The organism is Pelagirhabdus alkalitolerans, from assembly GCF_900096905.1.
Lineage (GTDB): Bacteria > Bacillota > Bacilli > Bacillales > Amphibacillaceae > Pelagirhabdus > Pelagirhabdus alkalitolerans.
The window spans coordinates 1-57,671 of sequence record NZ_FMYI01000011.1 but is presented as its reverse complement, the minus strand read 5'-3'; the positions used below and the strand labels follow the sequence as shown (position 1 = coordinate 57,671).

Annotated in this window: 62 protein-coding genes and 1 tRNA gene (1 of these 63 running past the window's edge); 58 read left to right on the top strand and 5 right to left on the bottom strand. The window is 38.4% G+C overall.

Translation table 11 applies throughout. The features are described 5' to 3' along the window. From BLR62_RS11295 to rsmI, 12 genes are all read left to right on the top strand, one after another. On the top strand, window positions 1-103 hold the 3' portion of the coding sequence (locus tag BLR62_RS11295) for an ABC transporter ATP-binding protein (protein ID WP_176759287.1). 680 nt of this gene lie to the left of the window's left edge; the window shows 103 of its 783 coding nt (coding positions 681-783); the start codon falls outside the window, past its left edge; the stop codon is at window positions 101-103. A gap of 24 nt (window positions 104-127) precedes the next feature. Further along, window positions 128-1,093 carry an ABC transporter permease gene (locus tag BLR62_RS11290; RefSeq protein WP_090797012.1) on the top strand — a complete coding sequence of 322 codons (966 nt, stop codon included), beginning with the start codon at window positions 128-130 and terminating at the stop codon, window positions 1,091-1,093. A 15-nt stretch (window positions 1,094-1,108) separates the two neighbouring features. Beyond that, window positions 1,109-1,975 carry an ABC transporter permease gene (locus tag BLR62_RS11285; protein ID WP_090797010.1) on the top strand — a complete coding sequence of 289 codons (867 nt, stop codon included), beginning with the start codon at window positions 1,109-1,111 and terminating at the stop codon, window positions 1,973-1,975. A 79-nt stretch (window positions 1,976-2,054) separates the two neighbouring features. After that, a complete protein-coding gene (gene tmk / locus BLR62_RS11280) occupies window positions 2,055-2,687 on the top strand; it encodes a dTMP kinase (protein ID WP_090797008.1) in 633 nt (210 codons plus the stop codon). A 22-nt stretch (window positions 2,688-2,709) separates the two neighbouring features. Then, complete coding sequence (locus BLR62_RS11275; RefSeq protein WP_090797006.1) at window positions 2,710-3,039, top strand: cyclic-di-AMP receptor; 330 nt, start codon at window positions 2,710-2,712, stop codon at window positions 3,037-3,039. A 24-nt stretch (window positions 3,040-3,063) separates the two neighbouring features. Then, window positions 3,064-3,504: a YaaR family protein gene (locus BLR62_RS11270; RefSeq protein ID WP_090797004.1), complete on the top strand. Its 441-nt coding sequence runs from the start codon at window positions 3,064-3,066 to the stop codon at window positions 3,502-3,504. A gap of 91 nt (window positions 3,505-3,595) precedes the next feature. Then, window positions 3,596-4,582 (top strand): DNA polymerase III subunit delta', encoded by a 987-nt coding sequence (holB, locus tag BLR62_RS11265; protein WP_090797002.1) that lies wholly within the window; start codon window positions 3,596-3,598, stop codon window positions 4,580-4,582. A 6-nt stretch (window positions 4,583-4,588) separates the two neighbouring features. Next, the gene (locus tag BLR62_RS11260) at window positions 4,589-5,404 is read left to right on the top strand and encodes a PSP1 domain-containing protein (RefSeq protein WP_090797000.1); all 816 of its coding nucleotides are present in this window, start codon (window positions 4,589-4,591) and stop codon (window positions 5,402-5,404) included. Between the two features lie 41 nt (window positions 5,405-5,445). Next, on the top strand, window positions 5,446-5,796 hold the full coding sequence (gene yabA, locus BLR62_RS11255; RefSeq protein ID WP_090797032.1) for a DNA replication initiation control protein YabA: 351 nt from the start codon (window positions 5,446-5,448) through the stop codon (window positions 5,794-5,796). Window positions 5,797-5,886: 90 nt separating this feature from the next. Next, window positions 5,887-6,624, top strand: coding sequence for a tRNA1(Val) (adenine(37)-N6)-methyltransferase (locus tag BLR62_RS11250; RefSeq protein WP_090796999.1), 738 nt, complete (start codon window positions 5,887-5,889; stop codon window positions 6,622-6,624). After that, window positions 6,614-6,883: a GIY-YIG nuclease family protein gene (locus tag BLR62_RS11245; protein WP_090796998.1), complete on the top strand. Its 270-nt coding sequence runs from the start codon at window positions 6,614-6,616 to the stop codon at window positions 6,881-6,883. The genes BLR62_RS11250 and BLR62_RS11245 overlap by 11 nt, the downstream gene beginning before the upstream one ends. Further along, window positions 6,876-7,736 (top strand): 16S rRNA (cytidine(1402)-2'-O)-methyltransferase, encoded by an 861-nt coding sequence (gene rsmI, locus BLR62_RS11240; protein ID WP_090796995.1) that lies wholly within the window; start codon window positions 6,876-6,878, stop codon window positions 7,734-7,736. The genes BLR62_RS11245 and rsmI overlap by 8 nt, the downstream gene beginning before the upstream one ends. A 65-nt stretch (window positions 7,737-7,801) precedes the next feature. On the opposite strand, the gene BLR62_RS11235 is transcribed toward rsmI, so the two are convergent. Then, window positions 7,802-8,083, bottom strand: coding sequence for a transition state genes transcriptional regulator AbrB (locus tag BLR62_RS11235; RefSeq protein ID WP_090796994.1), 282 nt, complete (start codon window positions 8,081-8,083; stop codon window positions 7,802-7,804). A 391-nt stretch (window positions 8,084-8,474) separates the two neighbouring features. On the opposite strand from BLR62_RS11235, the gene metG reads away from it, so the two are divergent. The 26 genes from metG (at window position 8,475) to BLR62_RS11105 (ending at window position 33,623) form a co-directional block, all read left to right on the top strand. Then, window positions 8,475-10,424 carry a methionine--tRNA ligase gene (metG, locus tag BLR62_RS11230; RefSeq protein ID WP_090796991.1) on the top strand — a complete coding sequence of 650 codons (1,950 nt, stop codon included), beginning with the start codon at window positions 8,475-8,477 and terminating at the stop codon, window positions 10,422-10,424. Between the two features lie 112 nt (window positions 10,425-10,536). Further along, window positions 10,537-11,310 carry a TatD family hydrolase gene (locus BLR62_RS11225; protein ID WP_090796990.1) on the top strand — a complete coding sequence of 258 codons (774 nt, stop codon included), beginning with the start codon at window positions 10,537-10,539 and terminating at the stop codon, window positions 11,308-11,310. A gap of 204 nt (window positions 11,311-11,514) precedes the next feature. Then, window positions 11,515-12,723 carry a ubiquitin-like domain-containing protein gene (locus BLR62_RS12675; protein WP_090796987.1) on the top strand — a complete coding sequence of 403 codons (1,209 nt, stop codon included), beginning with the start codon at window positions 11,515-11,517 and terminating at the stop codon, window positions 12,721-12,723. Window positions 12,724-12,846: 123 nt separating this feature from the next. After that, complete coding sequence (gene rnmV / locus BLR62_RS11215; protein ID WP_090796986.1) at window positions 12,847-13,407, top strand: ribonuclease M5; 561 nt, start codon at window positions 12,847-12,849, stop codon at window positions 13,405-13,407. After that, window positions 13,400-14,278: a 16S rRNA (adenine(1518)-N(6)/adenine(1519)-N(6))-dimethyltransferase RsmA gene (rsmA, locus tag BLR62_RS11210; protein ID WP_090796983.1), complete on the top strand. Its 879-nt coding sequence runs from the start codon at window positions 13,400-13,402 to the stop codon at window positions 14,276-14,278. Before rnmV ends, rsmA begins: the two co-directional genes overlap by 8 nt. A 100-nt stretch (window positions 14,279-14,378) precedes the next feature. Next, window positions 14,379-15,245, top strand: a complete 867-nt coding sequence (gene yabG, locus BLR62_RS11205) for a sporulation peptidase YabG (RefSeq protein WP_090797030.1) — start codon at window positions 14,379-14,381, stop codon at window positions 15,243-15,245. Window positions 15,246-15,352: 107 nt separating this feature from the next. Further along, entirely contained in the window at window positions 15,353-15,616 is a 264-nt protein-coding gene (gene veg / locus BLR62_RS11200; RefSeq protein ID WP_090796981.1) for a biofilm formation stimulator Veg, read from the top strand. A gap of 222 nt (window positions 15,617-15,838) precedes the next feature. After that, on the top strand, window positions 15,839-16,831 hold the full coding sequence (locus tag BLR62_RS11195; protein WP_090796979.1) for an ATP-binding cassette domain-containing protein: 993 nt from the start codon (window positions 15,839-15,841) through the stop codon (window positions 16,829-16,831). Beyond that, window positions 16,828-17,649 carry an ABC transporter permease gene (locus tag BLR62_RS11190; RefSeq protein ID WP_090796977.1) on the top strand — a complete coding sequence of 274 codons (822 nt, stop codon included), beginning with the start codon at window positions 16,828-16,830 and terminating at the stop codon, window positions 17,647-17,649. The genes BLR62_RS11195 and BLR62_RS11190 overlap by 4 nt, the downstream gene beginning before the upstream one ends. A 64-nt stretch (window positions 17,650-17,713) precedes the next feature. Further along, complete coding sequence (gene purR / locus BLR62_RS11185; protein ID WP_090796974.1) at window positions 17,714-18,529, top strand: pur operon repressor; 816 nt, start codon at window positions 17,714-17,716, stop codon at window positions 18,527-18,529. A gap of 146 nt (window positions 18,530-18,675) precedes the next feature. Then, entirely contained in the window at window positions 18,676-18,966 is a 291-nt protein-coding gene (gene spoVG / locus BLR62_RS11180) for a septation regulator SpoVG (protein WP_090796973.1), read from the top strand. Between the two features lie 183 nt (window positions 18,967-19,149). Further along, window positions 19,150-20,526 carry a bifunctional UDP-N-acetylglucosamine diphosphorylase/glucosamine-1-phosphate N-acetyltransferase GlmU gene (glmU, locus tag BLR62_RS11175; protein ID WP_090796970.1) on the top strand — a complete coding sequence of 459 codons (1,377 nt, stop codon included), beginning with the start codon at window positions 19,150-19,152 and terminating at the stop codon, window positions 20,524-20,526. 20 nt (window positions 20,527-20,546) lie between these two features. Next, window positions 20,547-21,500: a ribose-phosphate diphosphokinase gene (locus tag BLR62_RS11170; protein ID WP_090796968.1), complete on the top strand. Its 954-nt coding sequence runs from the start codon at window positions 20,547-20,549 to the stop codon at window positions 21,498-21,500. Window positions 21,501-21,661: 161 nt separating this feature from the next. Further along, a complete protein-coding gene (locus tag BLR62_RS11165) occupies window positions 21,662-22,312 on the top strand; it encodes a 50S ribosomal protein L25/general stress protein Ctc (RefSeq protein WP_090797027.1) in 651 nt (216 codons plus the stop codon). Between the two features lie 187 nt (window positions 22,313-22,499). Beyond that, the gene (pth, locus tag BLR62_RS11160) at window positions 22,500-23,057 is read left to right on the top strand and encodes an aminoacyl-tRNA hydrolase (protein WP_090796966.1); all 558 of its coding nucleotides are present in this window, start codon (window positions 22,500-22,502) and stop codon (window positions 23,055-23,057) included. 82 nt (window positions 23,058-23,139) lie between these two features. Further along, window positions 23,140-23,370 carry an anti-sigma-F factor Fin gene (locus BLR62_RS11155; protein ID WP_090796964.1) on the top strand — a complete coding sequence of 77 codons (231 nt, stop codon included), beginning with the start codon at window positions 23,140-23,142 and terminating at the stop codon, window positions 23,368-23,370. A 93-nt stretch (window positions 23,371-23,463) separates the two neighbouring features. Continuing rightward, window positions 23,464-26,991, top strand: coding sequence for a transcription-repair coupling factor (mfd, locus tag BLR62_RS11150; RefSeq protein ID WP_090796962.1), 3,528 nt, complete (start codon window positions 23,464-23,466; stop codon window positions 26,989-26,991). 98 nt (window positions 26,992-27,089) lie between these two features. Beyond that, window positions 27,090-27,623 carry a stage V sporulation T C-terminal domain-containing protein gene (locus BLR62_RS11145; protein ID WP_090796960.1) on the top strand — a complete coding sequence of 178 codons (534 nt, stop codon included), beginning with the start codon at window positions 27,090-27,092 and terminating at the stop codon, window positions 27,621-27,623. A 111-nt stretch (window positions 27,624-27,734) separates the two neighbouring features. Continuing rightward, entirely contained in the window at window positions 27,735-29,306 is a 1,572-nt protein-coding gene (locus BLR62_RS11140; RefSeq protein WP_090796958.1) for a putative polysaccharide biosynthesis protein, read from the top strand. A 4-nt stretch (window positions 29,307-29,310) separates the two neighbouring features. Continuing rightward, window positions 29,311-30,780 (top strand): bifunctional methyltransferase/pyrophosphohydrolase YabN, encoded by a 1,470-nt coding sequence (gene yabN, locus BLR62_RS11135; protein WP_090796956.1) that lies wholly within the window; start codon window positions 29,311-29,313, stop codon window positions 30,778-30,780. Further along, window positions 30,767-31,039, top strand: a complete 273-nt coding sequence (locus BLR62_RS11130; RefSeq protein ID WP_090796954.1) for an RNA-binding S4 domain-containing protein — start codon at window positions 30,767-30,769, stop codon at window positions 31,037-31,039. The genes yabN and BLR62_RS11130 overlap by 14 nt, the downstream gene beginning before the upstream one ends. A gap of 64 nt (window positions 31,040-31,103) precedes the next feature. Continuing rightward, window positions 31,104-31,403 (top strand): sporulation protein YabP, encoded by a 300-nt coding sequence (gene yabP / locus BLR62_RS11125; RefSeq protein WP_090796952.1) that lies wholly within the window; start codon window positions 31,104-31,106, stop codon window positions 31,401-31,403. Then, window positions 31,400-31,951: a spore cortex biosynthesis protein YabQ gene (gene yabQ / locus BLR62_RS12710; protein ID WP_090796950.1), complete on the top strand. Its 552-nt coding sequence runs from the start codon at window positions 31,400-31,402 to the stop codon at window positions 31,949-31,951. Before yabP ends, yabQ begins: the two co-directional genes overlap by 4 nt. A 14-nt stretch (window positions 31,952-31,965) precedes the next feature. Continuing rightward, window positions 31,966-32,346, top strand: a complete 381-nt coding sequence (locus tag BLR62_RS11115) for an FtsB family cell division protein (RefSeq protein ID WP_090796948.1) — start codon at window positions 31,966-31,968, stop codon at window positions 32,344-32,346. 75 nt (window positions 32,347-32,421) lie between these two features. Continuing rightward, complete coding sequence (locus BLR62_RS11110) at window positions 32,422-32,829, top strand: S1 domain-containing RNA-binding protein (protein WP_090796945.1); 408 nt, start codon at window positions 32,422-32,424, stop codon at window positions 32,827-32,829. 263 nt (window positions 32,830-33,092) lie between these two features. Continuing rightward, window positions 33,093-33,623 (top strand): hypothetical protein, encoded by a 531-nt coding sequence (locus BLR62_RS11105; RefSeq protein ID WP_090796944.1) that lies wholly within the window; start codon window positions 33,093-33,095, stop codon window positions 33,621-33,623. A gap of 66 nt (window positions 33,624-33,689) precedes the next feature. Here BLR62_RS11105 and BLR62_RS11100 read toward each other — a convergent pair whose 3' ends face one another. The 3 genes from BLR62_RS11100 to BLR62_RS11090 are packed head-to-tail and all read right to left on the bottom strand — an operon-like array spanning window position 33,690 to window position 36,464. Next, window positions 33,690-34,217, bottom strand: a complete 528-nt coding sequence (locus BLR62_RS11100) for a Gx transporter family protein (protein WP_090796941.1) — start codon at window positions 34,215-34,217, stop codon at window positions 33,690-33,692. Window positions 34,218-34,239: 22 nt separating this feature from the next. Next, the gene (locus BLR62_RS11095; RefSeq protein WP_090796940.1) at window positions 34,240-34,650 is read right to left on the bottom strand and encodes a NusG domain II-containing protein; all 411 of its coding nucleotides are present in this window, start codon (window positions 34,648-34,650) and stop codon (window positions 34,240-34,242) included. 38 nt (window positions 34,651-34,688) lie between these two features. Continuing rightward, window positions 34,689-36,464 (bottom strand): NAD(P)/FAD-dependent oxidoreductase, encoded by a 1,776-nt coding sequence (locus BLR62_RS11090; protein WP_090796937.1) that lies wholly within the window; start codon window positions 36,462-36,464, stop codon window positions 34,689-34,691. A 356-nt stretch (window positions 36,465-36,820) separates the two neighbouring features. On the opposite strand from BLR62_RS11090, the gene BLR62_RS11085 reads away from it, so the two are divergent. Genes BLR62_RS11085 through BLR62_RS11070 form a run of 4 tightly spaced genes read left to right on the top strand, consistent with a single transcriptional unit; the run spans window position 36,821 to window position 40,340 of the window. Next, entirely contained in the window at window positions 36,821-37,840 is a 1,020-nt protein-coding gene (locus BLR62_RS11085) for an FAD:protein FMN transferase (protein ID WP_245719461.1), read from the top strand. A gap of 36 nt (window positions 37,841-37,876) precedes the next feature. Continuing rightward, window positions 37,877-38,692, top strand: a complete 816-nt coding sequence (locus BLR62_RS11080; protein ID WP_090796933.1) for an energy-coupling factor transporter ATPase — start codon at window positions 37,877-37,879, stop codon at window positions 38,690-38,692. Next, a complete protein-coding gene (locus tag BLR62_RS11075; protein WP_090796931.1) occupies window positions 38,683-39,540 on the top strand; it encodes an energy-coupling factor transporter ATPase in 858 nt (285 codons plus the stop codon). Before BLR62_RS11080 ends, BLR62_RS11075 begins: the two co-directional genes overlap by 10 nt. After that, window positions 39,537-40,340 carry an energy-coupling factor transporter transmembrane component T family protein gene (locus BLR62_RS11070; RefSeq protein WP_090796928.1) on the top strand — a complete coding sequence of 268 codons (804 nt, stop codon included), beginning with the start codon at window positions 39,537-39,539 and terminating at the stop codon, window positions 40,338-40,340. The genes BLR62_RS11075 and BLR62_RS11070 overlap by 4 nt, the downstream gene beginning before the upstream one ends. A gap of 65 nt (window positions 40,341-40,405) precedes the next feature. On the opposite strand, the gene BLR62_RS11065 is transcribed toward BLR62_RS11070, so the two are convergent. After that, window positions 40,406-40,482: transfer RNA gene (locus BLR62_RS11065), tRNA-Met, on the bottom strand. Window positions 40,483-40,693: 211 nt separating this feature from the next. Here BLR62_RS11065 and spoIIE point away from each other — a divergent pair. The 16 genes from spoIIE to lysS all read left to right on the top strand — a co-directional run bounded on the left by spoIIE (window position 40,694) and on the right by lysS (window position 57,323). Continuing rightward, complete coding sequence (gene spoIIE, locus BLR62_RS11060) at window positions 40,694-43,117, top strand: stage II sporulation protein E (protein WP_245719460.1); 2,424 nt, start codon at window positions 40,694-40,696, stop codon at window positions 43,115-43,117. 71 nt (window positions 43,118-43,188) lie between these two features. Further along, the gene (locus BLR62_RS11055; protein ID WP_090796924.1) at window positions 43,189-43,923 is read left to right on the top strand and encodes a VWA domain-containing protein; all 735 of its coding nucleotides are present in this window, start codon (window positions 43,189-43,191) and stop codon (window positions 43,921-43,923) included. Beyond that, window positions 43,886-44,818 (top strand): protein kinase domain-containing protein, encoded by a 933-nt coding sequence (locus tag BLR62_RS11050; RefSeq protein WP_176759285.1) that lies wholly within the window; start codon window positions 43,886-43,888, stop codon window positions 44,816-44,818. The genes BLR62_RS11055 and BLR62_RS11050 overlap by 38 nt, the downstream gene beginning before the upstream one ends. A 60-nt stretch (window positions 44,819-44,878) precedes the next feature. Further along, window positions 44,879-46,282 (top strand): tRNA lysidine(34) synthetase TilS, encoded by a 1,404-nt coding sequence (tilS, locus tag BLR62_RS11045; RefSeq protein WP_090796920.1) that lies wholly within the window; start codon window positions 44,879-44,881, stop codon window positions 46,280-46,282. 10 nt (window positions 46,283-46,292) lie between these two features. After that, window positions 46,293-46,838 carry a hypoxanthine phosphoribosyltransferase gene (gene hpt, locus BLR62_RS11040; RefSeq protein WP_090796917.1) on the top strand — a complete coding sequence of 182 codons (546 nt, stop codon included), beginning with the start codon at window positions 46,293-46,295 and terminating at the stop codon, window positions 46,836-46,838. 123 nt (window positions 46,839-46,961) lie between these two features. Then, entirely contained in the window at window positions 46,962-48,959 is a 1,998-nt protein-coding gene (ftsH, locus tag BLR62_RS11035; protein ID WP_090796916.1) for an ATP-dependent zinc metalloprotease FtsH, read from the top strand. Window positions 48,960-49,169: 210 nt separating this feature from the next. Further along, a complete protein-coding gene (locus BLR62_RS11030) occupies window positions 49,170-49,937 on the top strand; it encodes a type III pantothenate kinase (protein ID WP_090797024.1) in 768 nt (255 codons plus the stop codon). 14 nt (window positions 49,938-49,951) lie between these two features. Beyond that, window positions 49,952-50,836, top strand: coding sequence for an Hsp33 family molecular chaperone HslO (gene hslO, locus BLR62_RS11025; RefSeq protein WP_090796913.1), 885 nt, complete (start codon window positions 49,952-49,954; stop codon window positions 50,834-50,836). Window positions 50,837-50,838: 2 nt separating this feature from the next. Beyond that, window positions 50,839-51,726: a foldase protein PrsA gene (locus tag BLR62_RS11020; RefSeq protein ID WP_090796912.1), complete on the top strand. Its 888-nt coding sequence runs from the start codon at window positions 50,839-50,841 to the stop codon at window positions 51,724-51,726. A gap of 63 nt (window positions 51,727-51,789) precedes the next feature. Next, window positions 51,790-52,710, top strand: coding sequence for a cysteine synthase A (gene cysK / locus BLR62_RS11015; RefSeq protein WP_090796909.1), 921 nt, complete (start codon window positions 51,790-51,792; stop codon window positions 52,708-52,710). Window positions 52,711-52,861: 151 nt separating this feature from the next. Next, on the top strand, window positions 52,862-53,686 hold the full coding sequence (gene folP / locus BLR62_RS11010) for a dihydropteroate synthase (RefSeq protein ID WP_245719459.1): 825 nt from the start codon (window positions 52,862-52,864) through the stop codon (window positions 53,684-53,686). Continuing rightward, window positions 53,687-54,058, top strand: a complete 372-nt coding sequence (folB, locus tag BLR62_RS11005) for a dihydroneopterin aldolase (protein ID WP_090796906.1) — start codon at window positions 53,687-53,689, stop codon at window positions 54,056-54,058. It abuts the gene before it with no gap. Beyond that, window positions 54,051-54,548: a 2-amino-4-hydroxy-6-hydroxymethyldihydropteridine diphosphokinase gene (gene folK, locus BLR62_RS11000; RefSeq protein WP_090796904.1), complete on the top strand. Its 498-nt coding sequence runs from the start codon at window positions 54,051-54,053 to the stop codon at window positions 54,546-54,548. The genes folB and folK overlap by 8 nt, the downstream gene beginning before the upstream one ends. Continuing rightward, on the top strand, window positions 54,536-54,754 hold the full coding sequence (locus tag BLR62_RS10995) for a helix-turn-helix domain-containing protein (protein WP_090796902.1): 219 nt from the start codon (window positions 54,536-54,538) through the stop codon (window positions 54,752-54,754). The genes folK and BLR62_RS10995 overlap by 13 nt, the downstream gene beginning before the upstream one ends. 11 nt (window positions 54,755-54,765) lie before the next feature. Further along, window positions 54,766-55,761: a tRNA dihydrouridine synthase DusB gene (dusB, locus tag BLR62_RS10990; RefSeq protein WP_090796900.1), complete on the top strand. Its 996-nt coding sequence runs from the start codon at window positions 54,766-54,768 to the stop codon at window positions 55,759-55,761. A 77-nt stretch (window positions 55,762-55,838) separates the two neighbouring features. Further along, window positions 55,839-57,323 (top strand): lysine--tRNA ligase, encoded by a 1,485-nt coding sequence (gene lysS, locus BLR62_RS10985; protein WP_090796897.1) that lies wholly within the window; start codon window positions 55,839-55,841, stop codon window positions 57,321-57,323. Window positions 57,324-57,671 lie beyond the last annotated feature (348 nt).

The window sequence follows — 57,671 nt, the reverse complement described above, 5'->3', positions numbered from 1 at the left end:
TGATGGTCAATTGATAGAAGAGCAATCAGCCCATCAGCTGTTTAAATCACCAAAGCACGATTATACAAAAACATTGATAAAATCAATTCCTTCGATTGATTAAGGTTGAGGAAAGTAGTGATCATACATGTGGCGACTTTTTATTCGGCGATTCGTCTATTTAATACCGCAACTCTTTTTTTTAAGCATGATTGTTTTTTGGTTAGCACGTTTTATGCCGGGAGATGCTTTGACGGGTTGGATTGATCCGAATCTTGATTCAGAGATGATTGAAACACAACGCATACGTTTAGGATTAAATAATCCTTGGTATGTTCAATATTTCGATTGGTTAAACCGGCTCGTGACAGAAGGTGACTTAGGCCAATCTTTCCAGTACCAAGTAGCTGTTACGCAATTGATTCGATCACGACTTTTTAATTCATTATATTTAGGTACTGTGACACTGATTTTGACATACATAATTGCTATTCCTTTAGGTGTGTGGAGCGGCCGTTTTCAGAAGACATGGATCGAGCGGTGGATTGTTCGCTATACAAATTTAGGGCTTGCGATGCCTCTTTATATTTTGGGTCTATTAATGCTCTTTTTATTCGGATTTAAATTAGGTTGGTTCCCAACAAGTGGGAGTGTCGATGTCAACTTAGAAGTAGGCAGTTTAGCTTATTATGCTTCTCGCATCCATCACTTATTTTTACCAGCTCTTTCAATTGCGCTTATTAGTTCAGTTAGCTTGATTCATTACTTAAGATCCGAAGTGATTCGTACTAAACAACAGCCCTTTATTCAAACAGCAAGAGTAAAAGGAGTTAAGCAGTCCGCTATTTATCATCGTCACGTGTTAAAACCGTCGTTAATTCCCATTGCTTCTTTTTTTGGTTTAGAGTTAACACGTTTAATTAGTGGGACGATTTTTATTGAGACAATTTATAGTTACCCAGGCATGGGGTCTCTTTTTATCGAATCGATTATGCAACGTGATTTCACTGTCGTTGTCGCTATTGTTCTATTGTTTGGTTTAACGACTATTATCGGTTCATTTTTATCCGATCTTTTATTGTATAAATTAGACCCACGTATTCAGGTGAGGTAACGAAGGAGTGATGATATGCGAGGACGAGGTGAGAAGAAAACAAATTTTCAAATGCTTTTCTCTAATAATCGAGGGGCTTATGTTTCGTTATGGTTTCTTCTATTTATTAGTGGTGTTTCTTTGATCGGTGCTTTTTTTATAGATACCAGTCAATTGATGCGTGTTGACCTTACTCGCATAACTGAACCTCCTTCAGCTCAGTACTGGTTAGGGACAGATCATGGTGGACGCGATGTTTTTAATCAACTGGTATTAGGGACACGTCATTCATTAGCTGTTGCGTTTCTTGTCACAATCTTAAGTGGCGTAATCGGTGGTGTATTTGGTCTTTTATCAGGTTATATGGGGGGACGAATTGATTATGTGATGATGCGTATCATCGATTTCTTTCAAACATTGCCTTTTATTATGATTGTGATTGTATTTGTCGCACTTGTTCCGACATATAATGTTTTAAGCTTCTCTATTGTGATGACTGTTTTTTTATGGATGCCAATTGCGCGTGTCGTGCGTGCCCAAGTATTAAAAGAAAAAGAGATGATGTACATTCAGGCTTCAAAAACGTTAGGGACACCTGCTTTTAAAATCATGACAAAGCAATTATTACCTAACGTTATGTCTGTATGGATTGTGAGTATGACGTTGAATTTAGCACTTAATATGGGACTGGAATCGGGATTATCATTTTTGGGGTTTGGATTTCCACCTGATGCGCCAAGCTTAGGTACACTTCTTAGCTATGCTCAAAGCCCGTCTAACCTTGAATATTATTGGTGGCTATGGTTACCGGCCGCGTTGTTAATTTTTTTCATTATTTTATCGATTCGTCAATTGGGTGAAATGATTCATCTACATTTTAATGAAAAGAAGGGCGGGGAATAATGAGATTTTGGTTTAAACGTGCTATACTAAGGGTAAGTATGACAGTTTATTAAGTGAGTTACACGAAGGAGAATAGACGTTGGCTGGTTTTTTTATAACATTTGAAGGTGGAGAGGGTGCCGGTAAAACAACGGTATTATCTCGTGTTGCCAATCAATTAAAAGAAGCGGGTTATTCGGTCATCACAACACGTGAGCCGGGTGGTATACCGATCGCAGAAGATATAAGGAACGTTATTTTAAATCGAGAACATAAATCGATGGACGCACGAACAGAAGCATTACTTTATGCAGCAGCAAGAAGACAGCATTTAGTTGAGAAAGTAGAGCCTGCACTAACAGAAGGTAAGGTTGTATTGTGTGATCGTTTTATTGATAGTAGTCTCGCGTATCAGGGCTATGCAAGAGGAATAGGAATGGATGATATTTATAACATAAATGAATTTGCAATTGAAAATCTGATGCCGAGTTTGACGCTATTTTTCGATCTCCCACCAGAAATCGGATTAGCGCGCATTATGAATAGCAAGCATCGTGAGAAGAACCGTCTAGATGAGGAAGAAATTGAATTTCATGAAGCGGTTTATGAGGGGTACCAACAGGTTCAGAAGCTATTTCCATCAAGAATTGAAGTGCTTGATGCGAATGAAAAGTTAGAAAAAGTGGTAGAAACGGCATATCGGCGTATTGTTGATCACATTTCTAAGAAATAAATCAATTGAGGAGGCGGAATTCATGAAGTTAGTTATAGCGGTGGTTGAGGATAAAGATAGTCATCGGTTAGTGGATGCGTTAAGTGATCAAAATTTCAAAACAACCAAGCTCTCAACAACAGGTGGTTTTTTAAAAGAAGGCAATACAACACTTATGATCGGTTGTGAGGATGAAAATGTTGATGATGCTTTAGAGATTATTAAGAAAAATTCATCGCAACGTGAGCAAATGGTGGCACCGATCTCACCAATGGGTGGCAGTGCGGATTCTTATATACCTCAACCTATTAATATAGAAGTCGGAGGAGCTACTGTATTTGTGGTGCCAGTTGAAAGTTTCTTTCAGTTTTAACGATGATAAAAGGGGACGGTTGTTGTGAAAATTAACAAGGATATGCGCTCGCAAGTGGATCCAACCAAATTAAATCAACCTACCCAGCCTCAAAAAGGGGTATCGTTTGATTCAATGGTGATGACACAAGCAGCCAAGATGCAGTCATATGAATTGGAAAAATTGATGAAGGGCATTACTTCCCAAGGTGAGAAAGTCGTCCGTTATCGTACGATTCGTGACCTTGCCAAGTATAAGCGATTAGTGAAAGACTTTGTTAAGGAAGCGGTTGGGTTTGGTCTCGATTTATCTCATACACACAGCTTTAATTTTAACGGGAATAATCGTAAATTGACGATCGTCAAACAAATTGATGAACAATTGGTCACATTAACTGAACGTATTTTAGATCAGGAGAAGAAGTCGATTGATTTATTAGATGTGATTGGTGAGATTAAAGGATTATTAATTAATTTATACTCATAAATTCAATAATGTTATGTAACTAAAGATTAGAGTGACCATTAATAGTTGGTGTCACTCTTTTTTAGAGCATAGATGAAGTCAGGTGAAAATAATGGTGAATTGGCAACAAATAAGTGAAACTCAACCCGTTGCTAGTAAAATGTTGACGCAAATGATCAAGCAAGATCGAGTGGCACATGCATACTTAATCCAAGGTGACGCGGGTACAAACAGTCGAGAAATTGCCAAATTATTAACGAAAAGTATTGTTTGCAGGTACACGCGCGACGCTAATCCGTGTCAGGCATGTGCGGATTGTCATAGAATTGACTCAGGGAATCATCCGAATATGCATTGGATTGAACCGGACGGGTTATCGATTAAAACAGAGCAGGTTGCAACATTAAAAAAAGAATTCACTTATGCTGGTGTTGAATCAAATGAGAAAGTCTATGTTATTTCAGAAGCGGATCGTATGACAACAAATGCGGCGAATCGATTGCTGAAGTTTTTAGAAGAACCTGGTGAAAAGACGACGGCTATTTTGTTAACTGAAAATAGCTACGGTATTTTAGATACGATTTTATCAAGAACGCAAGTGATTTCGCTTCGTCCTTTGTCACATATGGAAATTGAACGAGTATTGATTGAAGAAGGGATGACAGCTGATAATGCACGTCTCTTTTCAATCGTGACGAATGATCTAACGAAAGCGCGAGAGTTAGATCAGGATGAGTGGTTTGCGCAAGCGAGAAAATTAGTGGTACAATTGATGAGTATACTTCGCGCTAATCAGGATGAAGCGTTATTATTTATAGAAAAAAACTGGCTCGATCATTTTAAAGATCGAGATCAATTAGATAGAGGTTTAGATTTATTGTTGTTATGGTTTAAAGATATTATTTATTTGCATGTTGAAAATGAAGATGCATTGGTTTTTAAAGCGAATCAAGAAGATGTCAATGCATGTTTATGGCATTATTCACGTCAAGATGCAACGCACATTTTAGCACAAATTATGAACGCAAAAAGAGAGTTATTACAAAACGTTCATCCGACATTAGTGATGGAAGAATTAACACTGCAGATGCAGAGGTGACAATAGATGGTAGAAGTAGTAGGTGTTCGCTTTAAAAAAGCGGGTAAAATATATTATTTTGATCCGAGTCAACTGGATATTGAAAAGGATCAATATGTTGTCGTTGAAACAGCAAGAGGGATAGAGTTTGGTAAGGCCGTTGTCGGAAAGAAGAAAGTCGATGAGGAAGATGTTGTTTTACCGCTCAAAAAAGTGATTCGACTTGCGACAACGAAAGATAAACTGACGGTTACAGAAAATAAGGAGAATGCGACAGAAGCTTATCGTGTGTGTGATCAAAAGATTAAAGAGCACAAACTCGATATGAATCTAGTGGATGTTGAGTATACTTTTGATCGAAATAAAGTTATTTTCTATTTTACAGCTGATGGTCGTGTTGATTTTAGAAATTTAGTGAAAGACTTAGCTTCTATTTTTAAAACGCGAATTGAGTTGCGTCAGATCGGTGTGCGAGACGAAGCAAAATTACTTGGAGGCATTGGTCCTTGTGGGCGTATGTTGTGTTGTTCAACATTTTTGGGGGATTTTCAGCCTGTATCGATTAAGATGGCGAAAGATCAGAATTTATCGCTGAACCCGGCAAAAATATCAGGTCTATGCGGTCGATTGATGTGTTGCTTAAAATACGAAAATGATGAATATGAACAAGCGAAAAAAGAACTCCCGGATTTAGGGCAATCGATTAACACACCAATTGGTAAAGGTAAAGTCGTGGGTCTTAATATTTTAGAACGAATCATCCAGATAGAACTTCCAGAACAAGAACGCGTTGTTGACTATACACTTGATGAACTGATTGACGAAGGAATCATTCAAGTATAAAGGCACGAATGATCGAATGGTGAGGTGGTGGTGACATGGATATGGAAAAAAAAGCGGTGTTTGAACAAGTGTCAGACATGGAAGAGCAGATTGGTCAACTGTATCAGCAATTAGGTGATATAAAGAAGCATTTGAGTGAAATTCTTGAAGAAAATCATCGATTGTCACATGAAAACCATCATTTGCGTCAACGCTTAGATCAATCGGTAGGTTCTGAAAATGAAACGAAAGAAAATCAAGCTGACGGTGATGGCGAGATCGGTGAAGGTTATGACAATTTAGCTCGGTTATACGAAGAAGGTTTCCATATTTGTAATGTACATTTTGGCAGCCCTAGAGAGAACGAAGATTGTTTATTTTGCTTGTTGTTTTTAAATAAACCAAAACAATAGCATATCGTAAAGGTTAAGGCTGTTTATTTGAGTAATGATGACTCAAATTGACAGCCTTTTAGCGATTGGGAGTAGAAAGAGGTTAGTGGTATGGTTTTATTACGAGATGACGAACGGTTAGATGATTTGTTTACGGATCAAACGATGAAAATTATACAGAGTGAGTGTGTTTTTTCTTATTCGATCGATGCGGTGTTACTGGCTCGCTTTGCTTCGGTTCCTTTAAAGCGTGGGAAGATCATCGATTTATGTACGGGTAATGGGGTTATCCCTCTTATGTTAAGTCGAGCGTCTTCTGTTCCGATTACAGGTGTTGAGATTCAAGAGCGCTTATACGATATGGCCAAAAGAAGTGTCACGCTTAATCAAAAAGAAGCACAGATTCATATGATTCATGATGATCTGAAAAATATGCCAAAACAAATTGGCAATGATAAATTTGATTTGGTAACAGTGAACCCGCCCTATTTTCAAACGAACAGTCAAGACCACTTAAACAAAAATGATCACTTAACAATTGCAAGGCATGAGTTGTTTGTGAATTTAGAAGAAGTGATTGAGACAACGAGTAAGCTTGTTAAATCAGGTGGAAAAGTGGCTATTGTTCATCGGCCTAATCGCCTTGTTGACCTTTTAACGTTGATGCGTTTTTATAAATTGGAGCCGAAACGCATACAATTTGTCTATCCTAAAAAGGGTAAAGAGGCGAATATTTTATTAGTAGAAGCAATTCGGGATGGCCGTCCTGATGTGAAATTACTGGACCCGTTATATGTGTTCAATTCAGATGGCAGTTATACTGAGGAGTTGAGACAGCTTGTGTTCTAACCATTATGTTTATATCTTGAAGTGTAAGGATCGTTCTTATTACACAGGATATACAACGAATGTTGAGCATCGACTTAAAATGCATGAATCGAATAAGGGGGCTAAATATACACGAGGTCGTGGCCCCTTTCAACTTTGTTATGTGGAAGCATGCGAAAGTAAATCGGAAGCGTTAAGACGAGAGTATCAAATTAAACAATTATCGAAACAACAAAAAATGGCGCTTATTGACCAAAACGAGGTGAAAAAAAGTGACTGATCGCAGTACAAAAGAAAACGGAACATTATATGTCGTTCCTACTCCAATTGGTAATTTGGATGATTTAACGATTCGCGCGCTGAATACCCTTAAAGAAGTAGATGTCATAGCGGCAGAAGATACACGTAATACTCAGAAGTTATTAAATCATTTTAATATAACGACACGCATCATTAGTTATCATGAACATAGTGACAAAAAGCGAACGGATTATTTGATTGAACAATTAAGTGAAGGCAAATCAATTGCTCTTGTGAGTGATGCTGGTATGCCAGGGATTAGTGACCCTGGTGAGGTGCTCATTAAAGAGGCGATTGCGGCTAATTATCATGTCGTTGTGTTGCCTGGAGCGAATGCTGCTTTAACAGCGCTTGTTGGATCTGGTTTAAATACAGATCAATTTTATTTCTACGGCTTTCTTCCGAGAAAGAATAAAGAAAAAAAAGCCGCTATTGAGCTATTAAAAAAGCAACCCTCAACGATCATTCTTTATGAATCTCCATATCGTGTGAAAGAAACATTGATGCTTTTACACAAAGAGTTAGGTGATCGGAACGTCGCTTTAGCCAGAGAACTGACAAAGCGATTCGAAGAGTATATCAGAGGCACTTTATCAGAGGCGCTTGATTGGATGGAAACAGGTGTCATTAAAGGTGAATTTTGCATTGTCATTGAAGGTGGTCAACCGGATACCTCAGAAGAAGATGAGTGGTGGAAGGTGCTTTCAGTGAAAGAGCACGTGGAAACGTACATGAACCGTGATGATGTTTCGTCAAAAGTTGCAATTAAACAAGTGGCCAAAGATCGTAATGTTGCAAAACGTGAGATCTATCAGCATTATCATATTGATTAGGAAAAGAAATCAAAAGAGAGCGCCATCAAAAATGTTGATGGCGCTCTCTTTTTTAGCGATGCTACTTATTTGTCTTCTAATGACTGGTTAATTTCTTTTACGAGTTCTTTTGCGCCTTCTGGGCTCAGAACTAATTTACCATCAGCAAGTGATAAGTTATGATCTGAAATTTCACCAGTAACTTGGCACGTCATGCTTGGCTTATATTTCTGTAAGATGATGCGCTCATCGTCTACATAAATTTCTAAAGCATCTTTTTCAGCGATTCCGAGTGTGCGACGTAATTCGATTGGAATCACGACACGTCCAAGTTCATCAACCTTACGTACAATACCTGTAGATTTCATTTTGTTCTCCCCTTTAAAATAATTTCGGCATATTTCGACAATACCTAAGTAGAATGTACCAGTTATTTCTATAAGTGTCAATTAAAAAATTCCAAAAAAAGTTGTTTCAAGGAAAAATAAATCCATATTATTCAGTTGAATACGCTATATAGAAATATTTTGTCTTAAAAATAAAAAAACAATCATACAGAATATCTTTTTAATCAAACGATGCTTACTGACTAAATATTTTCCCGTTTGGAAAAAATGAAAACAAATGGTGGTGAAGAAATCAACAGATAAACATGGAAAAATAACGCTAAAAACGCTACAATGAAGAGAAATGATTTTTATAATGAGGTCTATTCGATCAATGGGGATCTAGATATACAGAATTGAAGGAGGAATTGAAATGACGGATAAGAAAACTTTTTATATTACCACCCCAATTTATTACCCAAGTGGTAACTTGCACATAGGCCATGCCTATACAACGGTTGCGGGCGATGCGATGGCACGCTATAAACGCTTGCGCGGTTATGATGTTATGTATTTAACAGGTACGGATGAACACGGTCAAAAAATACAGAAAAAAGCAGATGAAGCGGGTGTTGAACCTCAAGCTTATGTCGATGAGATTGTAAGTGGTATTAAAACACTTTGGGATAAGCTTGATATTTCATACGGTGATTTTATCCGAACAACTGAAAAACGACATAAAGACGTTGTTGAAAAAATCTTTAAACAGTTACTTGACCAAGGTGATATTTATTTAGATGAATATGAAGGTTGGTACTGTACATCGTGTGAATCATTCTTTACAGAGCGTCAACTTGAATCAGGTAATTGCCCAGATTGCGGTGGGCCTGTTGATAAAGTGAAAGAAGAGTCGTATTTCTTTAAAATGAGTAAATACGTAGATCAATTGCTTGAATTTTATGAAGCAAATCCTCACTTCATTCAACCTGAGAGTCGTAAAAACGAAATGATTAATAATTTTATAAAACCCGGTTTAGAAGACTTAGCAGTATCTCGTACAACATTTGATTGGGGCGTCAAAGTTCCAGGTGATCCGAAGCATGTCATTTACGTTTGGATTGATGCGCTAAGTAACTACATCACGGCTCTTGGCTATGGTAGTGACGATGATTCAGATTTCCAAAAATACTGGCCGGCAGATGTCCATTTGATGAGTAAAGAGATTGTTCGTTTCCATACGATTTATTGGCCAATCATGTTAATGGCACTTGACCTGCCGTTACCTAAACAAGTATTTGCTCACGGATGGATATTAATGAAAGACGGTAAAATGTCGAAATCAAAAGGGAATGTCGTTGATCCGATTTCACTGACAGATCGTTATGGCTTGGATGCATTGCGCTATTACTTATTAAGAGAAGTGCCGTTTGGATCAGATGGTGTCTTTACACCTGAAGGATTCGTCGAGCGTGTGAACTATGATTTAGCGAACGATTTAGGAAACTTACTCAATCGTACTGTTGCGATGATTGATAAATATTTCGACGGTGAAATGCCAGCCTTTAATGGTGCAGAAGATGAATATGATCAACAGCTTGAGCAAATGGCAACTGACACAGTCGAAAAAGTAGAACAAGCGATGGAAAATATGGAATTTAGTATTGCGCTGTCAACGATTTGGCAATATATTAGTCGTACGAATAAGTATATTGATGAAACAGCGCCATGGATATTAGCAAAAGACGAAAGTTCTAAAGACCGCTTAGGTAATGTGATGGCTCATCTAGCTGACGCCCTAAGACGAATTGCTGTTCTATTACAACCATTCTTAACAGAATCACCAAAAGCAATCTTCACTCAACTCGGTGTAACGAGTGAAGAGGATAAGACATGGGAAAGCTTATTGAAAACAGATGTGATTAAAAAAGGCACTTTAGTGAAAAAAGAAGCGCCAATCTTCCCGCGTCTAGATGTTGAAGAAGAAACCCAAACAATTAAAGATATGATGAAAAAGCCAGCTCCAGAAAAGACACAAGATACAGAGCCGATTAAAGAAGAAATTCAGTACGATGATTTTATCAATCTAGATTTACGTGTAGCAGAAATCATTAAAGCTGAAAAAATGAAAAAGGCTGATAAATTGCTAAAAATTTATGTTGATTTAGGTATGGAAAAACGTCAAATTATTTCTGGTATTAGTCAACACTACGCACCAGAGGATTTAGTCGGTAAGAAAGTGATTTGTGTTGCCAATCTAAAACCGGTTAAATTACGCGGTGAATTGTCACAAGGAATGATTTTAACAGGGGAAGATGCAGATGGTAATCTGTCTCTTACGACTGTCCAAGATCCGAACATGCCGAATGGATCGGTTGTTAAGTAAGAATATATTTTTCTTAAGACTATTGTTTGCTAACAAGCAGGGTATAGACATTTATGCCCTGCTAGGCACAATAGTTTTTTGTCTGTTTAGTTCAATTCGAGGAGGAGATTAAATGTTAATCGATACACATGTCCATTTAAATGTGGAGCATTTTGATGAAGATCGCGAAGACGTGATTGACCGAGCGCTAGAAGCGGGTGTAGAACGAATGGTAGTCGTTGGTTTTGATCACGAGACGATCCCAAAGGCGATTGAACTTGCTGAGGCGTATTCATTTATATATGCGGCCGTTGGTTGGCACCCGGTTGATGCGATTGATTTTACTGATCAAGAATATGAGTGGCTAAAAGAGCTTTCTCAACATGAAAAAGTGGTCGCGATTGGTGAGACAGGTCTTGATTATCATTGGGATAAGTCACCGAAAGCTGTACAAAAAGAGGTTTTTAAAAAGCAAATTCAACTTGCAAAAGATGTGAACTTACCGATTATAGTGCATAATCGTGAGGCAACGGAAGATATTATTCACATCTTACAAGAAGAGAATGCAAATGAAGTCGGTGGTATCATGCATTGTTATAACGATTCTGTTGATTACATTCAAGCAGCACTAGACATGGATTTCTATATTTCTCTAGGGGGCCCTGTTACCTTTAAGAATGCAACAATGCCAAAGGAAGTCGCTAAAGAAGTGCCAATTGATCGCCTATTAGTCGAAACAGATTGTCCATTTCTAGCGCCCCATCCTAATCGAGGAAAAAGAAATGAGCCGAGTTATGTCACTTTAGTTGCAGATCAAATTGCATCACTACGAAATATTACGCGTCAAGAGCTTGATGAGGCAACCACTCGGAATGCGATGCGCCTATTTTACCGAATGAAAAAGTAGTCCAATCGTTCTATGTTACGGTTGTGTAACGAAAAGTGCGAGTTGTAACCATTTCTTAATGAATGTGCAACAAGGTACCCCTATGTCTATATGGATGTTGATATGACAGTGTTTTAGGACGTAATAATCGAAAATGAGCGGTTTGACATCCTTTTTCTCAGTATATATAATACATTGGCACGATGAAAAAGGAGGCAAATACGCATGAATTTAAAAACGAAGCTATTGCCAGTATTAAAAAGTAAATGGACAATGTCGATTGCAGCCGCTTTTGCATTTGTTATCGTAGCTGGTTTTGTTGCATTTGAAGCGACAAAAGCTGAAGTTCAATTCACGCATAATGAAGAGACTGAAACAGTCGTTACACACGCAAACACTGTTGAAGAATTATTAACAGAGTTAGATATAGAGATAAGCGAACACGATGAATTGAGTCATACATTAGAAGATGAAATTGAATCAGAAATGGAAATTGTTTATCAAGAAGCAAAATCCGTTACGTTAGTTGTTGATGATGAACAAAGTAGTCATTATACAACTGAAGACACAGTCGAAGACTTTCTTAATGAAATAGCTCTAGAAGTAGAAGATCACGACGAGGTTAACGTCGATCTTGATGAGTCAATTGAAGAGGACTTAGAGATTACCATTGACTATGCGATTGAGATCACAGTAGAAGATGCAGGTGAAGAAGAAAATTATTGGACAACTGAAGAGACAGTTGAAGATTTATTAGAAACAGAGGAAATTGAATTAGATGAATTAGATGAAGTAGAGCCAGGATTAGATGAATCACTTGATCAAGATCTAACGATTTCAATTACACGAGTAGAAGAAGAATCAGAAGTTGTTGAAGAAAGCATTGACTTCTCAACCGTAAGACGTAACGATGATTCTTTAGAAGAGGGAACAGAAGAAGTCGTGGAATCAGGCTCAGAAGGTACAGTTGAAAAAGAATACCTTATCCGTATTGAAAACGGTGAGGAAGTTGACCGTGAACTTGTCAGTGAAGACGTTAAAGAAGAAGCAGAGGAACGTGTTATTGCAGTAGGTACACAGCCTGTACAAGAAACGGTTTCACGTGGTGGCTCATCATCAAATGACGAGGCTCCTTCTTCAGGAAACACGATGACAATGGAAGCGACAGCTTATAATTGGAATTGTGCTACATGTGATGGTAGAGGTCGTACAGCAACAGGATACAACTTAAAAGAAAATCCAGATGGTGTCGTCGCAGTTGACCCAAGTGTGATTCCACTAGGAACAAGAGTTTATGTTGAAGGCTACGGCTATGCAGTAGCACGTGATACAGGTGGTGCAATTCAAGGAAATAAAATTGATTTGCATATGAGATCAAATGCAGAAGCCAATCGATTCGGTCGTCAAACAGTGGAAGTTCAGATCGTTGACTAATATAAAGAGACAGATCCTTGCAGGTGCTCTAAGTGCCTGCAAGTTTTTTAATTCATTCGTTTCTTTAGTAATGAATGAACTTGTATTATAATAGACAGAAGTATGAGTTTGGAGGATGAGCATTTGCGAATGAAAGAAATAATCGTCGTTGAAGGACGAGATGATACCGCTAAAATTAAACAAGCAATTGATGCTGATACGATTGAGACAAATGGGTCAGCCATTAATGATGATATACTTGAACAAATTAGGCACGCTAAACAAAAAAGAGGCGTGATTATTTTTACAGATCCAGATTATCCAGGTAAACGCATTCGTCATATCATAGATGAGGCTGTTCCAGGTTGTAAGCATGCCTTTTTAACAAAAAATGAGGCTAAGCAAAAGCACAAAAAAAGTCTTGGGATTGAACATGCTACGCTTGATGTGATTCGACAAGCTTTATCACAAGTGTATGAAATAGGTCATGAAATAGAACCTGAGATCACAAAAGAGATGTTATATCAATATGGGTTAATCGGTGGAAAAAAAGCGAGTTCAAGACGAGATGCTTTAACGAAAGAGCTAAGAATAGGTCATGCAAATGGTAAACAATTATTAAAAAGACTTCAAATGTTTCATATTACAAAGGAACAATTCGATCGCGTCATGAATGAGATCATTCAGGAGGAAGAAGATGAGTAAAGAAAAAGCAATTGCCACACCGACATTAACCAATTACTATTTAAAAAAATATGGTTTTTCATTTAAGAAAAGCTTGGGTCAAAACTTTATTATTGATGTCAATACATTGACGAATATTATAGAAGCGGCAGGTATTACAAAAGAAGTAGGTGCGATTGAAATTGGCCCGGGTATGGGCGCTCTAACTGAACAACTTGCTCGTCATGCTGAGCGTGTCTTAGCTTTTGAAATTGATTCACGTTTAGAAGCTGTTTTATCGGATACATTATCCGATTATGACAATATTGAAATCGTGTACCAAGATGTATTAAAAGCCGATCTGAAAACGATTATTGAACAAACATTTTCAGAAGGCCAAGCTCTTAAGCTCGTTGCCAACCTACCGTATTATGTGACGACACCTATTATTATGTCTCTTTTAACGAGTGATTTACCGCTTGATAGTTTAACGGTTATGATCCAAAAAGAAGTCGCCGATCGAATGGCTGCAAAGCCGAATTCTAAAGCATACGGTTCTCTTTCGATTGCGGTCCAATACTACACTAATGCACATGTTTCTTTTATTGTCCCTAAAACGGTCTTTATGCCTCAACCTAATGTTGATTCGGCTGTATTACATCTTAATTATCGCCAAACCCCACCTGTAGAGGTTAAAGATGAATCGTTCTTTTTTGAGATCGTAAAAGCAGGGTTTGTGCAACGCCGCAAAACTCTTAGAAATAATTTGAACCGACACTTTAAAGGTGTGATTGAAAAAGAAAAAATCGAATCAATCTTTGGCGAGACAGGGATTGACGGAACACGTAGAGCTGAATCTTTAGCAATGGAAGAATTCGCAACGTTATCAAATGCTCTTTTCATTCATCAATAAATCTGAACTCACTCAAGTCGAGTGGGTTTATTTTTTTAGGCGAATCACTTACTGAACTCTTTTTTCATACGATAGGTGTGAGGTGAAAAGAGGGGGGAGAATAATGATCGTAAAAGGTGATCTTGTCACAAGGCGATCTTACCAACACGATATATTATTTCGGGTTCAGATGATCGAACAAGACGAGGCGATTTTATTTGGTGAAGATATTCGTTTAGAAGCAGATGCCCCGATCGATGACTTAATAAAAGTTGATGAAACATTAAAAGAACGATTTGATCAACGTGAAGAGGATCAACAAGCCTATTCCTATCGTTTATTTAAGCAAGATTATCAATTAATGAAAGAACAAAACAAACCAGATCCTATTATAGAACACGAGATACATCCACATTCGTTTCAAATACCGGCGAAGGTGTTGCATTTGGACGGAGATAAACAGTACTTAAAAAAATGTATTGAGCTGTATAAGAAGCTAGATATACACGTGCAAGGCCTTTATATTGAAGAAGAAAATATGCCACTTGAAATTACGTCACTCATTAAACGTATTCAACCGAATATTATTGTCATTACAGGTCATGATGCCTATTCAGAAAAAAAGGGTAAAAAGCGTGAATTGAAAGCTTACAGGAACACTAGGTACTTTGTAGAAGCGGTGCGAAAAGCGAGAGAACTAGAGCCCAATTTAGATCAGCTCATTGTATTTGCGGGAGCTTGTCAATCTCACTTTCAATCATTAATACGTGCGGGAGCTAATTTCGCAAGCTCGCCTAGTCGGGTGAACATTCATGCGCTTGATCCCGTTTATATTGTTGCCAAGTTGACCCATACATCGTTTATGGATAAAGTGACGATAGAAGAAGCACTTAAACATACACGATCTAAAGAAGAGGGAATAGGGGGCGTTGAAACACGTGGCTGCCTAAGGGTTGGAAGGCCTTTTATTGAAAATTTAGTTGATTAGATGAAAAATAAGTTATTGACATCTTAAACAAATTATTGTTATAATGTAATATTTTATTGACGATAAACCATATATGTGCTACAATGAATGAAGTGAGGTGGAGTATATTGGCTAAAACGTTAATTGAAATCAAACGTACTTTGGACGACCAGATTGGAAAACGCTTGAAGCTTGTTGCAAATGGCGGAAGAAAGAGAACGGTAGAACGTTATGGAACATTAGAGGAAACATATCCATCGGTCTTTATTGTAGCTTTAGACCAACAGGAAAATGCCTTTGAACGTGTTTCGTATAGCTATGCAGATGTACTTACAGAGACGGTAGAACTTAGTTTTGTAGAAGAAAGACATAAGGTTGTTGTTGAGCAGTAGCGATCAAGCTTACTGCTTTTTTTATGTGCAAAAAGATAAGTGTATTAACTAACTGTCGTATTTATTTCAACTGTGGCAATATTATTTAACTAAAAAAGGATTTATTGATATTTGGGGCGAATTTGTCATAATAAATATTTCTTTTCATCAATACAGTTGATTTGATCATATCTTAATGTAATACATTTTAAGCTGTAGACTACTGAGGGGGAGTGTATTGATATGAAAGAAAAAAATGAGGATACATGGGCAATAGAGACAACGGATCTTGTTAAACATTTTGGAGACAACCGAGCGGTAGATGGTGTGAATTTAAAAGTGAAAAAAGGTTCTATTTATGGCGTTTTGGGGCCTAATGGCGCAGGGAAAACAACAGCGATTCGCATGTTGACAACATTACTAAAGCCTGACGCCGGTACAGCAAACGTTTTAGGTTTTGATGTCATTAAGGATGCGAATCAGGTCAAACAACGTATTAGTTTAACGGGGCAGTTTGCTTCATTAGATGAAGATCTATCAGGCCTTGAAAATATGGTGATGATTGGTCGCCTTTTAGGGTTTAGTCGAAAAGAAGCCAAACAACGTGGAATGGAGCTTTTAATGGCTTTTGGTTTACAAGATGCGGCAAAAAGACAAGTGAAAAATTATTCTGGCGGTATGCGAAGACGATTAGATATCGCTGCAAGTATTATTGTTTCACCAGAAATACTATTTCTAGATGAGCCGACAACTGGGCTCGATCCTAGAAGTCGAAATCAAGTTTGGGATATTATAAGGCTGTTAGTTGATGCGGGAACGACGGTACTTTTGACAACACAATATTTAGATGAGGCAGATCAACTCGCGGATCGAATTGCGGTTATTGATCATGGAGAGGTTATTGCTGAGGGTACGAGTAGTGAACTAAAGGCATCTGTAGGGAGTGGGAAACTACACGTGCGTGTATTGAACCCTGATATGCGTGATCGCGCTGCTGAGATATTAAAAGAATCAATTGAAGCGGACGTTCATCTGGCATCTGATCCACTTGTGATCACAGCGCAAGTGTCTGATCATTCTCGAGTCGCAAGGGCGCTGACAGCTTTGGAATCTGCTGAGATTACCATGACTGATTTTTCGTTAGGGCAACCAAGTCTTGATGAGGTGTTTTTAACCTTAACTGGAAAACCTGCTGAGGCTGAGAATGAGGTAGAAGAAGTGGAGGAGACAGCATGAGTCAAAGTATGAATCAAAACGAAGCAATTAAACAGGCATTATCTAACCATTCACGTCCGAAACAAGCTAGTGCTCTTTCGACCTGTATGACATTTAGCGGGCGTATGCTTCTTAAAATTAAGTACGTTCCAGAACAACTATTCGATGTGACAGCCTTTCCGGTCATTTACCTACTTATGTTCACTTATTTGTTTGGTGGCGCCATTGCTGGCTCGACAAGTGCTTATTTACAATTTGTTTTGCCAGGTATTCTTGTCATGACGGTTGTAATGATCACGATGTATACAGGGATTGAATTAAATAATGATATTAAAAAAGGTGTTTTTGATCGTTTTAGAACATTGCCGATATGGAGCCCGTCTGTATTGATTGGCGCCTTGATTGTTGATGTGGTTCGCTATTCACTTGCGTCTACCATTATGCTTATATTGGGTTATGCACTAGGATTTCGAGCGGATGGAGGACTTTTGGGAATCTTATTGGGATTAGCAACCTTACTATTCTTTGCTTTTAGTATTTCATGGATTTGGACATCACTCAGTTTGGTGATGCGATCTGAGAAGTCTTTAATGGCAGCTAGTATGGCAATCCTTTTCCCAATCACATTTGTGAGTAATGTCTTTGTAGCTCCAGAAACGATGCCAAGTTGGTTAGAATCGTTTGTGAACGTAAACCCTATATCCTTATTAGTTGATACGGTTAGAGGGTTTATGGATGGCACGCCAGATTATACGGCATTAATATGGGTCGTTGTCGTTTCGGTTTTATTAATTGCTATTTTTAGTCCGCTAACGATGTATCTTTATAAAAAGAAATAAACTTGATTAAAACCGTATATAATGTTATGTTTAATTGAAAATATTCGGTTTTAGAGGTGAAGTTATGAAAAGAAGTGACCGTTTGATCGGTATGACGCATTATGTACTAGAACATCCGTTAACATTAATTTCTCTTCCATTTTTTGCAGAACGTTATGATGCAGCAAAATCGTCAATTAGTGAAGACTTGACGATAATGGACAAAATGTTAAGAGAAGAGGGATTAGGCTTTTTAGAATCTGTATCAGGAGCAGCTGGTGGTGTTAAATACATACCAACGATTGATTCAAAAGAGAGTGAAGCATTTATTAACACACTTTCGCAACGATTAGAAGATCCTGAAAGAATTCTACCTGGTGGTTACTTATTTATGAGTGATGTTCTAGGTGAACCCGATACGGTTCGTATGATCGGTCGGTTGTTTGCAAGTCAATTCTATTCGCTTAATGTCGATGCAATTGTGACTGTCGCAACAAAAGGTATTCCTATTGCTTATGCCGTTGCTTCTTTTTTAAACGTCCCTGTTGTGATTGTTAGAAGAGATCCAAAGATTACAGAAGGTTCAACTGTCAGTATTAATTATGTATCTGGATCCTCTAGGAAAATTCAAACGATGGTATTAACAAAAAGAAGTCTAAAGCAAGGTTCGACTGTTTGTATTATTGATGATTTTATGAAAGCAGGCGGCACGATTGATGGCATGAAGAGTTTATTGAAAGAATTCGATGCACACGTTGCAGGAATTGGTGTCTTAGCTGAAGCGGAAGATGAAGAAGATGAGCGCGTGGTTGATGATTACACATCGCTTTTAAAAATTTCAAATGTTGATGTCAAAAATGAACGGATCACCATCGACAAAGGTAATTACTTCTCAAATTAATCGTTTATAAGTTGTGAACACTTAGTATAAATGTGACAAAACGGTTAAATTTTACTAGAAACTATAAAATTCAGCAGGAAAACACCTGCCTTATGTTGAACTTACGAGTAGCAATTGTTTGATTAGGCAGAAAGGAAGGTGACGAAATGGAAGTAACTGATGTTAGACTGCGCAGCGTAGAAAGCGATAGTCGTATGAAGGCTATTTCTTCAATTACGTTGGATGAGGAGTTTGTTATTCACGACATCCGCGTCATCGATGGGAATAATGGTTTGTTTGTTGCAATGCCATCTAAACGAACGCCAGATGGACAATTTAGAGATATTGCACATCCCATTAATGCAAACATGCGAGCGAAGATACAAGATGCTGTATTGTCTAAGTATGATGAAGTCGCTGAATCAAAGCGGGAATATGAAGAAGCTGGTGTATCTTAATCACTTCTTTAGAGAAGTCTAATCCATAATGATTAGGCTTTTTTTATGTCTTCATCAAACGATCTCGTTGACTCTATTGAAATAGTCAGGGTTTTAAGGTATATTCTTTAATGGTATAATTTTAATAGTCAAAGTCTTACTCAACAAACTTGAGATGACTTAATAATATCGGAGGTTTCCTTCATGGTTAATAAATATGCAGTTGTTCTAGCAGCTGGGCAAGGAACACGAATGAAATCGAAGCTCTATAAAGTGCTTCACCCTGTCATGAATCGACCAATGGTTCAACATGTTGTCGATCAATTAGTCGGACTCGATTTAGATGAGATTATTACGGTAGTTGGGTTCGGAGCTGAAAAGGTACAAGAACAATTAGGAGATTCATCTCAGTTCGTTTTACAAGAAGAACAATTAGGTACGGGGCATGCTGTTTTACAAGCAGAAGACTTACTCAAAGACCAAAAAGGTGTAACGTTAGTTGTTTGTGGTGATACGCCACTTTTAACGAAAGAAACGTTGCAGTCACTTTTTGATTATCACACAAAAGAAGAAGCAACGGTGACTGTATTAACCGCTATGATGGATGATGCAACAGGGTATGGTCGAATCATCCGTGATGAATCCAATCAAGTGCAGAAGATTGTTGAGCATAAAGATGCAAACGCAGAGGAGCTCGCAGTTAATGAAATTAATACAGCGACCTATTGTTTTGATAATGCCTTTTTATTTGATGCATTAAACAACGTATCAAATGAAAATGCACAAGGTGAATACTACTTGCCAGATGTCATCGAAATGGCTCAATTACAGAATAAGAAAGTTGCCGCATTTAAAACAGATGATCCGAATGAAACGATCGGTGTCAATGATCGTGTTGCTTTATCGACTGCTGAAAGACTCATGAAAGAGCGGATTAATAAGCAGCATATGAAAAATGGGGTAACGATTGTGGATCCTAATCATACATACATCGCACCGGGTGTTAAAATTGAATCAGATGTCACCATTGAACCAGGATCTATAATAAAAGGCGATACTTACATTGAAGAAGGTACGGTGATCGGACCTAACAGCGAGATCACAGATTGTCATATTGGAAAGGAATCCGTTCTAAAACAAAGTGTAGCAACTGAAAGCAAAATAGGTTCTCGTGTTCACGTAGGCCCGTATGCGCATATTCGTCCAGCATCTGACTTAGGTGATGATGTTAAGGTTGGTAACTTTGTTGAAATCAAAAAGTCACAGGTTAATTCGAGAAGTAAAGTATCACACTTAAGCTATATAGGTGATGCTGAAATTGGTGAGAACGTAAATGTTGGTTGCGGAAGTATCACAGTGAATTATGATGGTGAAAATAAATTTAAAACCGTCATTGAAGATGATGTCTTTATTGGTTGCAATACAAATTTAATTGCACCTGTTACAATAGAAAAAGGCGCATTAGTTGCTGCTGGGTCAACGATTAATAAAGATGTTCCATCTGAAGCTTTATCGATTGCCAGGGCAAAACAGTCTAATAAAGAGGGTTACGCAAAAAAGTTTAATAAATTATTAAAATAGACACGATGGAGGTTTATGGCATGTCTCAAACTTATCAAGATCGAAAGCTAAAAGTATTCACGCTTAATTCCAACCCTGATTTGGCCAATGAAATTGCAGAACAAATTGGCGTGCCAATGGGCGAATGCTCAGTAACAAGCTTCAGTGATGGAGAAATCCAGATCAACATTGAAGAAAGCGTTCGTGGTTGTGATGTTTATGTGGTGCAATCAACAAGTGCTCCCGTTAACAAGCATATTATGGAACTTCTCATTATGATTGATGCATTAAAGCGTGCATCAGCTCAAACGATTAATGTCGTCATTCCTTACTATGGTTACGCAAGACAAGATCGTAAAGCACGTGCAAGAGAACCGATCACAGCAAAACTTGTAGCTGATATTCTCCAGGTTGCAGGTGCCTCACGTGTGATTACACTTGATTTACATGCACCTCAAATCCAAGGGTTCTTTAACATTCCAGTTGATCAACTGGTTGGGGTTCCAATTTTGGGTGATTACTGGAATGAAAAAGGACTAGATGATGTTGTAATCGTCTCACCTGACCACGGTGGTGTATCACGTGCGCGTCAATTAGCTGAAAGGCTAAAGGCTCCAATTGCAATTATTGATAAGCGCCGACCGAAACCTAACGTGGCAGAAGTGATGAACATTGTTGGTGATGTAGAAGGAAGAACGGCGATTTTAATTGATGATATGATTGATACAGCAGGTACGATCAGTTTAGCTGCAAATGCGCTAATTAAAAGCGGTGCTACAGATGTTTATGCATGCTGTACACATCCAGTCTTATCAGGGCCTGCTTTGGATCGGATTGGAGACTCACCAATTAAAGAGCTCGTCGTGACGAATTCAATTCCATTACCAGAAGAAAAACAAACAGAAAAAGTAAGAATTTTATCTGTTGCACCACTAATCAGCGAAGCGATTATTCGTGTGCACGAAGAACTTTCTGTTAGTGTCCTATTTGACTAATCTTTAAGAATTAGGTTTAATAAGGTATAGTAGAGGGTAAATAGGTAGTCAGCAATTATTATTTCCTATCGACAAGATGAGGCAGTGACTTGGCGATAGTTAAATAAATCAAGTATATTGATTATTTGAATGGCTATGAATGAAAATTATTGGAGGTTAAAATAATGGCAACATTAAAAGCAGTACGCAGAAATGATTTAACTAAAGGAAGTACAAAGAGTATAAGAGACGCGGGCATGGTACCGTCTGTCGTATATGGTCACAACAATGACCCTATCACAGTTGCGGTTAATACGATTGAATTATTAAAAACAGTTCGTGATGAAGGACGTAACACGATCATCTCTTTAGATGTTGAAGATGGTGAAACGGTAGATGTTATGCTACATGATTATCAAATTGAACCGTTAAAAGACCAATTAATTCATGCAGACTTTTATGTTGTTGACATGTCTCAAGAAATGGACGTCAACGTATCTGTTCACTTATTAGGTGAAGCAATTGGTTCTAAAGAAGGTGGCGTACTACAACAACCACTTTATGAAGTACTTGTTCGTGCTAAACCTAGAGAAATTCCTGAAGAGATCACAGTTGATGTATCTGAATTAAATGTTGGGGATTCAATTATGATCTCTGACTTAAAAGATGGTAAGAATTACGAGATCTTAGAAGATGAAAATACAACGATTGTAACGGTAACAGCTCCAGATTCTGAAGAAGACTTAGAAGAAACTGAAGAAGATGAAGACGCTGAACCAGAACTTGTTGGCCAAAAAGGTGACAGTGGAGAAGAAGAGGAAGAAACAGAGTAAATCGTGTAGATAGTGATATAACGAGTCGCTTACAAGAATGATTCATTCAATTTATTGAATGAATCATTCGTTTTATTATGTCTGCTTTAGTTGAAATCTGAACAAGTCATTTTGGATGCCTTTATTTTTCACGCATTAATGCGTACAATAGGACTTGAGCAAATGAATAAAGGAAGCGTGTATATTTATGAAATGTATAGTAGGTTTAGGTAATCCGGGTCTTCGATATGCTAAAACAAGGCATAACATCGGTTTTATGGTGATTGATGAGCTGATTAAACGACACAAATGGTCTTTACAAAAAAATAAATTTAAAGGTCACTTGACGAAAGAACGAGTGAGCGATGAGCAGATTATTTTACTCAAACCTCAAACATATATGAACCGATCTGGTGAAAGCATTAAGGAACTGATGGATTTTTATCAATTAGAGCCTGAAGATGTATTAGTGATTTATGATGATTTAGATTTACCGACTGGTAAAATTAGATTAAGACAAACTGGTGGACATGGCGGTCATAATGGCATCCGCTCCATCATTGATCAATTACAATCGAAACAATTTAATCGATTACGGATGGGTATTGATCGACCTAAAGAAAGTGTATCTGTTGTGGATCATGTTCTAGGTAAATTTCCAAAATCTGATAAGGTATCTGTTGATCAAAGTATTCAAAAAGCGGCAGATGCATGTGAAACATGGTTTGAAAAGTCATTCCAAGAAGTCATGAATGAATTTAATTAAATGGCATAAACTCTCCATAGACGTATAAATGATCGTCTAAACCGTCAATACTTTTAGACATCCGTTCTTTAGGAGGGTTAGTGTGCATGTTCGTTATCGATGCAAACATTGTTTCTCAATACTTGCTGAACTGAATCATCAACGTTTAACATTTGAACAATTAGGGTTTAGGTATTTTACAACAGAAGAACAAAAACAAATGACAAAGAAAACCGAATCAGGTGTGGTTGATGTTTTTGTCATTTGTGAAAGCTGTGAAGATGCCTTGAAAACTTACCCAGACTATCATGAGCTTGATTATTTCATCCATTAATGATCGATCCGAACGCGTATAAGAAAGCTTTGGTTTTTTAAAACCAAAGCATTTTTGTACGTTCACGGAGGTAAACAGAAGGAGGCAATTAACATGAAGGGGATACATACATTTCTAACAACATTTGATGATATAAAGTCAATACAATCTGGTATTGAACAAGGTTTAAATGAGCAACTCGTTACAGGGTTAACAGGCTCAGCACGTAGCATGTGGATTGGTGCTGTGCATCAACAAACAAAGCGTCGCTCGTTGATTGTAACAAATCATTTATCCCAAGCTGAACAAATTTATGCAGATTTAACAGAGGTGATGGCTCCTGATGATGTTCATTTGTTTCCAGCCAATGAGTTAATGGTTGCGGAGTTAGCCGTGTCGAGTCCTGAACTGAGAGCTCAAAGAATTCAGGCGCTTTCTACTTGGTTAACACAACAAGAAGGTGTGTTGGTTACACCAGTAGCTGGACTTAAACGACTTTTACCTCCAATGGATTATTGGGATCGATTTCAGCTCGACTTTACAGTAGGACATGCGATTGACTTAAATGACTATATCGAAACGCTCGTTACAATGGGGTATGAACGTGTGGATATGGTGAGTAATCCATCAGAATTTAGTGTGCGCGGAGGGATTATTGATCTTTATCCGATCACAGAAGAACAACCGATAAGAATTGAACTGTTTGATGATGAAGTGGATTCGGTTCGAACATTTAATATCGACACCCAACGATCAATTCAAAAACTTGAGACAGTCAACATTCAACCCGTATCAGAAGTGCTTATTACTAAAGAAGATCGTTTAAGAGCTGCTCACCGTTTAGAAGGAGCATTAAGCGAGTCATTGTCGTCAATGACCGATAAAGAACGCAAACAGATACTCTATGAAAATATAACCAATGATATTGAAAGACTCTCAAGAGGTGACGATGTTGAAGATATTCAAAAATACAGTCAATATTTATATGAACACCCTTCAAGCTTATTAGATTACTTAGGCAAAGATGGTTATATTTATTTAGATGAAATGGGACGGATTCAAGAGTCTGCAGACTATTTGGATCGTGAAGAACATGAATGGCTTGAATCGATGGTGATGGAGCAAAAATTAGTTAAAGGAAGCTATTTATCTTTTCATGCGAATGAATTGCTTTCAAAAATGACGCAGCCTAAAGTGTATTTATCTGTGTTTTTAAGACAAGTTCAAAACACACAACCTGAAAACATTATCAATGTATCCAGTCGTTCTATGCAGGAGTTTCATGGTCAGATGCATCTTTTACAAGCTGAAATAACCCGTTGGCAAAAAGGTCAATACTCAGTCGTTTTTCTAGCACCGACACCGAAACGGGCTGAAAAAATACAAGCCATTTTATCAGACTATCAAATTGACTCAGACCTAGCAGACCAAACAACCCCGTTACCTTTAAAAAAACCGGTCGTAATGGTTGGTACACTAACGCAAGGTTTTGAGTTGCCACAACAAAAACTAGCTGTTTTAACGGATCAAGAACTGTTTAAATCTAAAGTGTCTAAGAGGAAACGAAAGCCTAAAAAAATCACGAATGCAGAACGAATTAAAAATTATCAAGAACTAAAAGTAGGCGATTATGTCGTACACGTGCATCACGGAATCGGACGATTTATTGGGATTGAAACATTAACGGTTCAAGGCGTTCATAAAGACTTTATGCAACTGCAATATAACGGTGATGACAAATTATTTGTCCCGATCGATCAGATCGATTTAGTTCAAAAATACGTGGCATCAGAAGGAAAAGAGCCAAGATTATATAAACTCGGCGGTTCTGAATGGAAAAAAGTAAAAAATAAGGTTCAATCAAAAGTTGAAGATATTGCCGATGATTTAATTAAATTATATGCCGAGCGTGAAGCAACGAAAGGTTATGCATTTAGTGAAGATTCTGTCATGCAACGTGAGTTTGAAGATGCGTTTCCGTATCAAGAAACGGAGGATCAACTACGGTGTATTGAAGAAATCAAAGAAGATATGCAAAAAGTACGACCAATGGATCGCTTGCTTTGTGGTGATGTTGGTTATGGTAAGACGGAAGTTGCGATACGTGCTGCCTTTAAAGCGATCGCAGAAGGAAAACAGGTTGCATTTTTAGTTCCAACAACGATTCTTGCCCAACAACACTTTGAAACGGTCATGGAACGTTTTCGTGATTATCCGGTAGAAATTGGCCTACTTAGTCGCTTTAAATCAAAAGCAGAACAACAAAAGACATTAAAAGGGTTAAAAGAAGGTCGCGTTGATATGGTGATCGGGACCCATCGCTTACTTTCAAAAGATGTTGTCTACAAAGATTTAGGACTATTAATTGTCGATGAGGAACAACGATTTGGTGTTAAACATAAAGAGAAGATTAAGCAACTGAAAACAAATGTTGATGTATTAACGCTAACCGCCACACCTATTCCAAGAACATTGCACATGTCGATGCTCGGGGTGCGAGACTTATCTGTTATTGAAACACCACCGGCCAACCGCTTCCCGATTCAAACGTATGTATTAGAGTTCAATCACTTATTCTTGCGAGAAGCAATTGAACGTGAAATGAATCGTGGTGGACAAGTTTTCTTCTTGTATAATCGGGTCGATAATATTGAACAAAAAGCCCGTGAAATTGAAATGATACATGAAGGAACACGTGTGGCTGTGGCGCATGGTCAAATGAATGAAACAGAACTTGAAAACGTGATGCTAGCCTTTTTAGCAGGTGAGTATGACGTCTTGGTGAGTACGACCATTATTGAAACAGGTGTCGATATTCCAAACGTGAATACGTTAATAGTAGACCAGGCAGATCGAATGGGGCTAAGCCAGTTGTATCAGTTGCGAGGTCGTGTAGGTCGAAGCAATCGGATTGCGTATGCTTATTTCACCTATCAAAAAGATAAGGTACTCTCAGAAATTGCCGAAAAGCGTCTGCAAGCGATTAAAGAATTTACTGAATTAGGATCCGGCTTTAAGATTGCCATGCGTGATTTATCCATTAGAGGGGCAGGCAATATATTAGGTGCACAGCAGCATGGGTTTATTGATTCTGTTGGTTTTGATCTATACTCCGACATGCTAAAAGAAGCAGTCGAACGTAAACAATCTCAAAATGAGGCGACAGACACTCAAAAAGATGTGCAAACGGAGCTTAATTTAATTATGGATGCTTATATTCCAGATTCGTATATTTCAGATAGTAAACAAAAAATCAACATGTATAAACGATTCCAATCCGCAACGGATGAGGAGACGTTATCCGATATTGATGAAGAATTAGTCGATCGGTTTGGAGACTATCCAAATCAGGTCAGCCAGCTATTCACAGCCAGCCGCTTGCGAATCGCAGCTAAGGCAGTACAAGCAGAAACCGTTAAGGAACAAAAGCAGACCATTACGGTAACAATTGATGAAGCGGCAAGCCAAACTGTAGATGGTGAGAAGTTATTTAGTTATGCAACAGACTTCGGTCGAATGATTCGTCTAGGGACAGATCAAGGCCGTTTGGTAATCACATTCCGATTTGATAAGAAAACTTATAATGAGCGTTATCAGTACTTGCATACATTCTTGGAAAGACTGGAAAAAATAAAGAATTAATCATGTATATTACATCTCTTTTGCAACCATACTATATTTGCGATTGTTATTTCTAAGCACCAAAAAAAGGGCAGAAGACAGAAAGAGAGGATATAACAATGAAAGCAACCGGTATTGTAAGACGAATTGATGACCTAGGGCGCGTTGTTGTGCCGAAAGAGATTAGGCGAACCTTAAGGATTCGAGAAGGTGATCCATTAGAAATCTTTGTGGATCGTGAAAAAGAAGTGATTTTAAAAAAATACTCTCCTTTTCAAGAGTTGACAAGGTTTAGCCAGGAATACACCGATAGCCTGAATGAAGCTTTGAAGCAGCCGATTCTCGTTTATGATCGCGACGTGATTGTTGCCTCGTCAGGTTTCAAAAAGAAAGAATATACAAACAAACCGATACCACGCTTTATTGAAACATTAATGCTTAATCGAGAAAGTGATACTCAAACGACACAGACATCGGTTGAATTGTATCAAGATCAGCCAGAGATGAGAGGGTTTTATCACATCTCTCCGATTGTGGCCAATGGTGATGCGGTGGGAGCGATCCTCGCATTCCGAGAAGATGAATCTTTAGGTGATGAAGCGATTTTAGCGATTGATATTGCAGCTAATTTTTTAGGTAAACAAATGGAATAATCGTCTATGCAGCGAACATAGAACCCCTTATTAAGTTGTGAAATAACTTAACAAGGGGTTTTCGTGTGATATAATGGGAGATATTTCTTAAAATGAAAGGTATTTTAGCGGATGAAGACAAATCGGGGAGAACGACATTTTTTAAAAGGAGCACTACTGCTAACATATGCGGGTTTGATTGGCAAAGTACTCAGTGCATTTTATCGTATTCCGCTTCAAAATTTAACGGGAGATGTTGGATTTTATGTCTATCAACAAGTCTATCCATTTATAGGCATGACTTCCATTTTAGCTTTATACGGCATGCCAGCCGCGATTTCACGGCTAGTGGCGACAAGAGAAGAACCCTTATCTAGTGCGGTGAAAAAACGTATCTTGATTCAATTGATATTATTTGCACTCACACTCATTATCATGGTGTATAGCTTAGCACCACACATTGCCACGGTTATGCAGGACGTGCAATTAACCCAAGTGATTCAATCAAGTGTGGTTTTATTCATTCCATTTCCAATACTTGCTTACTACCGCGGGTTATCACAAGGCGAAAATCATATGACTCCAACGGCTTTATCACAATTGATTGAACAGGTTGTTCGTGTTAGTTTGATTATTCTTTCAAGTTATATTGTTAGTCAATATGCTTACTCCATTTACACAGTTGGGGTCGGAGCAACGTTTGCTAGTGCAATCGGTGCATTGATCGCAGCAGGAGTATTATATCGTCTCCATCAAAAGAAAAGTCTTGCGTTTGATCAACCGGCAAAAGATCCTGAGTTTAGTCATCGGCAACTTGTGTCATTAATTCTTGGTACGGGTTTTGTGATGGCGATTAACCATATGCTATTGTTATTGCTTCAATTAGTGGATGCTCTAACATTAGTGCCGCAACTTGAGCGTTACGGTATGGTACTGGCTGAGGCTCAAGTATTAAAAGGGATTTTGGATCGTGGACAACCGCTCAGTCAAATTGGTATTATTGTTGCCTCATCCCTTACATTAAGTGTGGTTCCATCTGTTACACAATCACGTCTAAAAAATGATACCGAAACATTTGTTCAAGCGATTCGAAGCACGTGGAAATTAACGCTCATTCTATCTTCAGCTGCGAGCTTGGGGTTAATCACTCTTTTTAGTGAAGTCAATGAATTATTATTTAAAGAAGATCTTGAAACATTTAGTCTTCAAATTTTCACACTGTCGATCATTTTTATATCACTCAGCATTTCGAGTGCGGCCATTTTACAAGGGTTAGGTTTTATTTACCGTACAGCCTTATTCGTTCTCATTGGCGTTGTGTCTAAGGTACTATTTAATATCTTGTTCATTCCGTATTTTCATATAACAGGCGCTGCCTTAGCAACAGTGTTGGCCTCGGTTGTGATTTTAAGTTTGAATATGGTTGAAATAAAGCGCCAGATTCCTAATGAACGATTATTTAATATAAAGGTTAAGGGATGGATGTATAGTTTAGTCCAAATGGTTGCTATTCTCTATGTTTTCAATAGAGTAGCAAACGAGATTCTTTTACCCTTATCTCGGATTCAATTACTGTTTTATGTTTTATTTATAGTAAGCCTTGGTGCTTTCATTTATGTGAGAGGGATTGTATCAAAGCGTGTCTTAACGAACGCGGAGTTAAACAGTTTACCTCTTTTACACCGGTTTGCTAAAAAGGAGTGACGATATGAGTCAAATAGATGTTATAGGCTTAGGGGCTGGTGAGATTGACCAGTTGTCACTCGGCCTATACCGACAATTAACAAAAACATCAGCAAAAATTTATGCAAGAACGGCTGATCATCCCGTTCTTGAAACCCTTAAACAAGAAGGGGTTACATTTGAAACATTTGATGATTTCTACCGACAATTTGATTCCTTTGAATCTGTTTATCAAGCTATAGCAAAAGAATTAGTTGAACTGGCTCATCAACAAGAATCGATTATTTACGTGGTACCCGGGCATCCGATGTTAGCAGAGAGAACCGTTCAACTTTTACTCGAGTCAGAGCTGACAGTCGACATTAAAGGGGGACAAAGTTATTTAGACGATCTGTTTACTTCTTTAAAAATTGATCCGATTGAAGGGTTTCAGTTTTTAGATGCAACGTCCTTCTCACGTGACTTGATCGATTACACGCATCATTTGATTTTCTGTCAGGTCTATGACACGCAAAGTGCATCAGAATTGAAATTAGAATTGTTGGAAGACTTAGATCCAAATCATCCGGTGACCATTGTAGAAGCAGCAGGAACGAAGACTGAATCAATTGAGACAGTACCTTTAGTCGAACTTGACCGCACCGTAACATTGAGTAATTTAACAAGTGTTTATGTTCAACCGGCAACCCCTGATGAACTGAATCATCGTTTCTTTAGGTTAAAACAAGTTATTCACGACCTACGCGCACCAGGAGGCTGCCCGTGGGATCGAGCTCAAACTCACGAATCGTTAAGGCATCATTTAATAGATGAAGCGTATGAATTGATTGATGCCATTAATGAAGAGGACGATGAAGGTATCGTTGAAGAACTAGGTGATGTGCTATTACAAGTAATGCTTCATAGTCAAATAGGAGAAGATGCTGGTTATTTCACAGTTGAAGATGTCACAAAAGCAGTGACAGACAAAATGATTCGTCGTCATCCCCATGTGTTTGGTGATGTGAAAGTCGATACTGAAGAAGAACTTCATGCCAATTGGAATAGGATTAAAGCAACTGAAAAAAATCATCAAACCGATCACTCTCGCCTAGATCGTGTGCCTGAATCTGCACATGGGTTAGTACGAAGTCAGTCTATTCAAAAAGAAGCAGCAAAAGTTGGGTTCGATCATCCGTCAGAAGAAGCATATTTTAATAAATTATTAGAAGAAATGGAAGAAATAAAAGAAGTACGCATTCATTCTGCTCATCAACTAGAAGAAGAGATAGGCGATTTATTGTTTGCAGCTGTTAATTTAGCACGATTCTATAAAGTAAACAGTGATCTAGCTTTACGTGGTGCTAATGATAAGTTCGAAAGACGCTTTCGCTATATTGAAAAAGCAATAAGTGATAGGGGTAATAGTGTAGACACAACCTCGCTTGAAGAAATGGACCGGTTGTGGGAAGAATGTAAAAAACAAGAGGAGAGTGAAGAGAATGAGACTCGATAAATTTTTGAAAGTATCACGTTTAATTAAGCGCCGTACGTTAGCAAAAGAGGTAGCATCTCAAGGAAGAATTACGATTAATGGGCATCAGTCAAAAGCATCGTCAACGGTTGAGATCGGTGATGAACTTGTGATTCAATTTGGACAAAAGATTGTGACATTAAAGGTTGAATCATTAAAAGAGACAACAAAAAAAGATGAAGCAGCATCATTATATACGGTTATTAAAGAAGAACCCATCAAAAAGGACGAACCTTTTTAAAATGGTCTATTCTACGCCCTCCTTGCATAAATTAGTAATAATTTAATAAGGGAGGGCATTTTAAATGATCCAAGAGACAAGCCATTTTACGTCGCCGAATGCAAAAGCAGAACATGATATCCAAATAAAAAACAGACAATATATCACCATTACAGGTGTAAAAGATGTTGATCGTTTTGATAACGAAACCTTCTTGCTGGAAACAGTTTCAGGCTATTTGATGGTGCGTGGGGAGAATTTACAAATCAAAACCTTGGATGTAAACAAAGGTCGATTAGAAATTAAAGGAAAGATGATCGATTTATCTTATTTAGACGACCAAAATAAAAGTGCAAAAGGCTTTTTAGGTAAGCTGTTTAAATGACCCCTTTAGAACAACTTGTGTCACTATGGGCCATATATGGTGTAGGCATTTTGGTTGGGTGTTGTCTAGATACAAGTGAGTGTTTAACACGTTATTTAAAAGGGAAAGTAATTTTCATTATCGTTGTTCAGTTCATTTACTGGATGGGATTAAGCTTTGGCTTATTCATATTTATGATTTGGTTAAACAATGGACATGTTCATATTTATTATATAGTTGCGATATTGATCGGTTATCTAACCTATAATCGGCTTATGAGAGAGCGGTTTGTCCTTTTTATAAATCAGTGTATGGCTTTATTGATCAGGTGGCTAGTGAACATCAGTAGATGTATAAACATTGTTATCGTAACACCATTTCTAGTTCTTTTTCGTGTGCTCGTATTAAGTTTAAACGGTGTTAAACAAGTGTTTAAGTTTCTTATAACGGCCGCAGTGCGACTTTTAATCTGTCGGTTTGTCAAAAATGCATATAATGACTTAGTGGCAGAAGCAGGATTTTATAGTAGAATGAAGAATATAATCATAAGGAAGAAAAAAAAGCAATAAGGAGGAACTTGATTATGGGTGAAAGAAAAAGAAATGTCACTCGACTAGAATCTACATACATGAATCAGTATGATGCACATATTGAACGGCAGAAGAAACGCAAACGTGCACTCAAAAGACGGCTTGTTGCATTTTCAATCATTGCCCTAATCGTTTCCTTTAGTTTGCTCACGCACCATTTAAACCAACGCTCGATTCATGCAGAACAAATGGAAAAGTTAGAAGCCTTAACTGAAGAGCAAGAATCTCTAGCATCTGAAGAAGAAAGCTTACGCGAAGAAATTAGATTGCTCGAAGATGAGTCTTACGTCCTGCGAATTGCAAAAACGAATTATTTCTTCACTGATGAAGGTGAAATTGTCTTTAAATTAACCGAAGAAGACCCTGCATATTGACATTGATTTAGTGAGACGGCTATAATGTAATAGAAGTATATCTTTTTTTAACTTTTAAGGAGGAGCATTTTTTTTATGTCAATCGAAGTAGGCAGCAAGTTGCAGGGTAAGGTAACAGGTATCACTAATTTTGGAGCATTTATTGAATTGCCAGAGGGGAAGACAGGACTTGTTCACATTAGTGAAGTTGCCGATAACTATGTCAAAGATATTAATGAGCATTTATCTGTTGGAGATGAAGTGACTGTAAAGGTCATTAATGTTGAAGACGACGGTAAAATTGGTTTATCCATTAAAAAGGCTAAATCAAACCCGACTCCAAACCGCAGAAAGCCAAGCCAAGATCATAAAGCTAAAAAAGAGAAACCAGAAAATTTTGAATCAAAAATGAACCGTTTCTTAAAAGATTCTGAAGATCGTCTTGCTTCACTACGCAAGCACACAGAATCAAAACGAGGAGGTCGTGGAGCCAAAAGAGGTTAACTTGCTGTCTAAGGGAGCCCTTAATCCATTTATAATTTTGAACTTATTCATTTAATAATGCTAACGAAAAGTTACTGAATGATAGAGACTCAGTAACTTTTTTTGTGCGTGAAAAAAGTGATGTTTACGTGATAAGCATAACGGATAGAATAAGATAGTAATCGGGAACTATTTTTGAACTTATTTGTACAACAAGTATGAAAATGTGTTATAATTACTTTGCAAGTTCAATAGTTAACAATTAAGAAATAGGGGGATAAAAAATGAAATTAAAAGTATTTTTAGGTATGCTAATTGCTGTTATGGTACTTGCAGCATGTGGCGCTGAGGGTGTAGAAGAAGATGCAGGTGACGACGAAGAAACAGATGCTGTAGCAGCAGCTTCGTTTGCTGATGATCCAGAAGGTCTTCATGCAGCAGCTGGAGAAGATGGTACTTGGATCATCATTCCAGAAAATGATATGACACTAGATGAAGATCTTGTTGTTACAGGAACATTCTATGATGGCGACGATGAAGATGAAGGTGTATACCGTAAATTTGCTGCATACACTCAAGATGATGATCGTAACATTGTTGATCAATGGACAATCACTGTTCCAACACTTGTTGTTGAGAGTGAAAACCTAAACTTCCAAGGTGGTACAGTAGATGGTGATGTTTACGTTGATGCAGATGACTTCTTGTTACATGAAACAGCAACTGTAACAGGGGATGTTGTATTTGCTAATGAAGATTTTGAAGCATCAGCTGATTTAGACGGAACAGTTGAAGGCGACGTTTCTGTCGAATAGTTAAATAGCGTATTAAAAAGACGTTTGCGAAGTGAGATTCGCAAGCGTCTTTTTTTATGCTATATTTTATAATGCTTGAAGATTCATGTAGTAGTGAAGTTTTTCAATATGATTTAATAAATAGTTAGCTGTAATCCCTATTGCGATCCCGGTTAAAATACCAATCAGTGATAAAACGGGCAAGTAGAGCATAACCGCCCATGTTTGAGCAATCCAGCTAGCCACAACAAGTTGCCCAATATTATGAAAGACAGCACCTGTTGCACTGACACCAATTAAGCTGATATTTAAAAAACGTAATTTCTTAATCGTGAGCATAGCGATGAAGCTTAAAATGGCTCCAGCCCCACTATATAAAAGAGTGGAAATCGTTCCCCCTAACAGTGTCGCCAGAATCAGTCGGATGAGAACAACTTTGCTTGCATCTTTCACTGGCAATGTATAAATAGCCATGCACGTAATAATATTGGCTAACCCGAGTTTAGCACCTGGTGCAAAGAAAAATGGGGACGGTATCGCACGTTCGACTAAGCTTATAATAACCGCTTGACTTGCTAATAATGCGATATAGACAAGACGTTGATTTTTAGTCATAAATAAATCCTCTCAATCTTTCTTAAGAACTAATAACATCAACATCAGATTGTTGACCTGGCTCTTGTGATTGTATTTCAATTACTAATTGATGGGGTAAGCAAACGATCGTTTGTCCAACTTGGTCAATAAATCCTGTTCTGACACATACTTGATCAGAGCACGTGGCACTTTTAATTCTAATTGAGCCATCCGAGACTTCGATTGTATTGGTTTCGCCATCAGGTGTATCAACATCAAATACGGTATCTTCTTCATGCTCACTCAAATTAATTTCTTGGACTTCTTCGTTTTCAAGTGAAATGACAGCAACTAAATCACCATCGCCTGATTGTTGCAGGTAAAAATAGCCTAAAGGAAGAAAAGAAATCATTAAAAGAAGCACAATGATAAAAAGATCGCCTGGTTTTAGCATTTGGATAAAAGCTTTCAAATTTCTTCCCTCCCTTTTTCATTTATCTTATCAGATTTTTACTTATCTTTATAGATGGCTTTTTCTTTACCGTACCACCATTGCCCGAGTAGTCGTTGTATGAACGGAACGAACCAATAATCGAGTCCTGCTGTATGACCTGCACCATTTAATAACGCAATGGAAGCTGGAAGTGCCCATAGCTGATCCCACTCTAACGTCTGAGTGAAGGCAAATCCTAGAATTAAGAGCGCACTTAATGTACTCACAAGTGAGGTTAATAAACCGAGAATAAGAAAAAGTCCAAATCCGATCTCTACAAAGATCATCATCCGCTGAACAAACATGGCCATCTCATTTGAAGGAAGAAAGGTAAACTGTAACCAACTCGTATCCATCTGCACAGTCGATGAGATGAGCCAAGAATCTTCTCCAAGTCCCCTGAACAAAAGCCCAACATTTGATAAAGTTGATGTCGCTTCTGTCCAAACAGACTCACCCCACAACTTTGAAGCACCCTCAACGAGCCAGAACAATCCGAGGTAGATGCGAAGCGGAACCGCCCATAAGGCATTGCCATATCGGTTGAAGAAGTCTCTAAAAATATTGCGCTTATCCGTTGTGTAGAAAAACTCACGTTCAACGTATTTAAACGTGTAATAGCCACTACCGATACTCAATAAATAAAAGAGGTTCATTAAATGCTTAAACACCATCGCAAACCAACCACTAAGATGAAACCCCATTAAATTCGCAACACCATAGCGTGATCCGATTGAAACAATTGCACCGCGGTTTGAATGTTGATGCGCAATTTTTTTCGTTTCGTTAATAGAGGCTGTTATATTTTTAGCAATCGTCTTTCCCATTTGTTTAGCGGACTCAGCATTTCTAGGGTTAGGTTGATTAGGCTTCTCTTCGAAATAAGCCAAATCGCCTGCTACATAAACATGTTCATGAGAGGTTGATTCTAAGTATTGATTCACTTCAATCCGGCCGGATGGGCCTTTGTTCATATTAAAGGATTTTGCAAAATTGTTGGCTTTAATACCCCCAGCCCAGATGGGTGTGCATGTTGGAATGACTTCTCCACTTTCTAGATGAATTTCATCTCCAGTTACTTCAACAATCGGTGATTCTTTTAAAATTTTGACGCCTTTTTTTAATAAATAGGTCTCAGCTTTCGTTGAGTCCTTGGGGTCTAAAAATTTAAGAATCGAAGGATCCCTTTCGATGATATATAAGGTGATGGACTCAGGGCTGATCTTATGATCATAAGCGAGACGATTTTTCCATTCAAGTAATTCACCGACTAATTCAACACCTGTAAAACCAGAACCACAAACGGCAAAGGTGAGCATTTTTTGGCGTGTCTTTTTATCATGGACAACAGATGCTTTTTTGACAGTCTCTTCTATATGATGTTTTAACTTGATTGCATCCTCTTTTGACCATAGGCTAAGGGTATGCTCTCTCACGCCTGGGATACCTAAATCATCAGGTTCGCTTCCCATACCAATGACTAAATAATCGAAAGGGTACTCACCATCATCCGTGACGACTATTTGCTGCTTGTGATCAATGTCTGTCACAGTATCCGTGACTAAATTTACTTTCGTTCGATTAAAAAGTTTTCGCAAGTCATATTGAATCGCATCAGGCTTGACACGATCAGCTGCTACCTCGTGTAAGCCTGTCATCATGGTATGATAAGAATGACGATCAATTAGAGTGATCGAGATCGAATCATCATTTTTATATTGTTTAGCCAAACGCTTAGCGACTTGTACACCAGCGTAACCGGCTCCTAGTATAACAATCTCTTGTGTCATCAAAGGTATCGACGCTCCTTTTGAATTCGTGGGGCATAAATATGTGCGTTTATGAACAATTGTTCCTTATTCTAACGTTCCTAATCAATCTTGTCTATGTTATAAAGCTTCCCATTTGACGTAGATTGAAACATGTAACGTTATCTTAAACTAATTATAATACAAAAAAGTAAACAAAGTATTCACATTTAAGGTTAAACACGATAAAATAAACAAGATGAAAATGATAGCATGTCTGATACTAATAAATAGACAGCCTTAAATACACATGCTATACTCGTTTTCGGAATTAATAAATGTGAATATTTTCACAGTTAAAAATAAAAGGGGCGTTTATTCAGATGAAATTAAAGTTCTTAATGGTGGCAATAGTTAGTGTCTTTATATTGATCGGTTGTTCAAATACTGAAGACGGTTTGCTTGAAAATCCCTATCAAGAAACTGATTTTTATATTGGTACCGTGATCAATTTAAGTGTCTATGATGAGGATAAGGAATATGTCATTGAAGAATCTATGGAACTTATTGATGAATTAGAGCATATGTTGAGTGAAGAAATTGATACGTCGGTCGTTTCTGAAATCAATCGACAAGCTGGTATTGAGCCGGTCGAGGTACCGGATGAACTGTATGAATTAATGGAAGTGAGTTTGAAATTCGGTGAGGATTCTGATGGTGGTTTTGATGTAACAGTTGGGCCGTTAACAGATCTGTGGCGCATTGGTTATGACGATGCAAGAGTGCCTAGCCAAGCAGAGATTGATGAAGTTTTAAAACGAATTGATCATGAATCAGTTGTCTTGAATGAAGAGAATCAAACGGTATTCTTAGAACAAGAAGGTATGGAATTAGATTTAGGGGCGATTGCGAAAGGGTATATTACCGATAAAGTCAATGAATTGATGGAAGAAGAAGGTGTAAGGTCAGCTATTCTTGATTTGGGTGGCAACATCTTTGTTCGTGGCCATCGCCCATCTGGTGATAAGTTTACAATTGGTGTTCAGAACCCTTACGAGCCGAGAGGGGAAATTGCAGGTCGAATTAGGTCTACAGATGAATCTGTCGTTACATCTGGTATCTATGAACGGTATATAGAGGAAGATGGTGTGAAATATCATCACTTACTTAACCCTGATACAGGTTATCCATTTGATAATGAAATTGCTGGTGTAACCATTATTAGTGAAAATTCAACCGATGGTGATGCATTATCAACAGTGGTTTTTGCAAAAGGTCTAGAAGATGGAATTGATTACATTGAGTCACTTGATGATGCGGAAGCTATTTTTGTGAGTCGAGATAAAGAAATCATTTTAAGTAGTGGTGTTGAAGATGAGTTTGAGCTCATCAATGACGACTTTGAGGTTATCGATTATTAAGAAGAAAGCATTACATGCAGAAGGAGGCAGCAACGCATGACAGATCAACCATTACTCTCAGTTTGTGATATCAGTTTTCGCTATGATATAACGCAAGATGTCTATGCGCTGTCTGCTATTTCATTTGATTTAAACCGTGGGGAATCTTTAGCCGTGATCGGTGATAATGGCTCTGGAAAATCAACATTGGCTCGACTATTAACAGGTCTATTAAGTCCAGAAAAAGGAGCTATTTATTTAGATGGTGTTGAGCTAAACGAGGGTTCGAAAAAAATGCTGAGGCGTCAAATGGGAATTGTGTTTCAAAATCCGGATAATCAATTCATTGCGACATCTGTTGAGGATGATGTTGCGTTTGGGTTGGAAAACCTTAATATCCCTTATGAACAGATGCGCAGTCGAGTTGATGAAGCACTTGAACTTGTTGACATGTATGAGTATAGAACAAAGGATCCATCTCAATTATCAGGTGGTCAAAAACAACGCGTTGCTCTAGCAGGTGTGTTAGCACTAAAGCCAGAGCTTATGATTTTTGATGAAGCATTCGTCATGCTAGATCCGATGAGTAGGCGCTCTATTTTAGAAACATTGCGTCGCATTCAATCAGAATTGAATGTTTCAATAATCTCCATTACACATGATCGAGACGAAATTGAATTTTTTGATTCATTATTAGTCTTAAATCAAGGTGAGCGTGTCATGCGCGGTAAACCGGCTGAGGTGTTTAAGCAAATGAGTTCGCTAAAGCCTCCGTTCGCAGAACAATTACGTCGTGATCTCGTTGATGCGGGGATGGATTTACCAGATTACTACATGTCCGAATCAGAGTTGGTGGATACTCTATGCAAATAAATTTTAATCGAGTGTATGCAGATTATCAATTAGGGCCCATCCGATCTAAAAATGTAGTGGACGGTATTTCGCTTGAGCTTGCTAAAAATACATTTACAGCTGTTGTTGGTCATACGGGTGCAGGGAAGTCAAGTTTACTCAAATTACTAAATGGCTTATTGTTACCGACAGATGGAGAGGTATCGGTTGGTGATTTAACAATCGATAAAAATGGCAAGAAAAAAACGTTAAATAAAGTTCGTAAACGCGTTGGAATGGTGTTTCAGTTCCCTGAGCGCCAGTTATTTGCTGAAACGGTTGAACAAGATATCGCGTTTGGGCCGAAAAATTTTGGGTTTAGTAAAGAAGAAATCACGCAACTTGTCGATCAAAGTTTAAAGCAAGTCGGTTTAACACCGGACATTTTACCAAAATCGCCATTTTCTTTATCAGGCGGACAAAAGCGTCGAGTGGCGATTGCGGGCATTATTGCAACGAAGCCTGATGTTTTAGTGTTGGACGAGCCGGGTGCAGGGCTTGACCCAGAAGGGAAACAGGAGATATTAGCGATGCTTCGGACATTACATGATACACATGATTCGACGACGATTCTTGTGACACACGACATGAATGATGTGGTGACGTATTGTGATAATGTCTTAGTAATGGAAAAAGGACAAGTGACGACACATCAAACGGTTCGTGGTTTGTTTTCTAATCAAAATGAAATAGACAGATTAGGGATCGGATTACCTGAACCCCTTCGACTCCAGCGACTCATCGAGGAACATACAGGTCGAGTATTTCCACACGTTTGCTTAACGCAACAAGAATTGAAAGATCAGCTATTGGAGGGAGCGCACCTATGAAATCATTAATTCTTGGGCGTTATTTCCCTAACGATTCTATTATTCACCGATTAGACGCTCGAGCTAAATTAGTCGCAGCTCTTTATTTTATCGGTTTGTTGTTCTTTATCGATCATGGACTTGGTTATTTATTTGTTGGACTATTTACGTTAGGTGTTATGTATTTAACGAAGATACGCTTGTCAGTATTTATAAAAGGCGTTAGACCGCTTATATTTCTTATTTTATTTGCAGCGATGATGCGTGTTTTATTCACTGGCGGTGGTGAAGTCTTTGTTTCGTGGGGACCATTTACAATCTCTAGTCAAGGTTTATGGGTCGGTCTCTTTACTTTCATGCGCTTTATTTTAATTATCTTTATATCGACGGTTTTAACACTCTCTACAAAGCCGGTTGACTTAACAGATGCGATTAATGCCTTGTTAAAACCATTGCGTAAACTAGGTGTTCCTGTCGATGATTTTGCACTTATGTTGTCTATTTCATTACGGTTTATCCCGAACTTGCTAGATGAAACGCAGCGTGTGATGGACGCTCAACGCGCACGAGGTGTGATTTTCGGTGAAGGTACGATTGTCGAGCAAATGAAAAAGTTAGTTCCCATTGTTCTACCGCTTTTTGCAAGTTCACTGAACCGTGCAGAAGAAATGGCAGATGTGATGGATGTGAAGAATTATCAATCAGGAGAGAAAAGAACCCATTTCAGACAGCTAACATGGCACACAAGTGATTCGATAGCTCTACTCATGATGGTTGGTTTAACAGCCGTTGTCATAGTCGTTAATTATACAATGGTATAAAAAAAGAAGAGGCATTTGCCTCTTCTTTTTTAACGACTCTATTTATGTATATGATTTGGAGATAATGGTAGCGGCGGAGGGGATCGAACCCCCGACCTCACGGGTATGAACCGTGCGCTCTCGCCAGCTGAGCTACACCGCCATGACGTAATTTTCAAAGTCACAAGTGATATAATACAACAGCTGTTTAGGTGTGTCAATATATTTTTATTTTTTCGCTATACATTTTCTGAAAAAACAATAAATGTCGAACGATTTATTGACCTGGCACGTCATTTTGACAAAAAATAAATGATTTCTGTGCTTTAATAAGCCTCATATGAATGAAGAGGTGAATGAATATGGAAATCTTAATGAAAAATTATTTTAAGAAATATGGCTATGACCTCATTCGCAGGCGACTTAATATGATTTATAACTGGGCAAAGAAAAAAGATGTCATTTTCTATTTGATTGCCTTTTTACTTGCTAGAGCGACTTTATTTTACGAGATAAGTCCATTTATATTAGCGTATTTGATTAGTGTCTGGGTCGTAAAGCCAAACAGGATCAAACCGGTCATTGTGTTTAGTTTAATGGGCGGCATGACGTTAGGGCTTGTCTTGTTTTATCATCTATTGATTCAATTGTTGTTATTTGGTTTCTTTTTAACATTAAACATCGATGTGAATAAAACGAGGTTTGCGCCGTTCATTGCATTTGGTGTAAGTGCGCTGAGTCGTTTGCTCTTTGAGTATTTACTAAACGGCATTACAGCCTATGCCTGGTTAATGATGGGTGTTGAAGCCTTCTTGTGTACAATCTTATTGTTTATTTTTATTCAAAGCACACCGCTTTTAGTACCGGTTCACTATAAATTAACACTAAAAACCGAAGAAGTTGTCTGTTTCACGATTTTAATCACATCGGTCATTTGTGGTCTTGCAAATATTGCATTATTTGGGCTTCCTCTAGATTATGTAGCCTCTCGTTACTTCATTCTTTTGTTATCTCTAAGTGGTGGAGCGACAATTGGCGCAACAGCCGGTGTCGTTATTGGATTACTACTCAGTTTTGTTAATCAACCCGATCTCACACAACTGTCATTACTTGCATTTACAGGATTGTTAGGTGGATTGATGAAAGATGCAAATAAAGTCGGTGTAAGTCTCGGTCTTTTGATTGGAACCGTTTTGTTAGGCATCTATCAAGCGGAATCATTGAAGTTGTTCTCATCATTTAACGTATCACTCGTTGCCATTATTCTGCTTTATTTAACACCTAAGCAGTGGATCAAAACGTTAGCACGATTTATACCGGGTACATATGAACAAGCAGAAGAACAAAGGCATTATTTGAGTAAACTTAGAAACACGTGCGCCAATCGGATGGAAAATTTCTCAGATGTTTTCTTAGCTTTATCTGAAACGTTTATAAAAGCACCAGAAGAATTGGCGGATGTAGGGGCCGAGGAGCGAGAAATGGATCAGTTTTTGAGTCAAGTAACCGAAAAAACGTGTCAGACATGTTTTAAGAAAACAACATGCTGGACAAAACAATTCGATAAGACGTATCAAACAATGGCGACGATGAAAACTGAATTAGAAGAAAATGCTCAACTCGCTCAAACGACACAAGCTAAGTTTTATAAACATTGTTTAAAAGCACTAAAAGTAGAAGCGGTGATGAAAGAGGAATTAGCGCACTACCATGCCAATCAATCTTTAAAGCGGCAAGTGGGTGAGAGTAGACAGTTTGTCGCCAATCAATTATTGGGGGTTTCTGAAGTGATGAATAATTTCGCAAAAGAGATGGTGCTCGAACGTCACCATCATGAAAAGCAAGAACGTGAAATTTGGGCATCATTGCAGTCGATTGGTTTAACCATTGAAGAAATTGATATTTATTCACTTAACAAAGGGAATATTGATATAGAAATGACCATTGCGGTGTATCAATATAATGACGAAGGAAGTAAATTAATTGCGCCTATTTTATCTGACATATTAAATGAGTCTGTCGTCGTAAAAGAAGAGGAAATATCAGCGATGCCTAATGGGTATTGCTTTATGATCTTTCAATCTGCTAAACGGTATCAACTCGATATGGGGGTCGCGCATGTCGCAAAAGGAGGGGGCTTTGTCTCAGGCGATAGTTATTCGGTCATGGAACTACCACAAGGCAAACACGCCCTAGCCATTAGTGACGGTATGGGAAACGGTAAGCGAGCTCAGAAAGAAAGTATGCAAACATTAACGTTATTACAACAAATTTTGCAGTCAGGGATTGATGAGCAAGTGGCCATTAAGTCAATTAATTCGATTCTTTCATTAAGAATGACAGATGAAATGTTTTCAACCCTCGACCTTGTCATGATTGACCTTCAAACAGCTGAGGGACAATTTTTAAAGATCGGTTCAACGCCAAGCTTTATTAAACGCAGAAACGAAGTATTGTGTGTTGAATCAAGCAATTTACCGATCGGTATTATTAAAGAATTTGATGTAGATGTGGTTGATGAACAACTGGAGTCAGGAGACTTATTAATTATGATGAGTGACGGTATGTTTGAAGCCAGACGCGAAATCGAAAATCAAGATATTTGGTTAAAGCGAATGATTCGTGAAATCGAAACTGATGAGCCTCAAGAAGTAGCAGATCTTTTACTTGAGCGTGTCGTGCGGGAAACAATTGATACCCCGCAAGATGACATGACGGTACTGGTGGCAAAAGTTGAAGCATTTCACTCTAAATGGGCGACGGTTCCTTACTATACGTACCCGAATCAAATCAGTTAATCGAGCATGTATAAAATAGTCTGTTTTTCCCCATCATGGTATTAGTCAAAATATAAGGGAGGAACGTGACGATGAATAAAGGAACGTTAAAGCAAATACTACTGATCACTGATGGGTGTTCAAACAAAGGAGAAGATCCGTCTGTTGTCAGTCAGAAGATTCATAAACAAGGGATCGTCGTCAATGTCATTGGTATTTTATCTGAAGGTGAAGGATCTGACAGTTTACTAGAAATAGAAGAGATTGCGACCTCAGGTGGGGGTGTTAGTCAACTCGTTTATCCAAATCAATTATTAAAGACCGTTCAGACAGTGACCAAACAAGCAATGAATCAAACGTTGAAAGGGGTCGTTAATCAAGAGCTCAAACAGTTGTTGTCAAAAGATCAATCGATAGATACACTTCCACCAGACCAACGCGGTGAAGTGATTGAAGTGGTTGAAGAATTGGCCGAGACGACTCAGATGGAATTGATTGTTCTTGTCGATACGAGTTTAAGTATGCAAAACAAATTAGAAACGGTAAAAGAAGCCTTAATTGACTTGTCGATCACGATGAATGCACGTATCGGTAAAAATCAGTTTATGATTTGTGCTTTTCCAGGTGCTAAAACAGTGACGGAAAAAGTCATGGATTGGAAAAGTGAATTAAAAGACTTACATGCTGTATTCCCGAAATTAACAAGTCGAGGCGTAACACCAACAGGACCTGCGCTTAAAGAAGCGTTCTATCAATTTAGTCAAACGGATTTGATGAGGAGCTTTGAAGGTGAAACGACAGAAGAGCCATTCGATTTCAGTTTATAACCTCACGCCAGGCACTCAAATAGTTGGCTATTGGCACCAGCAAACCTTTACCATTATTAAACCCTTAGGAGTCGGAACAGTCGGTGCTGTGTATTTAGTTAAGCGTCAAGACCAAGCATTATTAGCCCTTAAAATAAGTGATAACAGCCTATCGATTACCTCTGAAATTAATGTGCTGAAAAAACTAAGCAAGGTCCGAGGCAACCGCCTGGGGCCTTGCTTGTATGACCGAGATGATTGGCGAATTAATAGTATCAATTGTTACAGCTTTTATACAATGAGTTATATTAAAGGGCGTTCATTTAATGAAGCGGTACGTAACGCATCGGTCAATGTACTATTTACCCTCATTAGTCAATTACTCGATCAAGTTGAACACTTGCATAAAGCGGGTTTTGTATTAGGCGATGTGAAAGTAGAAAATGTGATGGTATCAGATGATTTGAAAAACATATCATTTGTTGATGTCGGCGGGATTACGATGATGGGGCGTTCGATTAAAGAGTACACTGAATTCTATGACCGGGGTTACTGGCAAATGGGAACGCGTTATGCAGAAGTAAGTTATGATCTCTTTTCGATTGCGATGCTCGCTCTACACGGTATTTATCAAAAGCCGTTTAAACGTCAAGAAAAGCCTAGCGCTCAATTGAGTAAAAAGATGAATCAAAACCCTGCATTAAAACCGTATCGGACTTGTATGGAGAAAGCTTTACACGGTCGTTATACAAGTGCTAAAAAAATGAAAGAAGACCTCAATTTGATAACAGCACCTAGTCGAAAAAGAACACGAAGCAACACACATGTACCATCGATCGCTCATACTTCAATAGGGGAGCTTATTATTTTAGCGGTTGGAAGTGTGGTTCTATTTATTGTTGCGACTTTCTATTGAGACGTTATTTTGGTACGATATATAATGGATGAGACGGATTGATAAAAAGTAGGGATAGCAATGTTAACAGAAACAGTCGATGCTTATATCGACCATTATAAACTGATAAAATCAAATACAACGCTCATCGTTGGTGTTTCTGGTGGGCCAGACTCGATGGCTCTTCTTCATTACTTGATGAAAAAACAAGAAATGATGGGGCTTCGTCTTGTCGTGGTGAGTGTTGATCACTCATTAAGACAGGAAGGTTCTGCGCAAGACTTAGCTTATGTTAGGCAATTCGCCGAAAAAAACAATCTTATATTTGAAGGTCGAACGGTAGATGTCCCTGCATATAAAGAACGTTATCAACTTGGTACACAAGAGGCAGCGCGCACCTTACGTTATCAAGCCTATCACGACGTGATGCAAGCCTATGAAGCGGATTATTTGGTACTAGGACACCATGCAGATGACCAAATTGAGACGATTTTTATGCGTTTAAGCAGAAATACGAACCTAGATGGATTAGGAGGTATGCGCAAAGCGCGCCCCTTTTCGATCGGCCTCTTAATTCGTCCTTTTTTATCTGTTACAAAGGATATGATCACTGCATACTGTGCCTCAGTAGGAATTGAGCCAAGGTTAGATCCGAGTAATGAGCACGATCAGTATACTCGGAATTACTTTAGACATCACATTCTTCCACTCATTAAAGAATATAATCCTAATTTAGATCAAACGATTCAACAATTTAGTGAGCATGTTGCAGATGATGTTGATTATTTAAATGAAGAGGCTGAAAAATTACGAAGACTTAGTAGAGTAGAGGGTTCTTTCCAAGATGACATGATTCATGAGATCGACATGATCAAAAAACATCCTCGTGCTTTACAAAGAAGGTTGTTTCATCTAATATTAAACTATCTGTATGATACCCTGCCAAAAGGTTTGACCTTTAGGCATGAACAACAGTTTTTTGAGTTGCTACAAAGTGAGAAACCAAACCTCAACTTTGATTTGCCAAATGACTTAAAAATGTTGAAAAACTACAATGTCATACGATTTTCGTTCCGCAAAGAACCTTTGACGTATGAACAAACACTGTCTATACCTGGTGAAACAAGGCTACCCACAGGTGTGAGTGTTTTTACCGACATTGTGTCCAAAGAAGAGGTAGAGGAGAGTGATGATTTCACTTTCTATTTACCAATTGACACAAAAGAATCCATTCCGACGCTATGGGTTAGAACGAGACAACCAGGTGATCGCATTTATTTAGCCTATCTTAATGGCCGAAAGAAACTAAAGTCACTTTTTATTGATCGGAAAATCCCCCTTCAATACCGTGATGAATGGCCAATCCTTGTTGACGAAAAGGGTCGAGTGCGATGGGTGATGGGATTAACAAAGAGTGAAGATCATGCGGAATTAGAAAAAGCGAACTACATTAAAGTAACAATTTCATCAATTCATATGTTTTAGGAGGATCATGATGCATAAGGACATCGAGAAAATATTAGTTTCACAAGAAGAAATCCAAGAGAAATGTCAAGAATTAGGAAAGCAGCTACAAGAAGAGTATGAAGACCGATTTCCACTCGCAATTGGTGTATTAAAGGGTGCATTACCTTTTATGTCTGATATTCTTCGCTATATGGATACATATCTTGAGATGGATTTTATGGATGTGTCAAGTTATGGAGGAGAAATGCGTTCCTCTGGAGAGGTTAAAATTGAAAAAGATTTGAATACGAAGGTCGAAGGACGTGACTTGTTAATTATCGAAGATATTATTGATAGTGGTTTAACGTTAAGTTATTTGGTTGATCTATTTAAATATCGTAAAGCACGTTCTGTTAAAATTGTTACTTTATTAGATAAACCTGAAGGCCGAACAGTCGATATTAAAGCAGATATTGTAGGTTTTAAAGTGCCAAACGAGTTCGTAGTTGGCTACGGATTAGATTATCAAGAGAAATACCGCAATCTTCCATACATTGGTGTCTTAAAACCACACGTTTATGGTGGCGAATCATAAAAAGTAAGCTAAACGGTCAAACAAAATAAACCTTAAGAAATGAAAGATTCGCATCAGTTGCGAGCCTTGTTTTTCCTATGGTACGATGTAGTATAGTTTTTCTCGTTTGGGAGGAGGAAATGAATGAATCGAATAGCACGTAATTTCATATTTTATGCTGTTATTGCCCTTGTATTGTTGTCGGTTATGCAATTGATAACAGGACAAGATGGTGAAACAGAAGAATTCAAAGTTGATGAATTCATTGAAGTACTAGGTAATGAAGAAATTGAAACATTAGAAATGCGCCCGATCCATGGGGTTATGCAAGTGACAGGTGAATTAAATGATGAAGAATCAACTAATTTCATCTCACATATACCAGATAATCCAGATATCGTTGCAACCATTACATCACAAGCTTCAAGTCAAGGTATCATAGACATTCAGCCAGAAGAACAGCCGAGTCCTTGGGTTAGTTTTCTAACGGCGATGTTACCGTTTATCATTATTGTTGTTATCTTCTTATTCTTGATGAACCAGTCACAAGGTGGCGGAAACCGTGTGATGAACTTTGGTAAGAGTAAAGCGAAAATGTACACAGAAGATAAGAAAAAGGTACGCTTTAATGACGTAGCAGGAGCAGATGAAGAGAAGCAAGAACTTGTCGAAGTTGTTGACTTCTTAAAAGACCCACGTAAATTCTCAAGTATTGGTGCCAAAATTCCTAAAGGGATGCTGCTTGTTGGCCCTCCAGGGACAGGTAAAACATTACTTGCTCGAGCGGTCGCTGGTGAAGCGGGGGTACCGTTCTTCTCGATCAGTGGTTCTGACTTCGTTGAAATGTTCGTTGGTGTAGGTGCTTCACGTGTTCGTGACTTATTTGAGAATGCGAAGAAGAATGCACCATGTATTATCTTTATTGATGAGATTGATGCTGTCGGTCGTCAACGTGGAGCCGGTGTTGGTGGGGGTCACGATGAACGTGAACAAACGCTAAACCAATTACTCGTTGAAATGGATGGATTCGGTGAAAACGAAGGTATTATTATGATTGCCGCAACTAACCGTCCGGATATTTTAGATCCAGCATTACTACGTCCAGGTCGTTTTGACCGTCAAATTACGGTTGATCGTCCAGACTTAAAAGGTCGTCAAGAAGTCTTGCAAGTTCATGCGCGTAATAAACCGTTAGCTGAAGATGTTGAACTTAAGACAGTTGCGATGCGTACACCTGGCTTTTCAGGTGCGGATCTAGAGAACTTGCTAAATGAAGCGGCTCTTGTTGCTGCTAGAGGCGATAAAAAAGAAGTCGAAATGGTCGATGTCGATGAAGCGATTGACCGTGTGATTGCTGGACCTGCTAAGAAGAGTCGTGTGATTTCAGACAAAGAAAGAAATATTGTCGCTTACCACGAAAGTGGACATACGATTATTGGTATGGTGCTTGATGATGCGGATATGGTACACAAAGTAACGATTGTACCACGTGGCCAAGCTGGCGGTTATGCTGTTATGCTTCCTAAAGAAGATCGCTACTTCATGACAAAACCAGAATTGATTGATAAGATTACCGGACTACTGGGTGGTCGTGTTGCCGAAGAAATTATCTTTGGTGAAGTGAGCACAGGCGCTCACAATGACTTCCAACGCGCAACAAGCATTGCGCGTAAGATGGTCACTGAATACGGTATGAGTGAACGAATTGGTCCACTACAATTCAGTGGTGGGAATAGCCAAGTCTTCCTTGGACGTGACATGCAGAGTGATGCGAACTATAGTGATGCAATCGCATATGAGATTGATCAAGAAATGCAAAGTCTCATCAACCACTGCTATACACGCGCTAAGGATATCTTAACTGAGAATCAAGAAAAATTAGAACTTGTCGCGAAGACACTTCTAGAAGTTGAAACGCTCGATGCAGGTCAAATTAAATCACTGTTTGAAGATGGTGTTTTAAAAGAACCAGAAGTCGTTTCAGAACAAAATGGTTCTGAGTCAAAAGAAGACCAAACATCGACCGAAGAAGGTGTGAATGTTAATATTCGTGCTAAATCAGAAGATGTAGAATCAACAGATGTTGATGAAACAAAAGACAATTCCGAACCAGATCAAGACGCTTCTTCAAAAGAAGATTAATAAAAATGGACCAGCAGCGCTTAAGCTTAAGCAACTGCTGGTCTTATTTTTCCGCATTCATGTGTAGTATTTATTTGTTGATTGAATCAAAAAGCAGTAAAATAGACAGTGAAGATTTTATTGTTTCAAAATTAAAGTATAAAGAAAATAGAGCATGCTCAGGGTAGATGAGCATATGTGTTGTTTTCTAAGAGTGGGGTTGGTGAGCGTGTGTTATTAGTACTTGATGTAGGAAATACAAATATTGTGATGGGTTTATTCGATAAGGACCGCCTAGCCTATCAATGGCGAGTTAAGACAGACCGAGAAAAAACCGAAGATGAATATGCAATGCTCGTTCAATCACTATTTGATTATCATGAGCTTGATTTTAGTTTGATTGATGATCTGATTATTTCATCCGTTGTCCCTCCTATTATGTATGCATTAGAACGTATGGGTGAAAAATACTTCAAGCGAAAACCAATTATTGTTGGCAAGACGCCAGTCCATGAGTATTTAAAAATGAATTATCCAACCCCTAATGAAATAGGAGCGGACCGAGTCGTCAATGCTGTTGGCGCGATTAAATCCTATGGAGCCCCATTGATTATTATTGATTTTGGTACGGCGACAACGTATTGCTACATTGATGAATCAGAATCTTATTGTGGCGGTGCGATCACACCAGGGATAAAAATATCTATTGACGCTTTATACAACCGAGCTGCAAAATTACCTAAAGTAGAGATTACACACCCAGAGCGTGTAATTGGAAAATCAACGGTGAATGCAATGCAATCAGGGTTGTATTATGGCTATGTCGGACAAGTGGATGAGCTCGTGCGCCGGTTCAAAAAGGAAAGTGGTTGTAACCCGAAAGTCATCGCAACAGGTGGTTTAGCTGAATTGATCGCAGATGAATCGGAAATGATTGATGTCGTCGATCATGCCTTAACTTTAAAAGGTTTAAAAGAAATTTATCATAACGTTAAATAAAAGGAGTTTTTGGATTGAGTGATTATATAGTAAAAGCAATGGCATTTGGTGGTTCGATTCGAGCATACGCGATTGAATCAACCACATTAGTCGAGGAAGCGAGAAGACGTCATGACACATGGGCAACAGCATCAGCTGCATTAGGTCGTACAATGACAATCAGTGCCATGATGGGTACGATGTTAAAAGGACAAGACAAGTTAACAGTCAAGTTGGAAGGTGATGGTCCGGTAGGTCCGGTTGTAGCCGACGCCAATTCAAAAGGGGAAGTGCGTGGTTATATTACCCATCCTCACGTTGATTTTGAATCAAACGATGAAGGAAAATTGGATGTAAAGCGTGCTGTTGGAACGAGTGGTTTCTTAAGTGTTGTTAAAGATTTAGGTTTAAAAGAACATTTTACAGGGCAAGTGCCAATTGTATCGGGCGAAGTGAGTGAAGACTTTACCTACTACTTTGCTAACTCAGAACAAGTCCCTTCGGCAGTAGGAGCGGGAGTACTTGTTAATACAGATCATACGATTGCAGCAGCTGGTGGATTTATCATTCAAGTGATGCCAGGTGCAACAGATGAACAAATTGATCAACTTGAGAAACAATTAGCATCGATCCCACCGATCTCTCAAATGATTCAAAATGAAAAAACACCGGAAGATATCTTAAGAGCATTGTTTGGTGCTGATGATGTAGAATTTTTAGAGACTGTGCCTGTTGAATTTAATTGTCCATGTTCTTTAGACCGAATTAAAAATGCAATTAAAGGACTCGGTGAAGAAGAAATTGACAGCATGATTGAAGAAGATGGCGGTGCAGAAGCGACATGTCATTTCTGTAATGAACATTATCAACTAACAAAAGAAGATTTAGAAATGATTAAAAAAACAGAGGAGCTACACTAGTGATGAGAAGACCACTACTCGTTTTTTTAGGTTTGTTAGTCGTAACGAACATTGTAACGTATGTTGTAGCAAGTGATTCACAGACTGAAACACGTCAACCGACAGAAGAAATTGATGTACAAGAACCGATCGCGACGGTTGCGGGCGACACCATTTATTATGATGAGTGGTTGGATGATTTAGAGGTCAATTACGGGAGAGAAGGCTTAAATGAAATGATTGACCGCCGAGTAGTGAGTGAATTAGCAGATGAACATAACATGTCAATTAATGAACGTGTTATTGACCTTGAAGTTGCTTACTTGGCAACATTATCGAATCAATTACCTGAAGGTGATGTTGAACGTATTGAAAACAGCAGGCGTGAAGATGTCGAACATCGATTGCTAACAGAAAAATTAATAACACGGGATATCGACATTTCTGATGCTGAGGTTGAAGATTATTATCAACAATATCAGTCACAGTATAATTTTTCAGAACGTGTTGAATTATCACATATCGTTGTTGATGACTCGAATACAGCTAATCGAGTTTATCAAGAATTAGAAGAAGGGGCTTCATTCTATGCCTTGGCAGCGGAATACACAACAGATGAAGATTCTCGATCAAATGGTGGCTACCTCGGCTTTTACACTGAAAGCAATTCAACGTTACCAAGCGGTTATTTTGAACAAGCCGTTGAAGTTGGACCCTATCAATATACCGAACCATTTCAACAAGGTAGTGAGTATGTCATTCTAAAAGCTCACCGTCACTTACCATCAATCGACCTTGACCTAGATGACCTGCGTGAACATATTCGATTGACATTGGCGATCGAAGAGATGGAGAAAGTTCCAGAAGCGAGAGATTTATGGGCGGAAGTGGAAGTTGAGACGATTTATTGACAAAGGTACAAAGGTAGCATAAAATAAAACAAATAAGATTACTCGGAATTAGGAGGGCTTTAAATGAAAGTTCATGATTCAATCGCGTCGTTAATAGGGAATACACCGATTGTGAAGCTAAATCGTATGACAAGTCCAGAAGATGCTGATGTTTATGTTAAGTTGGAATATATGAATCCCGGAAGTTCAGTAAAAGATCGCATTGCTCTTGCGATGATCGAAGACGCAGAGGAGCAAGGGTTGTTAAAAGAGAAGGATACAATTATTGAACCGACAAGTGGTAATACAGGAATTGGTATTGCGATGGTCGCAGCGATAAAAGGTTATCAAGCAATTCTTGTCATGCCAGATACGATGAGCATGGAGCGTCGCAATTTACTACGAGCATACGGTGCTCAACTGGTCTTAACGCCGGGTTCAGAAGGTATGAAAGGCGCGATCAAAAAAGCAGAAGACTTAAAAGAAGCGAATGGCTACTTCATGCCACAACAATTCCAAAACAAGGCGAACCCATCAATTCACGAACGTACAACAGGTAAGGAGATCGTTGAACAAATGGGCGATGAACTAGACGCGTTTGTTGCAGGTATTGGAACGGGTGGTACGATTACAGGCGCCGGAAAAGTCCTTAAAGAGCATTATAAAAACATCTCTCTATATGCAGTGGAACCGAGTGATTCAGCCATTTTATCTGGCGAGGAACCTGGTCCACATAAAATCCAAGGTATTGGTGCCGGTTTTGTGCCGAAAATTTTAAACACCGAAATTTATGATGACATTGTTAAAGTAACGAACGATCAAGCTTATAGCACGGCGAGAGAAGCCGCTCGTCTAGAAGGTTTACTAGGCGGTGTATCATCAGGTGCTGCGATTTATGCAGCGACACAAGTTGCTAAATCTTTAGGAAAAGGCAAAAAAGTATTAGCGATTATCCCAAGTAACGGAGAACGTTATCTATCAACGCCGCTCTATCAATTTGAATAGAAAATAGAAAGCTTAGCTCTTACAAGCAGTAAGGGCTAAGTTTTTTTGTGTGTAAAAAAAGCTTTTATCAAGTTTTCAGGTTTTCTCCAAAAATCACTGAATTGATTGGTAATTGATGATAGAATAAGAAGAAAAACGGGGGACGATCGTTTTGAATAGACAAATAAAGACAAAACACGGTATGATCGATCTGACGAAAAAAACAGCGGTTATGGGTATTTTAAATGTAACGCCAGATTCATTTTCTGATGGTGGTCATTTTAATCATGCTGAGCAAGCTGTAAAGCGAGCACTTGAAATGGAAGCAGCAGGCGCTGATATCATCGATATTGGTGGTGAATCGACGCGTCCAGGTCATACACCTGTTTCTGAATCAGAAGAAATTGACCGTGTGGTACCTGTGATTGAAAAGATTCGAGAAGTTGTGTCAATTCCTTTATCTATTGACACATTTAAATCTAAAACAGCTAAAGCAGCGCTTGATGCTGGAGTCGATATGATTAATGATGTATGGGGAGCTAAGTATGATCCGGCGATCGCACGAGTTGCAGCGGAATACAACGTTCCGATTTGTTTAATGCACAACGGTCGAAACGAGCCTTATCAAAACTTAATGGAAGATATTCAAACGGAGTTAAAAGAAAGTATTCAAATTGCTAGTGATCAAGGTGTGTCGCAAGACCAAATTATCCTCGATCCCGGAATTGGCTTTTGTAAAACAAAACAAGAAAATTTAGATGTTTTACGTCAATTGGATCAACTTCAAGTGTTGGGACATCCACTTCTATTAGGGACATCAAGAAAATCAGTGATTGGTCACTACCTCGATTTACCAGTTGATGAACGCGATGAAGCAACAGCGGCGACAACATCTTTTGGCATTACTAAAGGTGTTGATATCGTACGTGTACATGACGTATTAATAAATGCGCGCGTGGCACAAATGACTGATTTGTTAGTAAGAAAGGGCGATTAGATGGACAAAATATATTTAAATCAATTAGAATTTTACGCCTATCACGGTGCGCTTAAAGAAGAAACAGCCCTTGGTCAACGTTTCACTGTTGATTTAGAGTTAAATGTAGATTTGAAAAAAGCAGGGCAAACGGATCAACTTTCCTATACCGTACATTACGGTGAAGTGTATGAAATCGTTAAGTCAGTTGTTGAAGGACAAACGTATCAATTGATCGAGTCTGTTGGAGAGAGGATTGCTAAAGAGGTACTGTCCACTTATGAAATGGTCAAAGGTTGTAAAGTTAAAGTTATAAAGCCCACCCCACCAATCGCGGGGGTTTATCAGTCTGTAGCCATTGAAATTGACCGGGAGCCGTCTGATTATGAATAACGATGCTTATATTGCGCTCGGATCAAATATTTCACCAAGAGATGGTTATTTAAAACAAGCGATTGACACACTACATTTAGATGAGTCCATTCAAGTTGAAGAAGCCTCACCGATTTATGAGACAGACCCTGTTGGCTATGATAATCAGGGTAAATTTTTAAACCAAGTCATTAAAGTGAGGACTTCCTATGACGCACCTGATTTATTGATGGTCTGTCAGGAAATTGAACGCGAATTGGGGCGTAAACGTGATATAAGATGGGGCCCACGAACAATAGACCTTGACATTTTACTGTATAATCAAGAGAATATGAAGACAGAGCAACTCATCTTACCGCACCCTCGCATGCATTTAAGAGCGTTTGTTTTGATTCCATTAATGGCCATTGCTCCAGAACTCATCCTACCGACTGTGAATAAAACAGTTGAATCCGTCGTGCAATCCATCCCAAAAGAAGAGAAACGAGGGATCAAGAAATGGATCAAGTAAAATGGGGTAGGCGAATTAAAGCATTTCGTAAATTAAAAGGTTATACACAAGAAGCGTTTGCTAAAAGAATGAATGTGTCTTTATCAATTGTCAGTCAAATAGAACGAGGGAAACGTTGGCCCTCAGATGAGTTTATACAACAAACTACCGAAACGCTAGGGGTCTCTAAAGCAGAGTTGCGTCCGGTAGATAAGAAAGACTATTAGGAGGAGAAGCGATGTTTCAGATAGGAGATATAACAATTCCGAATCGAGTTGTCCTTGCGCCTATGGCAGGTGTGAGTAATTGGGCATTTCGTTTAACGGTTAAAGAATTTGGTGCAGGTTTAGTCTGTGCTGAAATGGTAAGTGATAAAGGGATTGTCAATAAAAACAAGAAAACAATGGATATGCTTTATATAGATGAAGCTGAAAAACCAATGAGTTTACAAATATTTGGTGGTCAGAAAGATTCAATGATTGGAGCGGCACAATTTGTAGATCAGCATACAAACGCAGATATTATTGATATCAATATGGGATGTCCTGTTCCTAAGATTACAAAGTGTGATGCTGGATCACGTTGGTTATTGCAACCTGAAAAGATTTACGAACTAGTATCAGCTGTATCCAATGCTGTAGACAAGCCTGTCACGGTAAAAATGAGAAAAGGCTGGGATGACGATTCCATATTTGCCCTTGAAAATGCAAAGGCAGCTGAAGAAGCCGGAGCTAAAGCTTTAGCTCTACACGGTCGAACGCGAGAACAAATGTATGAAGGTGTGGCAGATTGGCAAGTCATTAAGGATGTAAAGAATTCGATCTCGATTCCGGTTATTGGTAATGGAGACATTGATTCGCCAGAAATTGCAAAGCAACGTCTAGAGGAAACGGGTGTAGATGCTGTTATGGTTGGACGTGCGGCTTTAGGAAATCCGTGGATTATGTACCGTATTGCTCAATACCTTGAAAACGGTACGTTGATCGACGAACCAACACCAGAAGAAAAGATCAAAGTATGTCTTCTTCATGCAGATCGTCTTATTGAAATTAAATCTGAGCGAGTAGCTGTGATGGAGATGCGAAAACATGCCGCTTGGTATTTAAAAGGATTAAAAGGTAATGGCAAGGTGAGAAAAATGATCAATGAAGTTAATACACGTTCAGAACTTAAAGATTTGCTTGATGAGTATGCACAACATTTGAAAGAAATGCAGGCTCAACCAACAACTTAATCTAAGGAACATTGAACGATGTGATAAACTAGTGACAGAATAAAACAAACTTTAATTATACGTGGGAGTGATCAATAATGTCAGATGAATTAAATGAGCATATGCGAGTTAGATTAGATAAACTTAATGCTATGCAAGAAAATGGTTTGAATCCTTTCGGTGATAAATTTGAACGTACTGATTTAGCTAGTGACCTACAAGCAAATTATGATGAATTTACTAAAGAAGAGTTAGAGGAAAAAGAAACCACAGTTACGATTGCGGGTCGTATTATGACAAAGCGTGGAAAAGGGAAAGCCGGGTTTAGTCATATTCAAGATGTTAGCGGACAAATACAACTATATGTTAGAAAAGACGCGATTGGCGAAGAAGCATATGAATGGTTCAAGTCAGCTGACTTAGGTGATATTGTCGGTGTAACGGGTACGATGTTTAAGACCAATGTAGGTGAATTGTCAGTTAAAGCTTCATCATTTGTTATTTTAACAAAATCATTAAGACCTTTACCTGAGAAATTTCACGGACTTAAAGATGTTGAACAACGCTATCGTCAACGTTACCTAGACTTGATAACAAATCATGATAGTAAAGAAACATTTATCATGCGCAGTAAGATTATTCAATCAATGCGTCGCTACCTAGATGCAGATGGTTTTTTAGAAGTTGAAACACCAATGATGCACAGCATACCAGGTGGAGCATCAGCACGTCCGTTTGAAACGCACCACAACGCACTAGATATTCCATTATATATGCGAATTGCTATTGAACTACATTTAAAACGATTAATAGTAGGTGGACTTGAGAAAGTATATGAAATCGGACGTGTCTTTCGAAATGAAGGTGTATCCACTAGGCATAACCCAGAATTCACAATGATTGAACTTTATCAAGCATATGCTGATTACCACGACATCATGGATTTAGTAGAAAATATGGTGGCTCATATAGCTAAGGAAGTGACTGGCTCAACGACTGTGCAATACGGTGAAGAAGAAATTGATCTTTCACCTGCTTGGAAACGAGTTCACATGGTTGATATTATTAAAGAATATACAGGTGTAGATTTTTGGGAAGAGATGACAGACGATGAAGCTAAGGCTCTAGCTAAAGAACACAATGTTGCGATTCAAGATACTATGACATTCGGTCACATCGTTAATGAATTCTTTGAACAATATGTTGAAGAACAGTTAGTACAACCGACATTCGTTTATGGACACCCGGTTGAAATTTCACCATTAGCTAAGAAAAATAAAGACGATGGCCGATTCACTGATCGATTCGAATTGTTTATTGTTAGACGTGAGCATGCTAATGCATTCTCAGAGCTCAACGACCCAATTGATCAACGTCAAAGGTTTGAAGCCCAAGTGAAAGAAAAAGAATCAGGGAACGATGAAGCTCATGAAATGGATGAAGATTTCTTAGAAGCATTAGAGTACGGCATGCCTCCAACGGGTGGCTTAGGCATCGGAATTGACCGGTTAGTTATGCTACTGACAAACTCTCCGTCAATAAGAGATGTTTTATTATTCCCGCAGATGAAGCATAAAGAATAAGAAGATTCATTATTAAGGCTTTTCACTCCTTCATTTGAACACAGTCGTTTAAATGGAGGGAGGAGAAGCCTTAATTTCATCTTTTAATAAAATGTTATTGACGCATCTTTCTTACCGTGTTATATTAATCAAGTCGCCAAATTAATAGTTGATTTTAAAGCTAAAAAACAGGCGAAACAAAATTTAAAAAGTTGTTGACTTTTTCACATCAGCGTTATATAATATAAAAGCTGTCGCAAAAACGACAACAAAAATTGATCTTTGAAAACTGAACGAAACAACCAGTACGTTAAGAAATGAAGTAAGACAAAAGCTAGTGCTTTTGAACCGAGTTTAGATAAACTTAAC

Coding starts and splice junctions, on each gene's coding strand:
- BLR62_RS11290 (WP_090797012.1), top strand. CDS start 128: ATGTGGCGACTTTTTATTCGGCGATTCGTCTATTTAATACCGCAACTC.
- BLR62_RS11285 (WP_090797010.1), top strand. CDS start 1,109: ATGCGAGGACGAGGTGAGAAGAAAACAAATTTTCAAATGCTTTTCTCT.
- BLR62_RS11275 (WP_090797006.1), top strand. CDS start 2,710: ATGAAGTTAGTTATAGCGGTGGTTGAGGATAAAGATAGTCATCGGTTA.
- holB (WP_090797002.1), top strand. CDS start 3,596: ATGGTGAATTGGCAACAAATAAGTGAAACTCAACCCGTTGCTAGTAAA.
- BLR62_RS11260 (WP_090797000.1), top strand. CDS start 4,589: ATGGTAGAAGTAGTAGGTGTTCGCTTTAAAAAAGCGGGTAAAATATAT.
- yabA (WP_090797032.1), top strand. CDS start 5,446: ATGGAAAAAAAAGCGGTGTTTGAACAAGTGTCAGACATGGAAGAGCAG.
- BLR62_RS11250 (WP_090796999.1), top strand. CDS start 5,887: ATGGTTTTATTACGAGATGACGAACGGTTAGATGATTTGTTTACGGAT.
- BLR62_RS11235 (WP_090796994.1), bottom strand. CDS start 8,083: ATGAAATCTACAGGTATTGTACGTAAGGTTGATGAACTTGGACGTGTC.
- metG (WP_090796991.1), top strand. CDS start 8,475: ATGACGGATAAGAAAACTTTTTATATTACCACCCCAATTTATTACCCA.
- BLR62_RS11225 (WP_090796990.1), top strand. CDS start 10,537: ATGTTAATCGATACACATGTCCATTTAAATGTGGAGCATTTTGATGAA.
- BLR62_RS12675 (WP_090796987.1), top strand. CDS start 11,515: ATGAATTTAAAAACGAAGCTATTGCCAGTATTAAAAAGTAAATGGACA.
- rsmA (WP_090796983.1), top strand. CDS start 13,400: ATGAGTAAAGAAAAAGCAATTGCCACACCGACATTAACCAATTACTAT.
- BLR62_RS11195 (WP_090796979.1), top strand. CDS start 15,839: ATGAAAGAAAAAAATGAGGATACATGGGCAATAGAGACAACGGATCTT.
- BLR62_RS11190 (WP_090796977.1), top strand. CDS start 16,828: ATGAGTCAAAGTATGAATCAAAACGAAGCAATTAAACAGGCATTATCT.
- purR (WP_090796974.1), top strand. CDS start 17,714: ATGAAAAGAAGTGACCGTTTGATCGGTATGACGCATTATGTACTAGAA.
- spoVG (WP_090796973.1), top strand. CDS start 18,676: ATGGAAGTAACTGATGTTAGACTGCGCAGCGTAGAAAGCGATAGTCGT.
- glmU (WP_090796970.1), top strand. CDS start 19,150: ATGGTTAATAAATATGCAGTTGTTCTAGCAGCTGGGCAAGGAACACGA.
- BLR62_RS11170 (WP_090796968.1), top strand. CDS start 20,547: ATGTCTCAAACTTATCAAGATCGAAAGCTAAAAGTATTCACGCTTAAT.
- pth (WP_090796966.1), top strand. CDS start 22,500: ATGAAATGTATAGTAGGTTTAGGTAATCCGGGTCTTCGATATGCTAAA.
- mfd (WP_090796962.1), top strand. CDS start 23,464: ATGAAGGGGATACATACATTTCTAACAACATTTGATGATATAAAGTCA.
- BLR62_RS11145 (WP_090796960.1), top strand. CDS start 27,090: ATGAAAGCAACCGGTATTGTAAGACGAATTGATGACCTAGGGCGCGTT.
- BLR62_RS11140 (WP_090796958.1), top strand. CDS start 27,735: ATGAAGACAAATCGGGGAGAACGACATTTTTTAAAAGGAGCACTACTG.
- yabN (WP_090796956.1), top strand. CDS start 29,311: ATGAGTCAAATAGATGTTATAGGCTTAGGGGCTGGTGAGATTGACCAG.
- BLR62_RS11130 (WP_090796954.1), top strand. CDS start 30,767: ATGAGACTCGATAAATTTTTGAAAGTATCACGTTTAATTAAGCGCCGT.
- yabP (WP_090796952.1), top strand. CDS start 31,104: ATGATCCAAGAGACAAGCCATTTTACGTCGCCGAATGCAAAAGCAGAA.
- yabQ (WP_090796950.1), top strand. CDS start 31,400: ATGACCCCTTTAGAACAACTTGTGTCACTATGGGCCATATATGGTGTA.
- BLR62_RS11115 (WP_090796948.1), top strand. CDS start 31,966: ATGGGTGAAAGAAAAAGAAATGTCACTCGACTAGAATCTACATACATG.
- BLR62_RS11110 (WP_090796945.1), top strand. CDS start 32,422: ATGTCAATCGAAGTAGGCAGCAAGTTGCAGGGTAAGGTAACAGGTATC.
- BLR62_RS11105 (WP_090796944.1), top strand. CDS start 33,093: ATGAAATTAAAAGTATTTTTAGGTATGCTAATTGCTGTTATGGTACTT.
- BLR62_RS11100 (WP_090796941.1), bottom strand. CDS start 34,217: ATGACTAAAAATCAACGTCTTGTCTATATCGCATTATTAGCAAGTCAA.
- BLR62_RS11085 (WP_245719461.1), top strand. CDS start 36,821: ATGGTGGCAATAGTTAGTGTCTTTATATTGATCGGTTGTTCAAATACT.
- BLR62_RS11080 (WP_090796933.1), top strand. CDS start 37,877: ATGACAGATCAACCATTACTCTCAGTTTGTGATATCAGTTTTCGCTAT.
- BLR62_RS11075 (WP_090796931.1), top strand. CDS start 38,683: ATGCAAATAAATTTTAATCGAGTGTATGCAGATTATCAATTAGGGCCC.
- BLR62_RS11070 (WP_090796928.1), top strand. CDS start 39,537: ATGAAATCATTAATTCTTGGGCGTTATTTCCCTAACGATTCTATTATT.
- spoIIE (WP_245719460.1), top strand. CDS start 40,694: ATGAAAAATTATTTTAAGAAATATGGCTATGACCTCATTCGCAGGCGA.
- BLR62_RS11055 (WP_090796924.1), top strand. CDS start 43,189: ATGAATAAAGGAACGTTAAAGCAAATACTACTGATCACTGATGGGTGT.
- tilS (WP_090796920.1), top strand. CDS start 44,879: ATGTTAACAGAAACAGTCGATGCTTATATCGACCATTATAAACTGATA.
- hpt (WP_090796917.1), top strand. CDS start 46,293: ATGCATAAGGACATCGAGAAAATATTAGTTTCACAAGAAGAAATCCAA.
- ftsH (WP_090796916.1), top strand. CDS start 46,962: ATGAATCGAATAGCACGTAATTTCATATTTTATGCTGTTATTGCCCTT.
- BLR62_RS11020 (WP_090796912.1), top strand. CDS start 50,839: ATGAGAAGACCACTACTCGTTTTTTTAGGTTTGTTAGTCGTAACGAAC.
- cysK (WP_090796909.1), top strand. CDS start 51,790: ATGAAAGTTCATGATTCAATCGCGTCGTTAATAGGGAATACACCGATT.
- folB (WP_090796906.1), top strand. CDS start 53,687: ATGGACAAAATATATTTAAATCAATTAGAATTTTACGCCTATCACGGT.
- folK (WP_090796904.1), top strand. CDS start 54,051: ATGAATAACGATGCTTATATTGCGCTCGGATCAAATATTTCACCAAGA.
- BLR62_RS10995 (WP_090796902.1), top strand. CDS start 54,536: ATGGATCAAGTAAAATGGGGTAGGCGAATTAAAGCATTTCGTAAATTA.
- dusB (WP_090796900.1), top strand. CDS start 54,766: ATGTTTCAGATAGGAGATATAACAATTCCGAATCGAGTTGTCCTTGCG.
- lysS (WP_090796897.1), top strand. CDS start 55,839: ATGTCAGATGAATTAAATGAGCATATGCGAGTTAGATTAGATAAACTT.